Source organism: Streptomyces sp. NPDC056835 (assembly GCF_042789485.1).
Classification (GTDB): Bacteria; Actinomycetota; Actinomycetes; order Streptomycetales; family Streptomycetaceae; genus Streptomyces.
Genome location: NZ_JBHUBB010000015.1, coordinates 1 through 57,671, shown reverse-complemented (window position 1 = coordinate 57,671; position 57,671 = coordinate 1). Strand labels below are relative to the sequence as shown.

At 70.3% G+C, this 57,671-nt stretch carries 48 protein-coding genes (1 of these 48 running past the window's edge); 31 read left to right on the top strand and 17 right to left on the bottom strand.

The genetic code is table 11. The features are described from left to right. From ACFRMN_RS18935 to ACFRMN_RS18920, 4 genes are all read left to right on the top strand, one after another. Positions 1 to 627, top strand: partial view of an alkaline phosphatase family protein gene (locus tag ACFRMN_RS18935; protein WP_383021039.1) — the end only. Its footprint begins 1,512 nt before the window's first position; only the last 627 of its 2,139 coding nucleotides appear in the window; its start codon lies beyond the left edge, outside the window; its stop codon occupies positions 625 to 627. Positions 628 to 718: 91 nt separating this feature from the next. Beyond that, the gene (locus ACFRMN_RS18930) at positions 719 to 1,102 is read left to right on the top strand and encodes a hypothetical protein (protein ID WP_383020722.1); all 384 of its coding nucleotides are present in this window, start codon (positions 719 to 721) and stop codon (positions 1,100 to 1,102) included. Positions 1,103 to 1,198: 96 nt separating this feature from the next. After that, positions 1,199 to 1,441, top strand: coding sequence for a hypothetical protein (locus ACFRMN_RS18925; RefSeq protein WP_383020719.1), 243 nt, complete (start codon positions 1,199 to 1,201; stop codon positions 1,439 to 1,441). 269 nt (positions 1,442 to 1,710) lie between these two features. Then, positions 1,711 to 1,932, top strand: a complete 222-nt coding sequence (locus ACFRMN_RS18920; protein WP_383020716.1) for a hypothetical protein — start codon at positions 1,711 to 1,713, stop codon at positions 1,930 to 1,932. Between the two features lie 87 nt (positions 1,933 to 2,019). On the opposite strand, the gene ACFRMN_RS18915 is transcribed toward ACFRMN_RS18920, so the two are convergent. The 5 genes from ACFRMN_RS18915 to ACFRMN_RS18895 form a co-directional block, all read right to left on the bottom strand. Continuing rightward, positions 2,020 to 3,612: an AbgT family transporter gene (locus ACFRMN_RS18915; RefSeq protein ID WP_383020713.1), complete on the bottom strand. Its 1,593-nt coding sequence runs from the start codon at positions 3,610 to 3,612 to the stop codon at positions 2,020 to 2,022. Between the two features lie 57 nt (positions 3,613 to 3,669). Beyond that, a complete protein-coding gene (locus tag ACFRMN_RS18910) occupies positions 3,670 to 4,641 on the bottom strand; it encodes an alpha/beta hydrolase family esterase (protein ID WP_383020711.1) in 972 nt (323 codons plus the stop codon). A 311-nt stretch (positions 4,642 to 4,952) separates the two neighbouring features. Continuing rightward, on the bottom strand, positions 4,953 to 5,726 hold the full coding sequence (locus ACFRMN_RS18905; RefSeq protein WP_383020708.1) for a creatininase family protein: 774 nt from the start codon (positions 5,724 to 5,726) through the stop codon (positions 4,953 to 4,955). Then, positions 5,723 to 6,490: a FadR/GntR family transcriptional regulator gene (locus ACFRMN_RS18900; protein WP_383020705.1), complete on the bottom strand. Its 768-nt coding sequence runs from the start codon at positions 6,488 to 6,490 to the stop codon at positions 5,723 to 5,725. The genes ACFRMN_RS18905 and ACFRMN_RS18900 overlap by 4 nt, the downstream gene beginning before the upstream one ends. Positions 6,491 to 6,555: 65 nt before the next feature. Further along, on the bottom strand, positions 6,556 to 7,572 hold the full coding sequence (locus ACFRMN_RS18895) for a LacI family DNA-binding transcriptional regulator (RefSeq protein WP_383020702.1): 1,017 nt from the start codon (positions 7,570 to 7,572) through the stop codon (positions 6,556 to 6,558). 397 nt (positions 7,573 to 7,969) lie between these two features. Here ACFRMN_RS18895 and ACFRMN_RS18890 point away from each other — a divergent pair, with 397 nt between their 5' ends. From ACFRMN_RS18890 to ACFRMN_RS18870, 5 genes are all read left to right on the top strand, one after another. After that, the gene (locus tag ACFRMN_RS18890; protein WP_383020699.1) at positions 7,970 to 9,256 is read left to right on the top strand and encodes an ABC transporter substrate-binding protein; all 1,287 of its coding nucleotides are present in this window, start codon (positions 7,970 to 7,972) and stop codon (positions 9,254 to 9,256) included. Positions 9,257 to 9,279: 23 nt separating this feature from the next. Next, a complete protein-coding gene (locus tag ACFRMN_RS18885; RefSeq protein WP_383020696.1) occupies positions 9,280 to 10,257 on the top strand; it encodes a carbohydrate ABC transporter permease in 978 nt (325 codons plus the stop codon). Further along, positions 10,254 to 11,114: a carbohydrate ABC transporter permease gene (locus tag ACFRMN_RS18880; protein WP_383020693.1), complete on the top strand. Its 861-nt coding sequence runs from the start codon at positions 10,254 to 10,256 to the stop codon at positions 11,112 to 11,114. The genes ACFRMN_RS18885 and ACFRMN_RS18880 overlap by 4 nt, the downstream gene beginning before the upstream one ends. A 94-nt stretch (positions 11,115 to 11,208) precedes the next feature. Further along, complete coding sequence (locus ACFRMN_RS18875; RefSeq protein WP_383020691.1) at positions 11,209 to 12,492, top strand: glycosyl hydrolase; 1,284 nt, start codon at positions 11,209 to 11,211, stop codon at positions 12,490 to 12,492. Positions 12,493 to 12,632: 140 nt separating this feature from the next. Next, positions 12,633 to 15,689 carry an alpha-mannosidase gene (locus ACFRMN_RS18870; RefSeq protein WP_383020688.1) on the top strand — a complete coding sequence of 1,019 codons (3,057 nt, stop codon included), beginning with the start codon at positions 12,633 to 12,635 and terminating at the stop codon, positions 15,687 to 15,689. A gap of 59 nt (positions 15,690 to 15,748) precedes the next feature. Here the strand turns inward: ACFRMN_RS18870 and ACFRMN_RS18865 are convergent, their stop codons facing one another. The 3 genes from ACFRMN_RS18865 to ACFRMN_RS18855 are packed head-to-tail and all read right to left on the bottom strand — an operon-like array spanning position 15,749 to position 17,887. Continuing rightward, positions 15,749 to 16,000: a hypothetical protein gene (locus ACFRMN_RS18865; RefSeq protein ID WP_383020685.1), complete on the bottom strand. Its 252-nt coding sequence runs from the start codon at positions 15,998 to 16,000 to the stop codon at positions 15,749 to 15,751. 43 nt (positions 16,001 to 16,043) lie between these two features. Beyond that, positions 16,044 to 16,598, bottom strand: a complete 555-nt coding sequence (locus ACFRMN_RS18860; protein WP_383020683.1) for a hypothetical protein — start codon at positions 16,596 to 16,598, stop codon at positions 16,044 to 16,046. Positions 16,599 to 16,609: 11 nt separating this feature from the next. Continuing rightward, positions 16,610 to 17,887, bottom strand: a complete 1,278-nt coding sequence (locus ACFRMN_RS18855; protein ID WP_383020680.1) for a molybdopterin-dependent oxidoreductase — start codon at positions 17,885 to 17,887, stop codon at positions 16,610 to 16,612. 169 nt (positions 17,888 to 18,056) lie between these two features. Here ACFRMN_RS18855 and ACFRMN_RS18850 point away from each other — a divergent pair, with 169 nt between their 5' ends. Then, entirely contained in the window at positions 18,057 to 19,493 is a 1,437-nt protein-coding gene (locus ACFRMN_RS18850) for a hypothetical protein (RefSeq protein WP_383021037.1), read from the top strand. A gap of 43 nt (positions 19,494 to 19,536) precedes the next feature. Here the strand turns inward: ACFRMN_RS18850 and ACFRMN_RS18845 are convergent, their stop codons facing one another. Beyond that, positions 19,537 to 20,430: a helix-turn-helix domain-containing protein gene (locus ACFRMN_RS18845; RefSeq protein WP_383020678.1), complete on the bottom strand. Its 894-nt coding sequence runs from the start codon at positions 20,428 to 20,430 to the stop codon at positions 19,537 to 19,539. A gap of 128 nt (positions 20,431 to 20,558) precedes the next feature. Between ACFRMN_RS18845 and ACFRMN_RS18840 the strand changes: the two genes are divergently transcribed. Beyond that, positions 20,559 to 20,864, top strand: a complete 306-nt coding sequence (locus tag ACFRMN_RS18840) for a 4a-hydroxytetrahydrobiopterin dehydratase (protein WP_383020676.1) — start codon at positions 20,559 to 20,561, stop codon at positions 20,862 to 20,864. Positions 20,865 to 20,920: 56 nt separating this feature from the next. Beyond that, positions 20,921 to 21,868 carry an AraC family transcriptional regulator gene (locus tag ACFRMN_RS18835; protein ID WP_383020673.1) on the top strand — a complete coding sequence of 316 codons (948 nt, stop codon included), beginning with the start codon at positions 20,921 to 20,923 and terminating at the stop codon, positions 21,866 to 21,868. Positions 21,869 to 21,940: 72 nt separating this feature from the next. On the opposite strand, the gene ACFRMN_RS18830 is transcribed toward ACFRMN_RS18835, so the two are convergent. The 3 genes from ACFRMN_RS18830 to ACFRMN_RS18820 form a co-directional block, all read right to left on the bottom strand. Then, positions 21,941 to 22,771, bottom strand: coding sequence for an aldo/keto reductase (locus tag ACFRMN_RS18830; protein ID WP_383020670.1), 831 nt, complete (start codon positions 22,769 to 22,771; stop codon positions 21,941 to 21,943). A 93-nt stretch (positions 22,772 to 22,864) separates the two neighbouring features. Further along, positions 22,865 to 24,664 (bottom strand): AMP-dependent synthetase/ligase, encoded by a 1,800-nt coding sequence (locus tag ACFRMN_RS18825; RefSeq protein ID WP_383021035.1) that lies wholly within the window; start codon positions 24,662 to 24,664, stop codon positions 22,865 to 22,867. Positions 24,665 to 24,958: 294 nt separating this feature from the next. Then, a complete protein-coding gene (locus ACFRMN_RS18820; RefSeq protein ID WP_383020668.1) occupies positions 24,959 to 25,840 on the bottom strand; it encodes a LysR substrate-binding domain-containing protein in 882 nt (293 codons plus the stop codon). Positions 25,841 to 25,966: 126 nt separating this feature from the next. Here ACFRMN_RS18820 and ACFRMN_RS18815 point away from each other — a divergent pair, with 126 nt between their 5' ends. After that, positions 25,967 to 27,034 carry a bile acid:sodium symporter family protein gene (locus ACFRMN_RS18815; RefSeq protein ID WP_383020665.1) on the top strand — a complete coding sequence of 356 codons (1,068 nt, stop codon included), beginning with the start codon at positions 25,967 to 25,969 and terminating at the stop codon, positions 27,032 to 27,034. A 223-nt stretch (positions 27,035 to 27,257) separates the two neighbouring features. Here the strand turns inward: ACFRMN_RS18815 and fdhD are convergent, their stop codons facing one another. From fdhD to ACFRMN_RS18790, 5 genes are all read right to left on the bottom strand, one after another. Beyond that, positions 27,258 to 28,097, bottom strand: a complete 840-nt coding sequence (gene fdhD, locus ACFRMN_RS18810) for a formate dehydrogenase accessory sulfurtransferase FdhD (protein WP_383020662.1) — start codon at positions 28,095 to 28,097, stop codon at positions 27,258 to 27,260. A gap of 59 nt (positions 28,098 to 28,156) precedes the next feature. Further along, the gene (locus ACFRMN_RS18805; RefSeq protein WP_383020660.1) at positions 28,157 to 29,014 is read right to left on the bottom strand and encodes a 2Fe-2S iron-sulfur cluster-binding protein; all 858 of its coding nucleotides are present in this window, start codon (positions 29,012 to 29,014) and stop codon (positions 28,157 to 28,159) included. Continuing rightward, positions 29,011 to 30,900, bottom strand: a complete 1,890-nt coding sequence (locus ACFRMN_RS18800) for an NAD(P)H-dependent oxidoreductase subunit E (protein WP_383020657.1) — start codon at positions 30,898 to 30,900, stop codon at positions 29,011 to 29,013. Before ACFRMN_RS18800 ends, ACFRMN_RS18805 begins: the two co-directional genes overlap by 4 nt. A gap of 6 nt (positions 30,901 to 30,906) precedes the next feature. Beyond that, complete coding sequence (locus tag ACFRMN_RS18795; RefSeq protein WP_383020655.1) at positions 30,907 to 32,832, bottom strand: molybdopterin oxidoreductase family protein; 1,926 nt, start codon at positions 32,830 to 32,832, stop codon at positions 30,907 to 30,909. Positions 32,833 to 32,961: 129 nt separating this feature from the next. After that, positions 32,962 to 33,939: a 2-dehydropantoate 2-reductase gene (locus ACFRMN_RS18790; RefSeq protein ID WP_383020652.1), complete on the bottom strand. Its 978-nt coding sequence runs from the start codon at positions 33,937 to 33,939 to the stop codon at positions 32,962 to 32,964. 208 nt (positions 33,940 to 34,147) lie between these two features. Here ACFRMN_RS18790 and ACFRMN_RS18785 point away from each other — a divergent pair, with 208 nt between their 5' ends. The 18 genes from ACFRMN_RS18785 to ACFRMN_RS18700 all read left to right on the top strand — a co-directional run bounded on the left by ACFRMN_RS18785 (position 34,148) and on the right by ACFRMN_RS18700 (position 57,596). Then, positions 34,148 to 35,527: an OFA family MFS transporter gene (locus tag ACFRMN_RS18785; protein ID WP_383020650.1), complete on the top strand. Its 1,380-nt coding sequence runs from the start codon at positions 34,148 to 34,150 to the stop codon at positions 35,525 to 35,527. A 222-nt stretch (positions 35,528 to 35,749) separates the two neighbouring features. Continuing rightward, positions 35,750 to 36,697, top strand: coding sequence for a beta-ketoacyl-ACP synthase III (locus ACFRMN_RS18780; protein ID WP_383020647.1), 948 nt, complete (start codon positions 35,750 to 35,752; stop codon positions 36,695 to 36,697). 115 nt (positions 36,698 to 36,812) lie between these two features. After that, positions 36,813 to 37,490: a GntR family transcriptional regulator gene (locus ACFRMN_RS18775; RefSeq protein WP_030350461.1), complete on the top strand. Its 678-nt coding sequence runs from the start codon at positions 36,813 to 36,815 to the stop codon at positions 37,488 to 37,490. Between the two features lie 207 nt (positions 37,491 to 37,697). Next, positions 37,698 to 38,879, top strand: coding sequence for an ROK family transcriptional regulator (locus tag ACFRMN_RS18770; RefSeq protein WP_351418774.1), 1,182 nt, complete (start codon positions 37,698 to 37,700; stop codon positions 38,877 to 38,879). A 428-nt stretch (positions 38,880 to 39,307) separates the two neighbouring features. Then, the gene (locus tag ACFRMN_RS18765; protein WP_383021032.1) at positions 39,308 to 40,810 is read left to right on the top strand and encodes a sugar ABC transporter ATP-binding protein; all 1,503 of its coding nucleotides are present in this window, start codon (positions 39,308 to 39,310) and stop codon (positions 40,808 to 40,810) included. Further along, complete coding sequence (locus tag ACFRMN_RS18760) at positions 40,807 to 41,874, top strand: ABC transporter permease (protein ID WP_383020644.1); 1,068 nt, start codon at positions 40,807 to 40,809, stop codon at positions 41,872 to 41,874. Before ACFRMN_RS18765 ends, ACFRMN_RS18760 begins: the two co-directional genes overlap by 4 nt. Positions 41,875 to 41,931: 57 nt before the next feature. Further along, the gene (locus ACFRMN_RS18755; RefSeq protein WP_383020642.1) at positions 41,932 to 42,969 is read left to right on the top strand and encodes a substrate-binding domain-containing protein; all 1,038 of its coding nucleotides are present in this window, start codon (positions 41,932 to 41,934) and stop codon (positions 42,967 to 42,969) included. Between the two features lie 50 nt (positions 42,970 to 43,019). Beyond that, complete coding sequence (locus ACFRMN_RS18750) at positions 43,020 to 44,231, top strand: Gfo/Idh/MocA family protein (protein WP_383020639.1); 1,212 nt, start codon at positions 43,020 to 43,022, stop codon at positions 44,229 to 44,231. Positions 44,232 to 44,261: 30 nt separating this feature from the next. Continuing rightward, positions 44,262 to 45,266: a sugar phosphate isomerase/epimerase family protein gene (locus ACFRMN_RS18745; RefSeq protein WP_365741192.1), complete on the top strand. Its 1,005-nt coding sequence runs from the start codon at positions 44,262 to 44,264 to the stop codon at positions 45,264 to 45,266. Positions 45,267 to 45,632: 366 nt separating this feature from the next. After that, positions 45,633 to 49,313, top strand: a complete 3,681-nt coding sequence (locus tag ACFRMN_RS18740) for a ThuA domain-containing protein (protein WP_383020636.1) — start codon at positions 45,633 to 45,635, stop codon at positions 49,311 to 49,313. Positions 49,314 to 49,436: 123 nt separating this feature from the next. Beyond that, on the top strand, positions 49,437 to 50,588 hold the full coding sequence (locus tag ACFRMN_RS18735) for an inositol-3-phosphate synthase (protein WP_383020632.1): 1,152 nt from the start codon (positions 49,437 to 49,439) through the stop codon (positions 50,586 to 50,588). Then, a complete protein-coding gene (locus ACFRMN_RS18730) occupies positions 50,585 to 51,676 on the top strand; it encodes an SCO3242 family prenyltransferase (protein ID WP_383020629.1) in 1,092 nt (363 codons plus the stop codon). Before ACFRMN_RS18735 ends, ACFRMN_RS18730 begins: the two co-directional genes overlap by 4 nt. After that, positions 51,673 to 52,515: a sugar phosphate isomerase/epimerase family protein gene (locus ACFRMN_RS18725; protein ID WP_383020627.1), complete on the top strand. Its 843-nt coding sequence runs from the start codon at positions 51,673 to 51,675 to the stop codon at positions 52,513 to 52,515. The genes ACFRMN_RS18730 and ACFRMN_RS18725 overlap by 4 nt, the downstream gene beginning before the upstream one ends. Then, entirely contained in the window at positions 52,515 to 53,111 is a 597-nt protein-coding gene (locus ACFRMN_RS18720) for an EboA domain-containing protein (RefSeq protein WP_383020625.1), read from the top strand. Before ACFRMN_RS18725 ends, ACFRMN_RS18720 begins: the two co-directional genes overlap by 1 nt. After that, complete coding sequence (locus ACFRMN_RS18715; RefSeq protein ID WP_383020623.1) at positions 53,111 to 53,959, top strand: TatD family hydrolase; 849 nt, start codon at positions 53,111 to 53,113, stop codon at positions 53,957 to 53,959. The genes ACFRMN_RS18720 and ACFRMN_RS18715 overlap by 1 nt, the downstream gene beginning before the upstream one ends. Before the next feature lie 4 nt (positions 53,960 to 53,963). After that, positions 53,964 to 55,133, top strand: coding sequence for a metabolite traffic protein EboE (eboE, locus tag ACFRMN_RS18710; RefSeq protein WP_383020620.1), 1,170 nt, complete (start codon positions 53,964 to 53,966; stop codon positions 55,131 to 55,133). Further along, positions 55,130 to 56,530 (top strand): alkaline phosphatase family protein, encoded by a 1,401-nt coding sequence (locus tag ACFRMN_RS18705; protein ID WP_383020617.1) that lies wholly within the window; start codon positions 55,130 to 55,132, stop codon positions 56,528 to 56,530. Before eboE ends, ACFRMN_RS18705 begins: the two co-directional genes overlap by 4 nt. A 16-nt stretch (positions 56,531 to 56,546) precedes the next feature. After that, on the top strand, positions 56,547 to 57,596 hold the full coding sequence (locus tag ACFRMN_RS18700; RefSeq protein WP_383020614.1) for a sugar phosphate isomerase/epimerase family protein: 1,050 nt from the start codon (positions 56,547 to 56,549) through the stop codon (positions 57,594 to 57,596). Positions 57,597 to 57,671 lie beyond the last annotated feature (75 nt).

Here is a 57,671-nt window from a genome sequence, read left to right as displayed (position 1 = left end):
GGTGAGGAATCCGCGCACGGCTCCGACCCGGTCGTGCTCGCGTCCGGGAATCTCGGCCTGATCTCCTTCCCCGATGTGCCGGAGCGGATGAGCCGCGAGCAGATCGACCGGCGCCATCCCGCGCTGCTGCGGACCCTCGCCAGCCATCCGGGGATCGGCTTCCTGCTGGTACGGAGCGAGGAACACGGATCGGTGGTGCTCGGCCCCGGCGGGGCGGAGGTGCCCGTCGACGTACTGGACGACAGCGGCCCGCTCACCGGTATGGGACCGGGCGCGGCCGACGCCGTACGGCGCACGGACTCCTTCCCGCATGTCGCGGACATCATGGTCAACTCGATGTACGACCCGGTGACGGGCCGCGTGCACGCCTTCGAGGAACAGATCGGCTCGCACGGCGGACTCGGCGGCGAGCAGTCGCGGGCCTTCCTGCTGTCACCGCTGGCGCTCTCCGCGCCGGTCCCCGACAGCGGTGAACTCGTGGGCGCCGAGCGGGTGCACCAGGTGCTCAGACGGTGGCTGAGGGAGGGCAGCGGACCGCAGGTGCCGCTGGGAACGGTGTCCGTTCCCGTGGCGAAAGTGCGCTCCGACGAGGCACGAACCGCCGAGGAGGAGCGGGACCCGGCGTAGGTCGCGTCCCCCGTGTGAGCGGTTTCCGCCGGTAGCAGGACGGCGCGCGTGTGTTTCTGGGCAGAGGTGCGTTGTCCAGGAGGTCGTGCCCATGAAGCGTGCCACGTCCGTTCCCACCCGCGCCGCGGTTGTCCGCGCCGCCGCCGCGCGCCGGGCCGCCCTGGTGGCGGTGCTGGTGCTGATCGCCTTCCTGGGCATGTCGATCGCGCCGTCCTCGGCGGCGATGCGGGACGCCGAGTCCCTGCCGCCCGCGTCCGGTTCCCGGGACCCGGCGGGTGAGGGACACCAGGACACCGCCGAGACCGTGCAGTCCGCCCCGGCCAGGCACGAGCGGACGGGCAGGGAGCCCCAACAGCCCCTGACCCACAGCGGACTGTTCGGTGAGCGGGTACCGGTTCCGTATGCCGGACGGTGCGTTCCGGTCTGGCCGCCGCGGGCGCCGGTCACTCCGCGCTGTGTGGTGCTGCGCTGCTGACAGGTCCGGCCCCTCAGTGCCTCGTGGGGCGCTGAAGTGCCTTTCGGACCACAGCAGTCGCTTTCTTCAGCACCTTCTCACCGTGAGGACACAGCCATGCCGATCGACCCCTTCGCCGCGCTCAACGCCATGATCCGCGCCGAGGCCGCGCGCTCCGACGCGTCGAACCTCCGTCGCCGGGCCCCGAGTCCGGGCGGTGGCTCGGACGACTCCGGGTGGGACTCCGAACCCATCGCCACCGCCGACCGGCGTCTCGCCGAGCGGCGTTCGCTCGACCAGCGTTCGATCGGCCGACGTGCCAAGGACGAGGAACGAGGTGAGCGCGGTACCGTTCAGTAACATCTCCCGCGCCCTCGCGCGCTGTTGACGACGGCCGGTCGCGTCCGCGCGGCCGGCCGTCCGGCGTGCGGCCGAAGTCCACCACGCCGCCGCGCGGTCCGCCGACCCGCGGTGTGCGGCGCCGCGAACAACCGTAGCGGATCCCGGCGTTCGTCCTATGAGAGAACCGGAAAATTCTCCGATGAACCGCGTGACCTTTTAACCCGCCCAACAGATGAACGGGACGGAAAGTACCGCTGTTCGAGGGAAACGAGGGTGAGGAGCCAACGATGAACGGCACGACAAGGACCATCTCCCGGTGGGCGGCCGGGATCGCGGCGACGGCGGTGGTGACAGGGGTGCCCGTCGGCACGGCGAGCGCGGACGAGACGCACCACGACTCGCACAACGGGTCGCGGTTCACGCTGATCCACACCGGCCAGATCGACGACCCGATGGAGGATGTGCTGGAGCACACGCTGCTGTTCGGGGACGGCTACCGCTGGGACTGACCCATCACCCGCCGGCCCGCGGCACGGCCGCCGGGAGGGGAGCGCCGCCGGAGCCCTCCCCTCCCGGACGCTCCCGGAGACGCCGGTTCAGCGCACCGGAGCACCCGGACCGAGCGGGATGCCCACCGCCCACCAGACAAGGAACAGCGCGGTCCACGCGACCGTCATGGCCAGGGCCAGCGGCAGGGTGTACGAGGCCAGCGTGCCGATCCCCGCGCTCTTGCGGTAGCGCTGGAGGAAGCCCAGCGCCATCACGAAGTACGGGCTCATCGGGGTGATCGCGGTCGACCCCGAGTCGGCGATCCGGAACAGCGCCTGGGTGGTCTCGGCGGGCACGCTCACCAGCATCAGCATCGGCACCAGAACGGGCGCGCACATCGCCCACATCGCCGACCCGCTGGTGACCATGACATTGACCAGCGTCAGCAGGACGAGGATCAGCAGGAACACCAGGACGATCGGCATCCCGCTCTGCTCCAGCGCCTCGGCCGCCCTGACCGCGAGCACATCACCGATATGCGTCCAGTCGAAGTACGCCAGGAACTGGGCTATCGCGAAGAACAGCACCAGCACCGGCGCCATCTGCATGATGCCCCGGCCCATCAGCTTCGGTATGTCACCGGCCGACTTGACCGAGCCCGAGCGGTATCCGTACACGATGCCCACCAGCCCGAAGACCAGCGCGACGACCGCCGCGATACCGTCCAGGAACGGCGACTCCACGATGCTGCCGCCCTCGCCGCGCAGCGGTGACGACTCGGGCACCATGACCGCGACGAGCACCACGAGCGCCGCCAGCAGGGCGAGTACGGCCGCGCGCAGCGCCGAGCGTTCCCGCGCGCTGAGGTTGAGCGTGCCGAGGTCCTCCAGATCGGCGTCGGGATCCGCGTCGAGATCGGGCCGCTTGCTGAGGACGAACTTCGTCACCAGCGTGATGACGAGGGCCAGCAGCAGCGACGAGGCGATATTGAAGAACCAGTTGCTCAGCGGCGACACATACGCGTCGTCACCGCCCACGATCCGCGCCGCGGCGGTGGTGATCCCGGCGAAGATGGCGTCGTTGGGCGTGGGGACCGGGCTCGCGTCGTACCCCGAGGCGATGGAGGTGTACGCGACGACGATGCCGAGGATCGGGGAGCGCCCCACGGCCCGGAAGGCCAGCCCGCCCAGCGGTACGAGGATGATGTACGCGGCGGCCGAGGCGACATGGGAGACGGTGCCGGCGAAGGCGACGGCGAACACCACCCACGAGGCCGGTACCCGCGAGACGCCGACGCGCATCAGCGCCGCGAGGAAGCCGGTGCGCTCGGCCACGGCGACACCCATGATCACCACGACGATGGTGGCCATCGGCGGGAAGGTGGCGAAGTTCTCGATCATCGTCGAGACGGCCATGGCCAGCCCGTCACCGCTGAGCAGATTCTGCACCGTCACGGTCTTGTGGTCGCTCGGGGAGACGACGGAGACATCGGCGGCGGCCAGTATCGCGCTGATGACCGCGAGCAGGGCGGAGAGAATCCAGAACAGCCAGAACGGGTGCGGCAGCGCGTTGCCCGCCCGCTCGATGACGGCCATCGCGCGGACGATGAGCGGGAGTCGGGTTCCGTCGTCGGACCCTTCGCCGCGCGCGGCGGGTGGTGGGGAAGGTCTGCCTGGTGGTGCGGGTGTCGGCGTGGTCATGGGAGCGGGCTCCTTGCTCGGTTCCTGCGATCGGCGGGGACGGGGGCGCGGCGGGTCTCAGTGACGGGGGGAAGCGGGGGTACGGAACGGGCGCAGGAACTGCCACATGACCTCGTGCGCCTCGATGGTCCGGGTGGTGTAGCCGCCGCCGCTGTAGCTGTCGGCGCCGGGCCAGGTGTGTCCGCCGTCGGTGACCGCGACATGCCGTACCTCGGCCCCTCGGTCGCAGCCACGCCAGCGGGAGACGGTGATGTCGGGCTCGGTCACCCGGTCACGGGCGCGGGAGGCGCAGCCGTTCCGCTCGGCCCACCGCGCCACCCAGTCCTGGATGGCGGGGAGTCCGCGGTCGGCGTCCCCGGCGTACGGGATGGTGACATCACCCGTGCCGTGGAAATCGATGACGGGCACCGGACGGGACGGCTCGCACGGCTCACCGGTGGGATAGAGGGCGGCGGCGACGGGCGCGATGGCGGCGATCCGGTCCGCCATGCGGCAGGCGAGCAGGGTGGAGACGAACCCCGCCCCGTTGGACTTCCCGGTGGCGTACACCCGCCGCTCGTCCACGCAGAGGGTGGACTCCAGCCGGTCGAGGAGGTCTTCGGTGAACCGGACGTCGTCCACCCCCGCCGCCGCGTACGGGGCGCCCTGCCACGCCTGGCGGTCCCCGTCACCGGTGCCGATGACCCCGTTGGGGTAGACCACGACGGCCGGCAGGGTGGAGAGCCCGGAGAACTCCTCGGTCCCCGCACCGGTGTTGCCCCGGCCGTGGAAGGCGAGGACGACCGGCCAGTCACGCTTCTCGGTGTATCCGTCCGGGAGATGGAGCTGATACGTCCGCTCCCGTCCGTCGCTGCTGATCGTGTGCGACACGCTGGTGCCGGGCGTCTGGGGGGCGGGCAGCCGGCAGGCGGCCTTGGACGTGCCCCGCGGTACGGGGGCGGAGGCCGCGCTCGCGGTCGTCGCTCCGGTCGAAGCGAGGCACAGGACGAGGCCCACGGCGGCGGTCGCCATCCGCTGGAGGGAGTTCATGGCAGGCTCCTTCTGCCGGACGCCTGGGGGCGGACGGCTCACTGGATTTCGGGGGGTGCCCCGTGCGACGGGGCGGGGATCGCGGCTCGGAGGCGCGACGCGTGACACCTGAGGTGTACTGAACGATGCGTACCGCGTGCGGCGTGCGGGCTGACGAGGAGCGCTCACGCGCGGATGCGGTGCGCGAGGGGTGTTGTTACGGACCTGGCGGTGCGGGCGGGTGCTGCCTACGGCACCAGGCACGCCGTTGCGGTGGCGGCGCGGGCGGCGCGGTGCCGTCTGCGGGGAAGTGGCGGGCGTGGGCGCCCGGTTCAGGCGTCCAGCCACTCCTTGACGAAGGCGACCACACGGACCACAACGGCGTCGACGACCGCCTGTCCGTCCTCGGTGGTCGCCCGGCGCGGGTCACCGAGGATTCCATTGGGGCTGAGCCGGTCGTAGCGCACGACGAGCGCGGGGTGGGCGCCGTGCCGCGAGAGCCGGGAGAGCGGGTCGAGTTGGGCGGTGGAGGTCGTACCGGCGGTGAGCCGGTCGGTGTGCACCAGTTCGGGCGCGAGATGGAGCATCTGCGCGGTCTCGGCCTCGCCGCTGTGACCGTGCACCTCGCTGACCCCCATCCCGGACACGACATCGGCCGCGAGCGGGGTGACGGGGGTCCAGGCGAACTGGAGATCGGGGTGGGTGGTGAGCAGATCCTGTGCCACCGTGGACAGGGTGGCGTTGTTGCCGCCGTGTCCGGTGATGACGAGCACCTTCCGCCAGCCGTGCCGGTACAGGCTCTCGACGTACTCCCGCACCACGGCGGCCAGGGTCGTGGTGGTGAGCGTGACCGTACCGGCGAAGGCGAGATGGTGCGGTGAGACCCCGACCGGCAGCGCGGGGCCGATCACCGCGCGGCCGGCCAGTGCGGCGGCCACGCGCTCGGCCACACCCTCGGCCCGGATCGTGTCCGTGGCCAGGGGCATCGCGGGACCGTGCTGCTCGAACGCGCCGGCCGGGATGATCACCACGGGGCTCGCCGTGACGGCGGTGGCCGCCTCCTCGGTGGTCATCTCGGCGAGTCGCGTTGGCCGCGCGGCGTTCATCGGCGGATCTCCGGATCTGTGGTGGCGCCGTCTTCCGCGGTCGTCGCCGCGTCGGTGTCCGCTGTCCCGGTATCCGCTGCCCCGGTGTCCGGGAAGTCGGCGGCGAGGACCGCCTCGCGGATGAAGCCCAGATGCTCCCGGGTCAGCCGCTCGGCCGCGTCCGCGTCCCCGTCCCGTACCGCCTCGAAGATCTCCACATGCTCCGCGTGGTCCCGTGCGCGGTCGTTGTAGCGATGCCGGATCTCGACCTGATCCCGCGCCCTGACCTGGAGCAGCGCCTCGACGGCCTCGCGCAGCAGCGCGTTGCCGCTCGCGGTCGCCAGCACCACATGGAAGTGCATCGAGGCACGCAGCGACTCGCGCGGCGGATGCAGCGCGTTGGCCGCCGCGGTCCGCAACTGCTCCACCGCCTCCGGTACGCGGGTACGTGCCGCGGCGGCGGCCACGGCGGGTTCCAGGACCAGCCGCGCCTCGACGAGTTCGAGCACCGATTCGCGACTGCCGCGCGGCAGATGCGGGTTGGCGAGCAGCCGTCGCTCACTGCCCGGTCCCACATACGTCCCCGAGCCGTGCCGGAACTCCACCACACCGGTGGCCTCAAGCCTGCGCAGGGCCTCGCGGACCGTGGGCGTGGTGACGTCGAACCGGCGGGCGAGGTCACGCGAGGACGCCAAGGCGTCCCCGGGGACCAGCCGTTCGGTACGGATGATCTCGACGATGCTGTCCGCCAGATGCTCGGACAGTGACAGTTCACTGCGACTCATGAAGTGAATAGATCACTTGATCTCTTCGAGTGTCAATGGTCGTGCGCCGATGTATTTCCGACGCGTTACGGCCGTGCCCGGTCCAGACTCTCCCGCTCGATCAGCCGGGGGAGCGGCACTTGTACGGTGCGGGCCCCGCCGCCGTCGAGCAGTGCGGCCAGCTCCGTCGCGGCGATCCGGCCGAAGGCGACCGAGTCGCGGGAGAGCGCGGTGAGCCAGGGGCGCACCAGTCGGCACAGGGCCGAGTCCTCCCAGGAGATGACCGAGACATCGCCGGGTACGGAGAGACCGAGCCCGGTCGTCACCGCCGCCCCGGCCGCGGCCATCACATCGTTGTCGTAGATCAGGGCGGTCGGCGGGCGGTCCTCCTCCAGTACCCGGCGGGTCACCGCCGCGCCCTGGGTGTCGGAGTAGTCCGTGGTCAGCGAGCGCGCCTCGGGCAGCCCGCGCCGGTCGGCCTCGATCCGCAGCGAGCGGATACGGCGCTCCGTGTGGGCGAGCGAGGGCAGCCCCGCGATATGGACGATACGGCGGTGCCCCAACGCGTGCAGCCGGCCCACGATGGCGGCCATCGCGCCCGCGTCGTCGGCCCGTACCTGCGACAGGCCGGGGTGGCGGCCCGTATCGCCGGCGGGCAGCGCGCCGATGACGACACCGGGGAGTCCCAGCTCGTCCAGGAGATCGGGGCGGGGGTCGTCGGTCCTGGGGTCCACGACCAGCACGCCGTCGACGCGGTGCTCCGCCCACCAGCGCCGGTAGACCGCGCACTCGGCGGGCACATCCTCCACCACCTGGAAAAGCAGGCCGAGTTGACGTTCTGACAGGATCTCCTGGATGCCGGAGATCAGCTGGAGAAAGAACGAGTCGACACCGAGGGTCGCCGCCGGACGGGCCAGCACCAGGCCGACCGTCGCCGAGCCCTCGCCCGACAGCGCGCGGGCGGCGGTACTGGGCCGCCAGCCCAGCTGTTCGGCGACCCGGCGTACCCGGTCGCGGGTCACCTCGGAGACCCCGGGGCGGTCATTGAGCGCGAAGGAGACCGCGCTCTCCGAGACCCCGGCGCGCTGGGCGATGTCCTTCATGGTCGGACGGCGCGGGGGAGTACGTCTGGCCGTGGGGGTGTCCCTGTCCGACGGCGGGTTCGCTGCCACCCGTGTGCCTCTCTTCTCGCGTTCCCCGCTGCGTTCCGGGGTGTGCAACGGGGGCATCGCGGGGCCTTCCGGCCGTACCGGACGAGCCATGTGGACCCCGTACTAATGCGCTTGAGTCCGAGCATCCTAAAGCGCATTAGTGTCATACCGCAAGGAAAGCAAAAGAACGGCTCTGAGCTGCTGTGACACCACGATGATGGGCCTTTGTCGCACGAATGTGTTGACTTTCACCCCAACACATTGCAAGGTCTGCTGGTAATTCGCAGCCGTGGCCCGCAGCTCCGGCTGGCCGTACGCACGCCTGGTCCGAGCAAAGGAGCCGTTCTCCGTGCGCATCTCCCGAAGAGCAGTCGCTGTCGCCGCTGTTCTCGCCACCGTTCTGCCGCTCAGCGCCTGCAGTGGAGGTTCCGGCGAGGACTCCTCCGACGCCTCGGGCCCGGTCAAGGGCAAGATCACCTTCCAGACCTGGAACCTCCAGGCCAACTTCAAGGACTACTTCAACGGAGTCATCAAGGACTTCGAGAAGAAGTACCCCGACACCGAGGTGAAGTGGGTCGACCGGCCGGCCGAGGGCTACGCCGACAAGCTGAGCGCCGACGCCGCCGGCGGCACGCTGCCCGACGTCGTCAATGTCTCGCCGGACCTGGTGGCCCCGCTGGCGAAGGCCGGGCTCGCGCTCGACCTCGACAAGGACGAGACGGCGGCCTCGTTCCGCGACGAGTATCTGCCGGGCGCGTGGCAGAGCCACCAGCTCCCGGGCATGGACGGCACGTACGGCTTCCCCTGGTACCTCAACACCGGCCCGATGTTCTACAACAAGCGGCTCTTCGAGGAGGCCGGACTCGACCCCGAGAAGCCGCCGACGACCTACGACGAGGTCTTCGACCAGGGGCTCAAGCTGGCCGAGCGGAGCGACGGCGAGATCGCCACGCTCGCACAGGTGCCCACCATCGAGGACTTCGGCCGCTACGGCGTCCAGCTGATGAACAAGGAAGGCACCGGCTTCGCCTTCAACGACGCCAAGGGGGTGGAAATGCTCACCCGCTACAAGGAGTTGTTCGACAAGAAGGCGCTCGACCCGCAGGCGCTGACCGCCACGCCCGAGTCCTCCGGGACCAAGTTCCTCACCGAGTCCGTGGCCATGAACCCGGGCAGCGCGCTGGACCTGGAGAACTTCAAGACCAAGGCCCCGACGCTCTACAAGAACATCGGGATCACCGACCAGGTCACCAGCACCGGCAAGGTCAACATGTATGTCATGGGCGTCATGGTGAACGAGAAGAGCCAGCAGAAGCCCGCCGCCGTGGCGTTCGCCCACTTCGTGACCGACGCGACCCGTCAGATGTCGTTCGCCAAGCAGGTCGCCATCTTCCCGAGCACCAAGGGGTCCCTGGACGACCCGTACTTCACCAAGGAGGACGGCACCGACGAGACGCGCGTACGCGTCGCCGCCGCCGAGTCCCTGAAGACGGCCGTCAATTACACGCCCGTCCTGTTCAGCGAGCAGATGAAGACCGAGCTGCGCAACCAGGTCGCCAAGGCGCTCCAGGGCAAGCAGAGCCCCCAGGAAGCACTCGACCGCGCGGTCGAGGCCTGCGACACCCTGCTCAAGTAGAGCTGAGAGCCGAGCCCCGCACCATGAAGAGCACCACCGCCCCCAGGGCGCTGTCCTCGGACGCGGCCGCGGCGGGGACCACGCTCCGGAGCCCCGGCTCCGGGCGTGGGCCCCGCGGCCCCGCGACCGCCATCAGACGCCAACTGCCCACCAGTCCCTGGCTGTTCGCCGCGCCGGGGCTGCTCATCGTCGGCGCCTTCAGCCTCTATCCGTTCCTCAGCACGCTGGTCAACTCCTTCACCGACCGGCGGACCCTGGTCGCCGGCGAGTTCGTGGGGCTGGCCAACTTCCGGGAACTGCTCCAGGACGAGATGTTCTGGATCGGCCTGCGCAACAGCGCGCTGTATGTCGTGGGGGTCGTCCCGGCGCTGATCGTCCTGCCTCTGCTGCTCGCCATGCTCGTACAGCGAAATATCCCCGGCATCACCTTCTTCCGCTCCGCCTTCTACACCCCCGTGGTCGCCTCGATCGTGGTGGTCGGGCTGATCTGGGTGTGGATGCTGGACGACCGGGGGCTGATCAACGCGGTGCTCGAAGCGGTGGGGGTCGGCAGGATCGGCTTCCTCAGCGACCAGTGGCTGCTGCTGTTCAGCGCGATGGCCGTCACGGTCTGGAAGGGCCTTGGCTACTACATGATCATTTACCTGGCCGCGCTGGCCAACGTACCGCGCGAGCTGCACGAGGCCGCCGCCGTGGACGGGGCGGGCGCCATCCGCCGCTTCGTCACCGTCACCGTACCGGCGGTCCGTTCCACCATGGTCCTCGTCGGTGCGCTGTCCTCGGTCGCCGCCTTCAAGGTGTTCTCCGAGGTCTATCTGATGGCCGGGCCCAGCGGTGGTCCCGCCGGCGAGGACACCACGCTGGTGATGCTCGTCCAGCGCGTCGGGACCGGACTGAGCGGCCGGGTCGGCTATGCCTCCGCCATCTCCGTGGTGGTCTTCGTCGTCACGGTCGCCCTGATGCTGCTGGTGCTCCGCGCCGACCGCAAGGAGGACGCGTGAGCTTCCCCAAGACCATCGACGCCGAGGGCCGGCGCATCGCACCCTGGCAGCTCGCCCTGCGGTACGCCCTGCTGCTCGTGATGCTGGCCGTGATGATCGGGCCGTTCGTGTGGCAGCTGTCCACCTCGCTCAAGGGCATGCACGAGGACATCTACAGCTCCCCGCCCACGTTCCTGCCGAGCGAGCCGACGCTGGACAACTTCGGCCGGGTCGCCGAGATCATCCCGGTCTGGGACTACGCGTTCAACTCGCTCAAGGTCGCCTCCGCCAATGTGATCACCAACTGTGTCGGCGCCGCGCTGGCCGGTTACGCGCTGGCCCGGATGCGCTACCGGGGCCGCCGCGCCGCGACCCTGGCGTTCATCCTCGCCATGCTCGTGCCCGTCGAGGGCATCATCATCGCCCAGTTCACCACCATGCGTGATCTCGGTCTGAACAACACCCTGCTCGGGGTGCTGCTGCCCGGATCGATCGGCGCGATGAACGTCCTGCTGATGCGCAACGCCTTCCTCAACCTCCCCCAGGAGGTGGAGGAAGCGGCCTTCGTCGACGGCGCCAACACCTGGCAGCGGTTCCTGAGGATCGCGCTGCCGTCGGTCAAGGGCACCCTCGCGGTGGTGGCGATCTTCGCCTTCATGGGCGCCTGGGACGACTTCCTCTGGCCGCTGATCGTCCTCAGCGACCCGGAGAACTTCACCCTGACCATCGGACTGAACTATCTGCACGGCACCTTCGCCCAAGACCCGCGGCTGGTCGCGGCGGGTACGGTCATCGCGGTCGTGCCGCTCATCGTGCTCTTCGCCTGTCTCCAGCGTTACTTCTTCCGAGGCGTCGGCGAAGGCGCCGTAAAGGGCTGACCGGCCCGACCCGCGGATCCCGCACCCCCGCCCGCACTCCTCGCACCCACGCCCGCTGTCCAACGCACCACAGAACCAGGACAACGTTGCCAGTATGAGCACTCCCGCGCCGCGCTTCGGCGCCAACTACACGCCCAGCCAGGGCTGGTTCCACCACTGGCTGGACTTCGATCTCGATGAGGTACGCGCCGACCTGGACTCGATCGCGGGTCTCGGCCTCGACCACATCCGGGTCTTCCCGCTCTGGCCGCTCTTCCAGCCCAACCGGGCGCTGATCAGGCCCCGCGCCGTCGAACAGCTGGTCCAGCTCGCCGACGCCGCCGCCGAACGCGGTCTGGACGTCAATGTCGACGGACTCCAGGGCCATTTGTCGAGCTTCGACTTCCTGCCCGCGTGGACCCAGACCTGGCACCGGCGGAACATCTTCACCGACAACGATGTCGTCGCCGGACAGGCCGAATATCTCCGTACGCTCGCCGCCGCCCTCGCCGACCGGCCGAACTTCCTCGGCATGACCATCGGCAACGAGATCAACCAGTTCTCCGGGCCGCCGCACCCCGATCCCGACCCCATCACCCCGGCGCAGGCCGCCGACTGGCTCCGGCGGCTGCTGGACGCCTGCGAGGAGGGTGCGCCCGGGAAGCTCCATCTGCACGCCGAGTACGACGCCGCCTGGTACCAGGACAAGCACGCCTTCACCCCCGCGCACGCGGCCAGGATCGGCGCCGTCACTGCCGTACACTCCTGGGTCTTCAACGGCACCGCGCAGCGGCACGGCCGTACCGGCACCGCCACCGAGCACCACGCCGCCTATCTGATCGAGCTGTCCAAGGCATGGGCCCTGGAACCGCACCGGCCCGTCTGGCTCCAGGAGGTCGGCGCCCCGGCGCCGCTGATCCCGGCCGAGCACGCCGCCGCGTTCACCGAGGCGACCGTGGCCAACGCGCTGGACTGCCCCGACGTCTGGGGCATCACCTGGTGGTGCTCGCACGACGTGTCACGTTCGCTCGCCGACTTCCCCGAACTGGAATACAGCCTCGGCCTGCTGACGAACGACCGCGAGGTCAAGCCGGCCGGGCGGTCCATCGCCCGGATCGTCGAGGAGTGGCGCGGCAGAACGTACCGCCCGGAGCCCCGCACCACCGCGCTCGTGGTCGATATCGGCGACGACGAGACCGCGGACTGTCCGACCGGGGACGGTGAGCAGACGTCCGCCCGGAGCACCTGCGGTCCCGGCGGGGCGTTCTTCGAGGCCTTCGCGCGGCTCACCGAGGCCGGCGCCCGCCCCACCTCAGTCCTCGCGAGCCGCGCCGAGGACACGGAGCATCTGGCCGCCCGCGGAATCACCGAGGTCGTCCACCCGGACCAGGTCAGGTGAGTCAGCGGAGCCCAGCGAGTCCGGTGCCGAGGGAAACGGGCAGTCACTGACCCATGGCCCGAATCCCCTGACCCGTGTACGAGTAGTCCCTGACCCTTCCCGGTAACCCGCACCCACACGTATCTCAGGAGCACCCCTTCATGCACGACGACCGCAGCCTGGTGGAGGCCCGCCTCAAGCGCGTACTCGACGAGCGCGTCCGGCCCGCCGTATATCCCGAATCGATACCGCTGGACGTCGCTGTCTGGAACGCGCCGGGCGAACCCGTACCCGTCGAAGAGGGCCTGGCGGGCCCGGCCGAGCCGGTCAGGGCCGGCGACCGGTGGGGCGCCCCCTGGGGCACCAGCTGGTTCCGGGTCTCCGGGACCGTCCCCGAGAAATGGGCGGGCCGTACGGTCGAGGCGATCCTCGACCTCGGCTTCGACGAGAACATGCCCGGCTTCCAGTGCGAGGGCCTGGTCTACCGGCCCGACGGCACTCCGGTGAAGGGCCTCAACCCGCGCAACCAGTGGGTACGGATCGGAGCGCCCGTCGCGGGCGGCGAAGAGGTCCTGCTCCATGTCGAGGCCGCGTCCAACCCGGTGATCCTCGACTACCACCCCTTCCTGCCGACTCTGCTCGGTGACAAGGAGACCGCGGGCAGCGAGCCGCAGTACACCCTGGCCCGGATGGATCTCGCGGTCTTCGACGAGACCGTCTGGCAGCTGATCCAGGACCTGGAGGTGCTGGGCGAGCTGATGGCCGAACTGCCCCTGGACGGCGCCCGCCGCTGGGAGATCCTGCGCGCGATCAGCCACGCGCTCGACGCGGTCGACCTCCAGGACGTGAACGGCACCGCGGCAGCGGCCAGGGAACGGCTCGCCGAGGTCCTGGCGACCCCCGCGCCGCCGACCGCCCACCGCCTCAGCGCGGTCGGCCACGCCCATATCGACTCCGCCTGGCTGTGGCCGCTGCGCGAGACGGTACGCAAGGTCGCCCGTACGACCGCCAATATGACCGCGCTGCTTGAGGACGAGCCGGAATTCGTCTTCGCGATGTCGCAGGCGCAGCAGTTCGCCTGGATCAAGGAGCACCGGCCCGAGGTCTACGCCAAGGTCAAGCGGGCCGTGGCCGACGGCAGGTTCGTACCGGCCGGCGGTATGTGGGTGGAGTCCGACACCAATATGCCCGGCTCCGAGGCGATGGCCCGGCAGTTCGTGCACGGCAAGCGCTTCTTCCTCGATGAGTTCGGCATCGAGAACGACGAGGCGTGGCTGCCCGACACCTTCGGCTTCGCGGCGGGACTGCCGCAGATCATCAAGGCCGCCGGGTCCAAGTGGCTGCTCACCCAGAAGATCAGCTGGTCCACGATCAATACATTCCCGCACCACACCTTCCGCTGGGAGGGTATCGACGGGACCCGTATCTTCACCCACTTCCCGCCGGTCGACACCTACAACTGCTCGATGACGGGTCAGCAGATCGCCCACGCCGCGAAGAACTTCAAGGAGAAGGGCGTCGCCAGACACTCCCTCGCACCGACCGGCTGGGGCGACGGAGGCGGCGGCACGACCCGCGAGATGATCGCCAAGGCGGCCCGGCTGCGCAGTCTCGAAGGCTCCGCGACGGTCGAGTGGGAGACGCCCGGTGAGTTCTTCGCCAAGGCCGAGGCGGAGTACCCGAACCCGCCGGTCTGGGTCGGTGAGCTCTATCTGGAGCTGCACCGCGCCACCCTCACCAGCCAGGCGAAGACCAAGCAGGGCAACCGGCGCAGCGAGCATCTGCTGCGCGAGGCCGAGCTGTGGGCCGCGACCGCCGCCGTACGCACCGGCGCGCCGTACCCGTACGAGGAACTGGACCGGATCTGGAAGACCGTGCTGCTGCACCAGTTCCATGACATCCTGCCCGGCTCGTCGATCGCCTGGGTGCACCGCGAGGCGGAGAAGACGTACGCGGCCCTCGCGGCCGAGCTGAACGGGATCGTGGACACGGCGCAGCGCGCCCTCGCCGGGGACCCTTCCGGCGGGACGACCCTGCTCTTCAACTCCGCGCCGCACGCGCGCGGCGGTGTCCCGGCGGGCGCGGCGGGACCGGTCGGCGGGAGCGGCAGCGCGCAGCTGTCGGCGCGTGAGGGCGGCGGGTATGTCCTCAGCAACGGGCTGCTGGAGGTGGAGATCGACGGCCGGGGCCTGGTGGTGTCGGTCTATGACATCAGCGCGGAGCGCGAGACCGTCGCCCCCGGCGAGGCCGCCAACCTCCTCCAGATCCATCCCGACTTCCCGAACCAGTGGGACGCGTGGGACGTGGATGAGTTCTACCGGAACACCGTCACCGATCTGACGGACCTCGACACGCTCTCCCCGGTCGAGGACGGCGACGCCCCGGCCGGTGCGCTGCCGGCCGGCGCGGTCGGTGTCCGGGTCGTGCGCGGCTTCGGCTCCTCGAAGGTCACCCAGCTGCTGACGCTCACCCCCGGGGTCAAGCGGCTCGACATCGACACCGAGGTCGACTGGCACGAGACCGAGAAGTTCCTCAAGGCGGCCTTCCCGCTGGATGTCCACGCCGAGCGGTACGCGTCGGAGACCCAGTTCGGCCATGTGTACCGGGCCACCCACACCAACACCAGCTGGGAGGCGGCCAAGTTCGAGGCGTGCAACCACCGCTTCGTGCATCTGGAGGAGCCGGGGTGGGGCGTCGCGCTGGTCAACGACTCGACGTACGGACACGACGTGACCCGTACGGTCCGCGCCTCGGACGCCGGTACGACCACGACCGTCCGCGTCTCGCTGCTGCGCGCCCCGCGCTTCCCGGACCCCGAGACCGACCAGGGCGTCCACCGCTTCCGGCACGCTCTGGCGCCCGGTGCGTCGATCGGTGACGCGGTCCGCGAGGGCTACCGCGTGAACCTGCCGGAGCGCCGGATCTCCGGCGACGCCGAGGTCTCCCCGCTGGTGAGCGTCGACAACGACGCCGTCGTCATCAGCGCCGTGAAGCTGGCCGACGACGAGAGCGGCGATCTGGTCGTACGGCTCTACGAGTCGACCGGCGGACGGGCCAAGGCACGGGTCGGCATCGGCTTCGAGGCCACCGCACTGGCCGTGACCGATCTGCTGGAGCGTCCGCTGGCCGAGGTGGAGCCGCCGGAGTTGGCCGGCGGATCGGTCCAGCTCGCGCTGCGCCCGTTCGAACTGGTCACGCTGCGGCTGACGCGCGGCTGATCGTACGCCGGCACACGCGGCGGGCGCCCCGGGGGAACGGGTCGTCCGCCGTCGTGCCGTCATGTGTGCGGCCGGTGGTCCAGCGCCTGCGCGGCCACCAGATGGAGGAACTCCCGCTCGTTGCCCGCCAGGCCCGCCGCGTCGAGCGCTTCGTCCGCCTCGGCGATCGGGGCGGCCAGCAGCCGCGCCGCCGGGGACGCCTGCGACGGGTCGTCCAGCACGGCGCGTACGGCCGCCAGAAGGCGCAGATAGGCCCGCGCGGCGGTGCACTCACCCGATGTGCTCGATGTCAGGGACGTGGTGGTGGTCATCCCGGCTTCCTCCCGATGGATCTGTCGGACCCTCAAGTCTGGGTCATGGGTCTGACAACCGGCCCGAGGAACGGCCGGGCCGCAGGCGCCGCCATGGCGCCCTCGGACGCCGGGACCACAGCTCCGGCCAGGTCCGGATCAGCAGCCAGGCCGCGGACATCGCGAACAGCGCGGCGGTGATCAGCAGCCAATGGCCCAGGAAGACATCGATATCGAGCCCGGTGGCCGGCTCGTACGGCTCCGGGGTACGCAGCACCAGCGGCCAGTACACCAGCAGCAACAGCGACGAGAGAAAGGCCGGCACGCGTACGTAGTTGACGCCCGCGCGCGCCACCGGCCGCCGACTCCGCGCCAGGGCGGTCCTGACGGCCCGGTCGCCGAGCGCGTACACCGGCACCAGCAGGAGATCGTGCAGCACCGCCGCGCCCACCAACCAGAGCACGATCAGCGGCCAGTCGCCCGCGAGCAGCCGGACCCCGGCGTACCCGCACACCGCGAACGAGGCCAGCAGAATCAGGAGTTGGGCGGGGGACTCCCCGTACAGCCGGCGGAAGCGCCGTCGCACGTCCAGGCGACGGCGCAGGTCCCGCGGGCTCACCCGGGGCATTCTCAAACGGGCCATGACGACTCCCCGAAGCTCAGCCGCCGGACCCACTTGGTGTTCATCACACCCGGCGCGCCCGGCACGATCACCCGCGCCGGATAGCCGTGATCCGCGGACAGTTCGGCGCCGTTGACCCTGAGGGCGAGCAGCGAGCGCGGATCGCGTACCTGGTTGTCCCGCAGGGCCACCTCCCGGAAGGAGCCGTGCGACTGCGTCGACTCCACGAACACGCTCGGCGGCGCGTCCCCGAGCCCCACCAGGGCGGCGAGATCGCGCAGCCGGACCCCCTCCCAGTGCTGGTCGGAGGTGGACCAGCCCTCCACACAGGCGATCGGCAGCGCGGAGCCGTGCTGGGGCAGCCGTTCCAGCTCGGCCCGGGTCAGTACGGTCTCCCGGCCGCCGCCCCGTACGGTCAGCCGCCAGTCGGGACCGATGTCCCGCGCGCGGATCCCGACGTCCCCCGCAGTCTTGTTGATCTGGAAGCCGTTCGGACCGGAACCGGGTTCGCGGCCGTGCGGGGCGAGCAGCGCCGTACGGCGCAGCGGGCCGCCGATGCTCTGACCGGCCGTCACCACGAGCAGCGCCAGCGAGCCAAGCCCCACCATTCCGAGCGCGCCGCGCCGCGAGAGGGTGGGCGGCGCCGGATCGCGGGAGACAAGGCCGGTCTCGTCCAGCGGCTCGGGTACGGTCCGCGCCACCGGAGTCCGCAGCTCCGCGCGGAGGTCCCGGCCGCGCAGCGCCCGCACCGTACGCGGCAACCGCAGGGCGGCATGGGCGACGAACGCCCCGATGAACACCCACGCCCCGTAGAAGTGCAGCGGATAGAACGAGCCCGGGAAGATGTACTCCAACTGGACGTTGAGCACGCCGGTGACGAACTCGAACAGCCCGCCCCCGACGAGGAACAGCAGGGACAGCCGGTCCAGCGCGTGGCCGGGCGAGCGTACCGGCGGCATCACGAACAGCTTCGGCACGACCGACCACAGCTTCGCGAGCAGCACCGGTACGAGCACGATCCCGAGCGTCACATGCACGCCCTGCGTGACGCGGTAGAGCCAGTAGGGGTCGGTCGGCCAGTCGAAGAGATAGAAGCCGAGCAGCCCCTTGTCCGGTGTCTTGTCGTTGACCGGGGACAGATCGGGGTTGTACGCGAGATAGGACACCAGCCCCGTCAGGAAGAGGACGGGGATGCCGATCAGCAGCACCACGGCGAAGACGGACGTCAGCCAGGGGCCGCGCAACGGGCTGCGCCACACGGGGGTGAGGCGGTCGGGGACTTTCATACGGGTGACCGTAGAGCGCGGGACGCGCCGGATCCGGTTTCGACGCATGACGAAACCCTGACGTCCGTCGTTCGCCCACCCCGAGCGGCGGGAGATCTGACGGTTCGATGACGCGGCCTGTCGATCGCCCCGGTACGGGGGAGCGCACGCCTAACGTGACGCCGTGACCCTGCTACCCCGCCCCGGCACGGGCTCCGGAACCGCGCGAACCCCGGGGACTCCGGAAGCCGCGCGCACAGCGCCCGACCCCGCGCACCGCTCGGGCCGCCTGCTCGACCTGGTGGCGGCCGGAGCGGGGGCGCTCCTCTTCGCCGTCGCCGCCGTGGCCGGCACCCTGATCGAGCACTACGACGGGACCCTGCACGTCAGCTGGCCGCCCCTGCTGGCCGAGTGGATGCCGCACCTCGGCCCCGGCACGCTCCCCGCGCTGGGGACCGCCGTCGCGGTGATCGCGTACGGCCCGCCCCTCGCCGCCCGGCTGTCCTGGCGCCGGCTGACGTGGTTCAGCTGGGCCGCCGCGCTGGCCTGGACCTGGTCGCTGGCGCTGGTGGACGGCTGGCAGCGCGGTGTGGCCGGCCGGCTGACCACCCGGCACGAGTATCTGAGCGGTGTCGACCGGTTCGAGGACATCCCCGCCACCCTGCGCGACTTCACCCGGCACATCCTGATCGGCCCGCCGGACAACTGGCCGACCCATATCGCGGGCCATCCGCCGGGCGCCGTCCTGACCTTCGTCGGACTCGACCGGATCGGGCTCGGCGGCGGCGCGTGGGCCGGCGCGTTCTGCGTGGTCACCGGCGCCTCGACGGCCGCCGCCGTCCTCGTCACGCTGCGCGCGCTGGGCGCCGGACGCGCGGCACGGGCGGCGGCCCCCTTCCTCGTCCTCGCCCCGGGCGCCGTATGGGTCGGCGCCTCCGCCGACGGTTACTTCGCGGCCGTCGCCGCCTGGGCGCTCGCCCTGCTGGCGCTCGCGGCCACCCGTACCGTCCGCGCGCCCTGGGCGGCGGCGCTCGGCTCCGGCCTGCTGTTCGGGGTGACGGTCCATCTGTCGTACGGGCTGACGCTGATGGTCGTCCCGGCCGTCGCTGTGCTCGTCCTCGCCCGTACGGCACGGCCGCTGCCGATGGCGGGGTTCGCCGTGCTGGGCTTCGCGGCGGTGGCGGTGACGTTCCTGCTGGCCGGCTTCCGGTGGTGGGAGGCGTACGGACTGCTGGTGGAGCGCTACTACCAGGGCGTGGCCCGGGAGCGCCCGTACGGCTACTGGGTATGGGCCAACGGAGCCGGCGTGGTGATCGCGGCGGGACTCGCCGCGGTCGCCGGGATCCGGCGCCTGCCGGCCGCCGTCCGCGGGGCCCGGGGCTCCGCCCGGGGCCCCGGGAACGCCGACAGGACCGTCGCCCTGCTGGTGGCCGCCGTGCTCCTGGCGCTCCTGGTCGCGGATCTGTCGGGGATGAGCAAGGCCGAGACGGAGCGCATCTGGCTGCCGTTCACGCTCTGGCTTCCGGCCGCCGCCGCGCTGCTGCCCTCCCGCGACCACCGGGGCTGGCTCGCGGCCCAGGCCGGCCTTGCGCTCCTCGTCAACCATCTGCTGCTGACGGTCTGGTGACCGCCGCGCGGGCAGCGGTCCCGCATCAGCTTCGACGCGCGCCCTACGGAGCGCGCGAGGTCAGATAGGCGACCGTGGCCGGATCCGCCGGGAGGAACGTCTCGATGGCCAGCTCGGCGACCGTCACGTCCATCGGGGTGTTGAAGGTGGAGATGGACGAGAGGAAGGAGAGCACCCGCCCGTCGTGCTCGATGATCATCGGCAGCGCGAAGCTCGGCCCCGCGACGGAAGGGAGCGCACCCGCGTCCCCGCCAGGCGCCGCGCCCCCAGCGGGCACCGCGCCCTCCTCCGCCCCGGACTCCGGCAGCGGATACGCCGCGACCTCGTCGTACACGGCGCGCAGCGCCGGGGAGCGGTCCAGCGCGAGCTGGCGCTCCATCTGGTCCAGCAGATGCCCGCGCCACTCCGGCAGATTGCGGATGCGCGGAGCAAGTCCCTCCGGATGGAGGGTGAGCCGCATCGCGTTGAGCGGCGGCGCGAGCAGCTTCGCGGGCAGCCCCTCCATCAGCATGGCGATGCCCCGGTTGGCGGCCACCACGGTGTACGTCCCGTCCACGACGACCGCCGGATACGGCTCGTACCCCCGGAGCAGCCGCTCCAGCCCCTCACGCACGGCGTCCATGGCGGGGTCGTCCAGCGCCGTCTCGGTGAACCGGGGCGCGTAACCCGCCGCAAGCAGCAAGGTGTTGCGCTCCCGTACCGGCACATCGAGCCGATCGGCGAGCCGCAGCACCATCTCCTCGCTGGGGCGGGCGCGGCCCGTCTCGATGAAGCTGATGTGCCGGGCGGACGAATCCGCCCGGATCGCCAGCTCCAGCTGGCTGACCCGACGCCGCTTGCGCCAGTCGCGCAGCAGCGGACCGACGGCCGGCTCGGCGGCACGAGCCACCGTGAATCCGGCCGCCGTGACCTGAGCCGTCGTACCGCTGGCTGCCATAGGAGGACCGTAGTGCACCGGTCCGGGCAGGGGCGTACGGGGTGCGCGCGGCACGGCGGCCCCGGCGGCGCGGAGTGACGACGTATCGTCGGCCGCGTCGCTGCCCGTTCCCGAAAGGAGCCCCGGCCATGGCCGCCGAGCCGCTGTCGCAGAACGAGATCGAGGACCTGCTGCGGGAGCTTCCCGGCTGGTCCGTGGAGAACGGCCTGCTGACCCGTACCTACCGGCTGGGCACCCACTTCGCGGCGACCGCGATGGTCGTCCATATCGCCCAGACCCAGGAGGAGTTGAACCACCACTCCGCTCTGACCCTGGGCTACAACACCGTCTCCCTCGCGGTGAGTACACATGACGCGGGCGGCGCCCTCACCGCGCGCGACGCCGGACTGGCACGGCGCGTCGAGGCGTTCGCTCCCGTGCACGGCGCCGCCTGACGGCTGCCGCCGGTCCCGCGAACGGCCCTTCGGCCGGTCCATTTACGCTGGTGACCATGGACGTACTGGCGGGACTCCTCGACGGACCTCGGGCGCGCGGGGCTTTTCTCCTGCGCATGGTGATGGAGCCGCCGTGGTCCGTCCGGATCGAGGACCGGGCCCCGCTCTGTCTGATGTGTGTCACCCGCGGTGAGGCCTGGATCATCCCCGACGGCGGCGGTGATCCGGTACTGCTGCGCCCCGGGGACGTCGCGATCGCCCGCGGCCCGGAGCCGTACATCACCGCCGACAGCCCCGGCACCGCGCCCCGCGCGCTGATCGGCCCCGGCGGCGCCTGCCGCACCCTGGAGGGCCGGCCGCTCGCCCAGTCCATGCACCTGGGCGTACGGACCTGGGGCAACGCCCCGGACGGCGGGACGACCGTCCTCACCGGTACGTACCAGATGGACGGCGAGGTCAGCAGACGGCTGCTGGACGCGCTGCCGCCGCTGCTCCATCTGCCGGCCGACGTCTGGAACTGCCCGCTGACGCCCGTCCTCGACGACGAGATCTCCCGGGACGAGCCGGGCCAGAGCGTGGTGCTCGACCGAGTGCTCGATCTGATGCTGATCGCCGTGCTCAGGGCGTGGTTCGCGCGGCCCGGCGCGGAGGCGCCCGGGTGGTACCGCGCCATGGCCGATCCGGCGGTCGGCAACGCCCTGCGGCTGCTCCAGAACGAGCCGGCCCGACCCTGGACGGTCGCCTCGCTCGCCACCGCGTGCGGGGTCTCACGGGCCGGGCTCGCCCGCCGCTTCACCGAGCTGGTCGGGGAGCCCCCGATGGCGTATCTCACCGGCTGGCGGCTCGCGCTCGCCGGGGATCTGCTGCGCGGCACGGACGCGACGGTCGAGTCGGTGGCCAGGAAGGTCGGCTACAGCGGTTCGTTCGCGCTGAGCGCGGCCTTCAAACGGGTACGCGGTGTCAGCCCCCAGGAATACCGGTCGGGCGCGCTGCCGGTCGGCTAGGTCCTGGGCCCTAAGTCCTGGGACGACAGCGCCGTCGGCCGGAACCGGCCGACGGCGCCGCGGTGTTCAGGGTCAGCTGTTGACTTCCGCCGGGTCGGAACCGAGGCGCCTGCCCTCGTCCAGCGCGGCGAACGCCGCCAGATCGTCGGCGTCCAGCTCGAAGCCGAAGACGTCGATGTTCTCCTGGATCCGGGACGGGGTCACGGACTTGGGGATCACCACGTTCCCCAGCTGGAGGTGCCAGCGGAGCACCACCTGCGCCGGGGTCCTGCCGTGCTTGTGCGCGACGGCGGCCACCGTCGGGACATCGAGCAGCCCCTTGCCCTGGCCGAGCGGCGACCACGCCTCGGTGGCGATGGAGTGCTTCGCGTGGAGGGCCCGGGACTCGGTCTGCTGGAGCTGCGGGTGCAGCTCGATCTGGTTGACGGCGGGGACCACGGAGGTCTCGCCGAGCAGCCGCTCCAGGTGCTCGGGAAGGAAGTTCGAGACACCGATGGCCTTGGCACGGCCCTCGCCCAGGATCTTCTCGAACGCCTTGTAGGTGTCGACATAGGTGTCGGCGGCCGGCTTCGGCCAGTGGATCAGATAGAGGTCGACGTACTCCAGGCCGAGCTTCCCCAGCGAGGTGTCGAAGGCACGCAGCGTCGTGTCGTAGCCCTGCTCGCTGTTCCACAGCTTGGTGGTGACGAACAGTTCCTCACGGGCGATCCCGGAGGCCGCGATGGCCTTGCCCGTGCCCTCTTCGTTGCCGTAGATGGCGGCGGTGTCGATGCTGCGGTAGCCGGCCTCCAGAGCGGTGCCGACGGCCCGCGTCGCCTCGTCGTCCGGGACCTGCCAGACGCCGAAGCCGAGCTGGGGCATCTCGATGCCGTTGTTGAGAGTGAGGGTGGGGACCTTGCTCACGAGCGGTCGATCCTAACGTCGTCGGTTTCTTCTCCGGAACACAACGGTCACGGCCGCGGGCGGATTCCCGCGGTCGTGGACGTCAGTGGCGCCTCAACGGTAGAGCGCGTCCACCTCGACCGCGTAGGCGGCCTCGATCGCCTTGCGCTTGAGCTTCAGCGACGGTGTCAGCAGCCCCAGTTCCTCGCTGAAGGGATGCGCGAGGATCCGGAACGTACGGATCGACTCGGCCTGGGACACCGCCGTGTTCGCGGCCACCACCGCGCGCCGGATCTCCATCTCCAGATCCTTGTCCCGCACCAGCTCGGTGGGTTTGAGCGGGGGCCTGCCCTGGAGGGACAGCCAGTGGTCGACGGCCTCCCGGTCCACGGTCACCAGCGCCGCGATGTACGGCCGGTCATTGCCGACCACGATGCACTGCGACACCAGCGGATGCGCCCTCACCCGGTCCTCCAGGGCGCCGGGCGAAACACTCTTGCCGCCCGAGGTGACCAGGATCTCCTTCTTCCGTCCGGTGATGGTCAGATAGCCGTCCCCGTCGAGCGAACCGAGGTCGCCGGTGGCCAGCCAGCCGTCGTGCAGTACGGCGTCGGTGGCCTTGGGGTCGTTGAGATAGCCGGAGAAGATCTGGCCGCCGCTCAGCCACACCTCGCCGTCCGCGGCGATATGCACCGAGGTGCCGGGGATCGGCTGGCCGACCGTGCCGTAGCGGGTACGCTCCGGCGGGTTGGCGGTCGCCGCCGCGCAGGACTCGGTGAGCCCGTACCCCTCGTAGACGGTGACGCCCGCGCCCGCGAAGAACAGCCCGAGCCGCCGGTCCATCGCGGAACCGCCCGACATGGCGTGCCGTACCCGGCCGCCCATCGCGTCACGGACCTTGCTGTAGACGGCCTTCTCGAAGAACTGGTGCTGCACCCGCAGCGTCGCGGAAGGGCCGGGACCGAGACCGAAGGCCCGGTGCTCCAGCGCCTCCGCGTACCGCACCGCCACCTCCACGGCCTTGTCGAAGGGCCCGGCCTTGTCGTCCGTCTCGGCCTTGCGGCGCGCCGCGTGGTAGACCTTCTCGAAGACGTACGGCACGGCCAGGATGAAGGACGGCCGGAACGCCACCAGATCGGGCAGCAGCGCGCTCGCCTGGAGGACGGGCTGATGGCCCAGCTTCACCCGGCCGCGGATCGCCGCGATCTCGATCATGCGTCCGAAGACATGCGCGAGTGGCAGGAAGAGCAGGGTCGACGCCTCGTCACCCGGCTTGGAGCGGAAGACCGACTCCCAGCGGTTGAGGACCGTGTCCGCCTCGAACATGAAGCAGGCGTGGGTGATCACACACCCTTTGGGGCGTCCGGTGGTGCCCGAGGTGTAGATCACCGTGGCCACGGAGTCCGGTGTCACCGCCCTGCGATGCCGGTGCACCACCTCGTCGTCGATATCGGCGCCCGCCGCGAACAGTTCGCCCACCGCGTCGGCGTCCAACTGCCAGAGCCGTTTGAGCCTGGGCAGCCGGTCGATGACCGAACCGATGGTCATGGCGTGGTCCTCGTGCTCGACCATGCAGGCCGAGACCTCGGCGTCGTACAGCATCCAGTAGACCTGTTCGGCCGAGGACGTGGGATAGACCGGTACGGACTGCGCGCCGACCGCCCAGAGCGCGAAGTCGAAGAGCGTCCACTCGTAGCGGGTACGGGACATGATCGCGACCCGGTCACCGAACCGTACGCCGTGCGCGAGCAGCCCCTTGGCCAGCCCCAGCACCTCGTCACGGAACGCCGCCGAGGTCATGTCCCACCAGTGCCCCCGCTCATCCTTGCGGCCGAGCGCGACGCGTCGCGGATCGTCCACGGCATGATCGAACACGGCGTCCGCGAGCCCACCGACGTGGGGGGCGGCCGGCAGAGGGGGGACGGTGAACTCGCGCAATGACTTGCTCCTTGTGGCGCTCCGCGCAGCGCGGGTGACGGTACCCCAACGGGCGCTCCGGGGGGAGAGCGTCCACGGAACCGGGACGAAGCCGTATCACCACAGGTCAGCGCCCGATTCGGGCCCGCTTTCGCAGGCTCGTGAGGGACATCTGACCCTGGAGTAAGTGGCCGGTGGGGGAATCTCCACCGAATCCGTACGCCGCTGTCACGCACGCTCTACCGCACCGGGGTTCTTGGTCTGTACCTGTGCCCCTCCGCCGGTGCACCGTCAGTTGTCCGCCGCCGGACGGTGCAGCCGGTCGCCGCCCGCCAGGATCGCCGCGGCCAGCGCGTCGGCCGCCTCCTGGGCGTCCGGGCGGCCGCGGCGCCGGCCGTGGAGCAGGACGAAGTCCACCCCGCCCAGCTCGGGCAGCCCCGCCTTCGCCGGGACCGGCACCAGGCCCGGTGGTATCAGCCCCCGGGTGTGCGCCATGACGCCGAGCCCCGCGCGGGCCGCCGCGATCAGTCCGCTCAGGCTGCCGCTCGTACACGCGATGCGCCAGCGCCGGTCGTGCGCCTCCAGCACCTCCAGCGCGCGGGCACGGGTGAGGGCGGGCGGCGGAAAGGCGATCAGCGGGACCGGACGCTCCGGGTCGAGGCGCAGCCGCGATGCCCCGATCCAGGCCAGGGTGGACTGCCAGACCAGCTCGCCATGGCGGTCGCCCGTGCGGCGTTTGGCCAAAACCAGATCGAGCCGGCCGTCCGCCAGCTGTTCGTGCAGGATGCCGGAGAGCTCCACGGTCAGCTCCAGGTCGACCTCGGGATGGTCGAGCCGGAAGGTCTCCAGGATCTCCGGGAGCCGGGTGAGGACGAAGTCCTCCGAGGCACCGAACCTGAGCCGGCCGCGCAGCCGGGTGCCGGTGAAGTAGGCCGCCGCCCGGTCGTGGGCCGCCAGGATCGTGCGGGCGAAGCCGAGCATGGCCTCGCCGTCCTCGGTCAGCTCCACGCTGTGGGTGTCCCGGGTGAACAGGAGCCGCCCCGTCGCCTCCTCAAGACGGCGGATGTGCTGGCTCACCGTGGACTGGCGCAGCCCCAGCCGGTGCGCGGCCCGCGTGAAACTCAGGGTCTGGGCCACGGCCAGGAAGGTGCGCAGCTGTCGTGGGTCGTACATACCGCCAGGTTAGAGCGTTATCACGGACCACGATGACAGTCAGAGTGGTATGCGGGATTCCCGATCATGGAGAACAGGGGGACCATGGGGAGGCACGTACTGTACCGACAGCCAGTAGTGGAGCACATGAACCGCCGCCTTTCCCCGCGCATCCGGATCCCGTCCTGGCTACCTGTCGACCCCTACATCCTGGCGCTCATCGGAACCGTCGCCCTCGCCGCGCTGCTGCCGGCCTCCGGTACGGTCGCCGACGTCGCGGGCGGGGCCTCGACCGGGGCGGTGGCGCTGCTGTTCTTCCTCTACGGGGCGCGGCTCTCCACCCGCGAGATGGTCGACGGGCTCAAGCACTGGCGGCTCCATCTGACCGTCCTCGCCTGTACGTTCGTGGTCTTCCCGTTGCTGGGCCTGGCCGCGCGGGGGCTCGTACCGTTCGCTCTGACGCCCGAGCTCTACAGCGGACTGCTCTTCCTCTGTCTGGTGCCCTCCACGGTCCAGTCGTCCATCGCCTTCACCTCCATGGCCCGCGGCAATGTGGCCGCCGCGATCTGCGCCGGATCGTTCTCCAGCCTCGTCGGCATCGTGATCACCCCCCTGCTCGCGGCGCTGCTGATCGGCGGCGGGGCGGCCGGCTTCTCCGCCGACTCGCTGTTCAAGATCGTCGCGCAGCTCCTGCTGCCGTTCCTGGCGGGCCAGTTGCTGCGCCGCTGGATCGTCGGCTTTCTCACCCGCCACCGCACGCTGCTCGGTCTGGTCGACCGCGGCTCGGTCCTGCTGGTCGTCTACACCGCGTTCAGTCAGGGCATGGCAGCGGGAATCTGGCACCAGGTGACCCCCGCCAGGCTGGCGGCGCTGCTGGGCGTCGAGGCGGTGCTGCTCGCCGCGATGCTCTCGCTGAGCTGGTACGGCGGCAAGCGCCTGGGCTTCGGCCGCGCGGACCGGATCGCGATCCAGTTCGCCGGATCGAAGAAGAGCCTGGCGGCGGGGCTGCCGATGGCGAGCGTGCTGTTCGGCGCGCAGGCGAGCCTGGCCGTACTGCCGCTGATGCTGTTCCACCAGATGCAGTTGATGGTGTGCGCGGTGATCGCGAAGCGCCGCGCGCAGGCTCCCGAGCCGCCGCGGCGACGGGATGTCCCGGGGCCCCGGAAGTGGCCCGCGTCGATCCGTACGCCCGTCTCCATGCCCGCAGGCGAGTGAGCCGAAGGGGCGCGTCGACGTCGAAAGGGCGGCTGTAGTCGATATGCGGCTCCGCCGCGCCGGCGGAGGTTCGTGAGGAACGAACGAATCGAGCACGGTCAACCGTCGATGTCGGCGAAAGGCGCCCCGGAGGCGAACCGAGCCTCAAAAAAAGAAGAAAGGGCCCGGCCGACGCAGGGGGCGCTCCCCGCCGGCCGAGCCCTGTTCCGTGCAGCGGGGGTGGTCAGACCCCGGTGTGAAGGGCGATCCTCCCGTCCCCCGCGTACACGTTCATGGAGGTGCCGCGGAGGAAGCCGACGAGCGTGAGCCCGGTCTCCGCGGCGAGATCGACGGCGAGCGACGAAGGCGCCGACACCGCCGCCAGCACAGGAATGCCCGCCATCACGGCTTTTTGTGCGAGTTCGAAGGACGCGCGGCCGGAGACCAGCAGGATCGCCCGGGAGAGCGGCAGCAGGTCCTGTCGCAGTGCCCGGCCGACGAGCTTGTCCACCGCGTTGTGCCGGCCGACGTCCTCCCGGATGTCCAGCATCTCGCCGTCCTCGGAGAACAGCGCGGCCGCGTGCAGGCCCCCGGTCCGGTCGAAGACCTGCTGGGCCGCCCGCAGCCGGTCGGGGAGGGCGGAGAGCAGCGCGGGCTCGACGTGGACCGGGGGAGTGTCACTGATGGGGAACCGGGCCGTGGTCCGCACGGCGTCCAGGCTGGCCTTGCCGCACAGTCCGCACGAGGAGGTCGTATAGACATTGCGCTCCAGCGTGATGTCCGGAACGGGCACCCCCGGCGCCAGCCGTACATCCACCACGTTGTACGTGTTCGAGCCGTCGTCCTTCGCTCCGGCGCAGTACACGATCGACTGGACGTCCGACCCCGCAGCCAGCACCCCTTCGCTGACGAGGAAGCCCGCCGCGAGCGCGAAGTCGTCGCCCGGGGTGCGCATGGTGATGGCGAGGGGCTTGCCGTTCAGCCGGATTTCCAGTGGCTCCTCCGCCACCAGGGTGTCGGGGCGGGTCGAGACGGCTCCGTCCCGGATACGGATGGTGCGGCGGCGCTCGGTGACCCGTCCCATGGTGATCCAGTCCTACTCGTCAGTGCTGCTTGCTGTCGGTGCCGCTGTCCGTGCCGCTGTCAGTGTTGTTGTACGTGCTGGTAGCCGAACCGCCCCTTGATACAGAGATTTCCGTGTGTCACCGGGTTGTCGTGCGGCGAGGTCACCTTCACGATCTCATTGTCCTGCACGTGCAGTGTCAGATTGCAGCCAACGCCGCAGTAGGCGCAGATCGTGGTGGTCTCCGTCTGAGCCGGTTCGTTCCATGTACCGGCCTCCCGCATGTCGAACTCCGACTTGAAGCTGAGTGCTCCGGTCGGGCAGACCTCGATGCAGTTGCCGCAGTAGACACAGGCCGAATCGGTGAGCGGTGTGTCGTGCTCGGTGGAGATACGGGCGTCGAAACCGCGGCCCGCAACGGAGATCGCGAAGGAATTCTGCCACTGCTCACCGCACGCGTCGACACACTTGTAGCACTGGATGCACTTGTCATAGTCGCGGACGTACAGATCGTTGTCGATCTTCGGCTCCTCGTTCAGCCGGGCCGCGTCGGGACCGAAGCGCGCCGGCTTCGCGTCGTACTCCCTGATCCATTCGGCCGCCCTCGGAGTGGTCGAGAGATCGGTCGACGAGGCGAGGAGTTCGAGGACGATCTTCCGGCTGTGCCGGGCGCGCTCGGTGTCCGTACGGACGTCCATGTCCGGCTCGGCGCGGCGCGAGCAGGCGGGCGCCAGCGTACGGGCGCCCTCGACCTCGACGACACACACCCGACAGGCGTTCTTCGGTGTGAGCGTGTCGCCCTCGCAGAGCGTCGGGATGTCCTTGCCGGCCGCCCGGCAGGCGTCCAGGAGTGTGGACCCCTCCGGTACCCGGGTCTCCTGGCCGTCCAGGGTGAACTGGATCAGTCGGCGCGGCGGCTGAAGCGGTATCGCGGTCACTCGGCACCCCTTGACTCGAAAACGTCCAGACGGTCGATGGCGGACTCGACGGCGCTCCACGCGGTCTGTCCGAGACCGCAGATCGAGGCGTCCTTCATGGCCCGGCCGACCTCGCGCAGCAGCGCCACGTCCTCGGCGGCCTCGGCGCCCGTACGGTCCAGGATCCGGTGCAGGGCTTCCTCCTGCCGTACCGTGCCGACCCGGCAGGGCACACACTGCCCGCACGACTCGTCGCGGAAGAACTCGGCGATGCGGAGCAGCATCCGCGGCAGCTGGACGGTGTCGTCCATCACCAGCACCACACCGGATCCGAGTGTGGTTCCGGCCGCTCTGGTCCCCTCGAAGGTCAGCGGTATGTCCCGCTCGTCGGGCCGTACGAACCCGCCCGCGGCGCCGCCGAGCAGGATCGCCCGTACCTCGCCCGGTGTGCCCGCCAGATCGAGCAGTTCGCCCAGCGTGGCGCCGAAGGGCAGTTCGTAGACACCGGGGCGCGACACACCGCCGGAGACACAGAACAGCTTCGGCCCGGTGGAACGGTCGGTGCCGACCGCCGCGTACGCCTGGGCGCCGTCGGTCAGGATCGGCAGCACATTGATCAGAGTCTCGACGTTGTTCTCGGCGGTCGGCTTGCCGAACAGGCCCTGTTCCACCGGGAAGGGCGGCTTGGAGCGCGGCTCGCCCCGGTAGCCCTCGATGGAGTTGAACAGGGCGGTCTCCTCGCCGCAGATGTACGCGCCCGCGCCGCGCCGGATCTCGATGTCGAAGGCGTACCCCTGGCCGAGGATGTCGTCCCCGAGCAGTCCGCGGGCGCGCGCCCGGTCGATCGCGTTCTGGAGGAGCCGCAGGGCACGCGGGTACTCGCCGCGCAGATAGAGATAGCCGTGGTGCGCGCCGACCGCGTATCCGGCGATGGTCATCGACTCGATCAGCGAGTACGGATCGCCCTCCATGACCACCCGGTCCTTGAAGGTGCCGGGCTCCGACTCGTCGGCGTTGCAGACCAGATAGTGCGGGTGGGCCGGCTGCGAGGCGGTGGCCTGCCACTTGCGGCCGGTGGGGAAGGCCGCGCCGCCGCGGCCGACCAGACCGGCGTCGGTGACCTCCCTGATGACACCGGCGGCCCCGATGTCGAAGGCCCGCCGCAGCGCCGCGTAACCGCCGTGCGCCCGGTAGTCGTCGAGGCTGTACGGGTCGACCACCCCGACGCGGCGGAGCAGCGTCAGCCCCGGCTGCCCGGCCTGCGGTACGGCCATCGCGGCGGCGGGCTCCGCGGGCGCCGCCTCGGGCGCGGCCGAGGCCAGGACGAGCGCCTCGGCGGTGGCGGGGGCGATGACGGCGGTGGCGTACGGCCGGGACGGCGGCTCCGTCGCCTCGGCGCCCTCCGCCGCGCCCGCCTGGATGAGCAGCGCCGCCGGGGCCCGCTCGCAGAGGCCGAGACAGGGGCTCGGCTGCCAGACGGCGCCGGCCGTCGGGGCGCCCGCGGCTCCCAGACGCTCTTCCAGGCTCGCGCAGAGCGCCTGGGAGCCATGGGCGGCGCAGGCCAGATCGGTGCAGACGTGCAGCACCTTCGCGGGGCGTGGTTTGACCGCGAACATCGCGTAGAAGGTGGCGACGCCGTACGCCTCCGCCGGCGGCACCGTGAGCCGTCGGCAGAGGTAGTCCAGCGCGCCCTCGCTGATCCAGCCGACGCGGTCGTTGACCGCGTGCAGCCCCGGCAACAGCAGATCTCGTCGCGCCCGTGCCTCGCGACCGCCCCGGGCCCAGCGCAGATCTGTGTCCGTACGGTCGTCCGCGCCCTCCCAGGCCGAGGCCGGCGGGCCGAGCAGTGCGTCGACCGCCGCCCGTTCCTCATCGGTCGGCTTGCTGTCACCGAAGTGCAGGTCCACTGAGTCTCAGCTCCTTGACGCCGCCGCGGGCAGCTTCTCGATCCGGATCGCCGACGCCTTGAACTCGGCGGTGCCCGCGATCGGGCAGTTCGCCTCGATGGTCAGCTGGTTGGTGTCCACCTCGTCGGGGAAGTGCATGGTCATGAAGGCCAGACCGGGACGGAGCCCCGGGTCGACCCAGACCGGTGCCTGTACGGTGCCGCGCCGCGACGAGATACGGACCTCCTCGCCCACGGTCACCCCGTACCGCTCGGCGTCCTCCGGGCACAGCTCGACGTACTCGCCGCGCCGCAGCGGTGAGGCGAAACTCCCGCTCTGCACCCCGGTGTTGTACGAGTCGAGCCGACGGCCCGTGGTGAGCCTGATCGGGTACTGATCATCCGTCAGATCCACCGGCGGATCGTGCTTGACGATGCCGAAGGGCGCGAGCCGGCCGCGCTTGGCCGGGTCGCTCTCCCACAACCTGCCGTGCAGATAGGTCGGTTCGAGCTTCTCCGGGTCCGGGCAGGGCCACTGGATGCCCTGGTGCTCCGCCAGCCGCTCATAGGTCATGCCGTAGTGGTCGGGGGAGACCGAACGCAGTTCGTTCCACACCGACTCCGCGTCCGCGTACTTCCAGGCGTGCCCGAGCCGGCCGGCCAGATCGCAGATGATGTCGATGTCCTCACGCGCCTCGCCCGGCGGCTCGACGGCCTTGCGCACCCGCTGCACCCGGCGCTCGCTGTTGGTGGTGGTGCCGTCCGTCTCCGCCCAGGCGGCGGTGGCGGGCAGCACCACATCGGCGAGTTCGGCGGTCTTGGTGAGGAAGATGTCCTGCACCACGAGACAGTCGAGCCGCTTCATCCGCTCCACGGCCTGCTCGCTGTCGGCCTCGGACTGGGCGGGGTTCTCGCCGATGCAGTAGACGGCCTTGAGCCCGCCGGTCTCCATCGCCTCGAACATATCCGTGAGGTTGAGCCCGTAGTGCGGCTGGATGACGGTGTCCCACGCGGTCTCGAACTTCCGCCGGACATCGGGCTCCAGGATGTCCTGGAAGCCGGGCAGCCGGTTGGGGATGGCGCCCATGTCGCCGCCGCCCTGCACATTGTTCTGGCCGCGCAGCGGCTGCACGCCCGAGCCGTAGCGGCCGACATGCCCGGTGAGCAGGGAGAGATTGATCAGCGCCCGTACGTTGTCGGTGCCGTTGTGGTGCTCGGTGATGCCCAGCGTCCAGCACAGCTGGGCCCGTTCGGCGCGGGCGTAGGCGTGCGCGAGCTCGCGGATCGCCTCGGCCGGTACGCCGGTCACCTGCTCGGCCACCGAGAGCGTCCACGGCTCGACCTCGGCGGCGTACTCCTCGAACCCGGTGGTGGCGCGCTCGATGAACGAGCGGTTGTGCAGCCCCGCGTGGATGATCTCGCGGCCGACCGCGTGGGCCAGGGGGATGTCCGTACCGACGTTCAGCCCGAGCCAGCTCTCGGCCCATTCGGCGGTGGAGGTGCGGCGGGGGTCGATGGCGTACATACGCGCGCCGTTCCTGATGCCCCGCAGCACGTGCTGGAAGAAGATCGGGTGGGCGAAGCGGGCGTTGGAGCCCCACATCACGATCAGATCCGTGTGGTCGACCTCCCCGTACGAGGAGGTGCCGCCGCCGGAGCCGAAAACGGCGGAGAGGCCCGCCACACTCGGCGCGTGACAGGTCCTGTTGCAGGAGTCCACGTTGTTGGTGCCCATCACCACGCGGGCGAACTTCTGGGCCACGTAGTTCATTTCATTGGTGGCGCGGGCGCAGGAGAACATTCCGAACGCGCCGCGTGCGGCGCGCAGGCCCTCGGCCGCGCGGTCCAGCGCCTCGTCCCAGGTCGCCCTGCGGAGGGGGCCGCCCTTCTCGTCCCGCACCAGGGGGTGGGTGATGCGGGCATATGTTTTCGGCGTTCGGTCTCGCTTCTTCACGCTGCGCTCTCCTTTGGGAGTGATGGCCGCGCCCCATTGCATACAGTATTCCGGTGGCGGGTACGCGAGGGAACCCCGGTGCGGGGATTTGACGCGTACCCGCCCCCTCCATGGATCGGTGACGAGTGGTCAGGCGGCCGCGGTCACACCGCGGGCCAGCAGGTCCGAGATCGCGTCCACCGTGCGGAGCGTCGGCACCGGAACTTCACTGATCGCGGCGAGCTCCACGACGGCGGCGAGCAGCACATCCAGCTCCAGGGGCTTGCCCTTCTCCAGGTCCTGGAGAGTGGATGTCCGGTGGTCACCGACCCGTTCCGCCCCCGCCAGCCGCCGTTCGACGGATATGTCGGGACGGCAGCCCAGCGCCTCGGCGACCCGCAGGGCCTCCGACATCATCAGTTCGATGACCTCGCGGGTGGAACGGTGCAGGCACATCTCCCGCATGGTGGCGCGGGTGAGGGCGCTGATCGGGTTGAACGAGATATTGCCGAGGAGCTTGATCCAGATGTCCTCGCGCAACTCGGCCTCGACAGGACATTTGAGACCGCCCGTCCGCATGGCATCGCTGAATTCCAGACACCTCGGCGAGACCGAGCGGTCGGGTTCACCGATCGAGAACCGGGTGCCTTCGAGATGCCGGACGACGCCCGGCCCTTCCAGCTCCGTCGCCGCGTACACCACACACCCGATCGCACGTTCGGGTGGGAGTACGGCGCTGACCGAGCCGCCCGGGTCGACACTCTCGACCCGCCGGCCGTCGTGCGGGCCGCCGTGGCCGTGGAAGTACCACCAGGGGATGCCGTTCTGGGCGGCGATGACCGCCGTGCTGTCCTTGAGCAGGGGCGTCACCAGCGGCCCGCACGCCGCGTAGGAGTTGGCCTTCAGCCCGAGGAACACATAGTCGACCGGACCGATGTCCTCCGGCCGGTCGGTGGCGTGCACCCGCGCGGTGAAGTCACCGCGCGGACTGAGCACTCGGACTCCGTGCTCCCGCATGGCCGACAAATGCGGTCCGCGGGCGATGAGGTGGACGTCGGCGCCCGCTCGGTCGAGAGCGGCTCCGACATAGGCGCCGATCGCTCCGGCGCCGACAACTGCGACTTTCACTGTGGGGCTCTCCGTTCGGTTTGAGGGAGACCGAGGGAAGGGTCACACTCCGCTCGCTGCTTTCTGTGCTGTTGATCACACTTCGTGTTGACGATATATTGTCTACAGTATGTAGTTCTGGTCGACAAGGCTCCGGAAAGGTATGCGGTCGGCAAACTCCGCCGACGGATCTTCCCAAGCGGGTTGACCGGTTCTTAGAGTCGCGACCATGACGCCACCCATCGCGCCCGCCGGCTGGAGCCGCTGGCTGGTACCCCCCGCCGCCTTGTCGGTGCATCTGTCGATCGGCCAGGCCTATGCCTGGAGCGTGTTCAAACCGCCGCTCGAATCGGCCCTCGGTCTCTCCGGCACCGCGAGCGCGCTCCCCTTCCAGCTGGGCATCGTCATGCTCGGCCTGTCCGCGGCCTTCGGCGGCACACTCGTCGAACGCAATGGTCCGCGCTGGGCGATGACCGTCGCTCTCTGCTGTTTCTCGTCGGGCTTTCTGCTCGCCGCGCTCGGCGCGGCCACCGAGCAGTACTGGCTGATCGTCTTCGGCTATGGCTTCGTCGGCGGTATAGGCCTGGGCATCGGCTATATCTCGCCCGTCTCCACCCTGATGAAGTGGTTCCCCGATCGGCCCGGCATGGCCACCGGCATCGCCATCATGGGCTTCGGCGGCGGCGCGCTCATCGCCTCGCCGTGGTCCGCGCAGATGCTGGACTCGTTCGGTACGGGGAGCAAGGGGATCGCGTTCGCCTTCCTGGTGCACGGGCTGGTCTACGCGGTGTTCATGGCGCTCGGTGTCCTGCTCGTCCGCGTACCCCCGCCCGGCTACCGGCAGGGCGGGGGCGACGGGGCGCGGCCGGTCCCCGGCGCCGCGAAGCCCGCGGCGGCCACGCTGATCTCCACCGCGCAGGTGTCCGCCCGATCCGCCGTGCGCACCCCGCAGTTCTGGTGTCTGTGGGTCGTCCTGTGCATGAATGTGACCGCGGGCATCGGCATCCTGGAGAAGGCCGCCCCGATGATCACCGACTTCTTCGCGAAGACGGACGCGCCCGTCAGCGTGTCGGCCGCCGCCGGTTTCGTGGCGCTGCTCTCCGCCGCCAATATGGCGGGCCGGATCGGCTGGTCCTCCACGTCGGACCTGATCGGCCGGAAGAACATGTACCGCGTCTATCTCGGTGTCGGCGCGCTGATGTATCTGCTGATCTCACAGTTCGGCGGCTCCTCCAAGCCGCTGTTCGTCCTCTGCGCGCTGGTGATCCTGTCCTTCTACGGAGGCGGTTTCGCCACGATCCCCGCCTATCTCAAGGATCTTTTCGGCACCTATCAGGTGGGCGCCATCCACGGCCGGCTGCTCACCGCCTGGTCCACCGCCGGTGTGCTCGGCCCGCTGATCGTCAACCGGGTCGCCGACAGCGAGGAAGCGGCGGGCAGGAGCGGATCCGGCCTGTACGGTCTCTCGTTCACCATCATGATCGGGCTGCTGGTCATCGGCTTCGTCGCCAATGAACTGGTCAGGCCCGTCCACCCCCGCCACCACGTCCCCGCCCCCAGGGAGGCCGCCGATGACCACGTCACCAGCGAACAGCGCCAGGCCGGCTGAGCCCCGGCGTACCGGTCTGATCGTTTTCGCCTGGCTTTGGGTCGGGATCCCCCTCGCGTACGGTGTGTATGAGCTGGTACTGAAGGCGGCCCAGCTTTTCACCGGATGATATGGAGTCTCCAAGCGGCGCGGCTGAATCCTGTTGGTTTACTTGCACCCTTACCGGTGAGTCGCTGGCAAGACTGGAGCATTCCTGACGTCGAACCAGAGGGGGTCCCGGGCATGACGGGCACTCGTATCGCCGCGCTCGGGCACTATCAGCCCGCCAAGGTGCTCACCAATCACGACCTGGCGGCCATGGTCGACACCAGTGACACGTGGATCAGCAGCCGGGTGGGGATCAAAACCCGCCATATGGCGGGGCCCGACGAGCCGGTGGACGAGCTGGCCGCGCACGCGGGCGCCAAGGCGCTGGCGTCCGCCGGGCTCACCCCGGCGGACATCGATCTGGTACTGGTCGCCACCTCCACGGCCATCGACCGCTCCCCGAACACCGCGGCCCGGGTCGCCGCCCGGCTCTCCATGGGCTCGCCCGCCGTCATGGACCTCAATGTCGTCTGCGCGGGCTTCACCCATGCCCTCGCCACCGCCGATCACGCCGTACGAGCGGGCTCAGCGTCCCGGGTCCTGGTGATCGGGGCGGACAAGATGACCGCGATCACCGACTGGACCGATCGCTCGACCTGCGTATTGGTCGGAGACGGCGCGGGCGCGGCGGTCGTGGTGGCGGCCGACGCCGACAAGGAGCCGGGGATCGGTCCGGTGCTCTGGGGCTCGGTGCCGGAGATGGGCCACGCGGTACGGATCGAGGGCAGCCCGCCGGTCTTCGCCCAGGAGGGGCAGTCCGTCTACCGCTGGGCGACCACCCAGCTGCCGCCGATCGCCCGCCGGGTATGTGAACGGGCGGGTGTCACCCCCGAGGAACTGGCCGCGGTCGTGCTGCACCAGGCCAATCTGCGGATCATCGAGCCCGTCGCCCAGAAGATCGGTGCGGTCAACGCGGTCATCGCCCGTGATGTGGTGGATTCCGGCAATACGTCCGCGGCGTCGATCCCGATGGCCCTGTCCAAACTCGTGGACCGCGGAGAGATTCCGTCGGGTGCGCCGGCACTGCTCTTCGGCTTCGGGGGAAACCTCTCCTACGCGGGTCAGGTCATCCGCTGCCCCTGAATCCCGGCGTTCTCGGTAGACTGTAGACGATAGCCAATGTCTTGATGCTCATCACCCCTGGTGACATCGGTCCATCGCTACAGTCAATGACACTGCCGGCCAGGAGGGGGACGCGATGTTGTCCGCGAAGTTGGCGCAAGGTGCCGTGCCTAAACTCGAACGACCGGGACCACTGCGTGAACGTGTGTACGAGGCCCTGCTCGAACTGATCACGACCCGGGCGCTCCAGCCCGGTCAGCACCTCGTGGAGAGCGAACTCGCGCGTCATCTGGGGGTGTCCAGGCAGCCGGTGCGTGAGGCCCTGCAGCGCCTCAACACCGAGGGCTGGGTCGATCTGCGCCCGGCGCAGGGCGCCTTCGTCCATGAGCCGACCGAGGACGAGGCGGACCAGCTTCTCTCGGTCCGTACGCTGCTGGAGGCGGAGGCCGCCCGGCTGGCCGCGGCCAACTCCGGCGCGGCGGGGATCGCCGAGCTGGAGGCGCTGTGCGCCAAGGGCGAGCAGTCGGTGGCCGACGACGACAGGGATCTGACGGTCGCCACCAACGCCGCCTTCCACGCCAAGGTCATGGAGCTGGCGGGCAATGTCGTACTGGCCGAGCTGGCCGCGCAGGTGGACCGCCGGGTGCGCTGGTACTACACGCCGGTCGCCCGCCAGCGCGGCAAGCAGTCCTGGATCGAGCACCGTGAGCTCATCGCCGCGATTTCTACGCGCGACGAACGGCGCGCGACGGAAGTCATGAAGGCGCACACGGAGCACACGCGCAACACGTACCACCACCGGCAAGAGTCCTGATCGCCCCAAGTCCGGGCATTCCACCCTTACCCGAAAAGTAGGTGCGAAGGGCCGCTAAAGCGACGCCTCGAAACGGCTTTGTCCTCGGTGTGGAGAAAGTTGGGACTGATTCCCGCTCAACTTCTTCCCCCTGCGGGCAAGCGCTGCTACGTTCCCTCGAAAGCCCGACGTATAGGCCGAGAAGGCGGGGAGGGGCGCGTGAGACGTATGACCGCACGACCCGCGAACGCGCATCAGGCGCGACTGCTCAGGCTGTTGCGCGACGGTGGCCCCAACTCCCGTGCGCAACTGGGTGACCAGGTCGATCTCTCGCGCTCCAAGCTCGCCGTCGAGGTGGACCGGCTGCTGGAGACCGGCCTGGTGGTCGCCGACGGACTCGCCGCCTCGCGCGGCGGCCGGCGCTCCCACAACATCCGGCTCGCGCCCGCCCTGCGCTTCCTCGGTGTCGATATCGGCGCCACCTCCATCGATGTCGCCGTGACCAACGCGGAGCTGGAGGTGCTGGGACATCTCAACCACCCCATGGACGTCCGCGAGGGCCCCGTCGCCGTCTTCGAGCAGGTGCTCGTCATGGCGGCCAAGCTCAAGGTCTCCGGGCTCGCCGACGAGTTCGACGGCGCCGGGATCGGCGTACCGGGACCCGTCCGCTTCCCCGAGGGTGTCCCCGTCGCGCCGCCGATCATGCCGGGCTGGGACGGCTTCCCCGTACGGGAGGCGCTCAGCCAGGAGCTCGGCTGCCCGGTCATGGTCGACAACGATGTGAACCTGATGGCGATGGGGGAGCAGCACGCGGGCGTCGCACGCTCGGTCGGTGACTTCCTCTGCGTCAAGATCGGTACCGGTATCGGCTGCGGCATCGTCGTCGGCGGCGAGGTCTATCGCGGTACGACCGGCAGCGCCGGCGACATCGGCCATATCCAGGTCGAGTCGGACGGCCGCGCCTGCGCCTGCGGCAACAAGGGCTGTCTGGAGGCCTACTTCAGCGGCGCCGCCCTCGCCCGGGACGCCGAGGACGCCGCGCGCTCCGGCCGCTCGCCCGAGCTGGCCGCCCGGCTGGAGGCCGCGGACCGGCTCTCCGCCGTGGATGTCGCCGCCGCCGCCGCGGCCGGTGACCCCGCCGCACTCGAACTCATCCGGGCCGGCGGCAACCGCGTCGGCCAGGTCATCGCCGGGCTCGTGAGCTTCTTCAACCCGGGCCTCGTGGTGATCGGCGGCGGGGTGACCGGTCTCGGTCACACGCTGCTGGCCAGCGTACGTACCCAGGTCTACCGGCAGTCCCTGCCGCTGGCCACCGGCAACCTCCCCATCGTCCTGGGGGAGTTGGGCCCGACCGCCGGAGTCACCGGCGCGGCCCGGCTCATCAGCGACCACCTGTTCTCGCCGGCCTGACGCCCGTCCGGGCCCGGCGGCGCACCACCGGACACCAACGCCACACCACCGCTCCATCCGCGACAACCGCACCACACCGCACGAGCCGTACACCGCACGAGCCGCACCACGCATGAGCCGTACCACGCATGAGCCGCACGACCCGTAACCACCGCAGTACGCACGACCCGTAACCACCGCAGTACGCACGACCCGTAACCACCGCAGTACGCACGAGCCGCAGTACCCGCACGAGCCGCGTCAGCCGCACGAGCCGTATCCGTACGACGCACCAACACCGCTCCGCCGCACCTGGTTCCGCCCTGCCCAACTCCGCCCCGCATTCTTCCTTTTGCTCCTTTTCTGCCCTGCCCGCTCTACGGCCGCATCCGCCGAGGGGATACGCCATGGCACCAACACCCGCACCACCCGAAAACCTTCTGCTCACCATGTCCGGCATCACCAAGCTGTTCCCCGGTGTCCGCGCCCTCGACGGTGTGGACCTGGAGGTCGAGGCCGGCGAGGTCCACTGCCTGCTCGGCCAGAACGGCGCCGGCAAGTCCACCCTCATCAAGGTGCTCGCCGGGGCCCACCAGCCCGACGGCGGTGTGATCACCTGGCGCGGCGAGGCCGTCACACTGAAATCACCCATCGCCGCCATGCGGCTCGGCATCGCGACCATTTACCAGGAACTCGACCTGGTCGAGGGGCTGACGGTCGCCGAGAACATCTTCCTCGGACACGAGCCCACCACCGCCGGCTTCGTGGTCAGGGGCGGGGAGGCGAGGACCCGCGCCACCGCGCTGCTCAAGCGGCTCGGCCACCCCGAGATCCAGGCGCACCGGCCCGTCGGCTCGCTCTCCGCCGCGCAGCAGCAGATCGTGTCGATGGCCCGCGCCCTCTCGCACGAGGTACGGCTCATCGTGATGGACGAGCCGTCCGCGGCCCTCGACCCCGACGAGGTCGACAACCTCTTCCGTATCGTCTCCACCCTCACCGCCGACGGCGTGGCCGTCATCTATATCTCCCACCGGCTGGAGGAGATCCGGCGCATCGGCGACCGGGTCACCGTCATCAAGGACGGCCGGACCGTGGCCGTCGCCCTGCCCGCGAAGGAGACCCCGACCCGCGAGGTCGTCGCGCTGATGACCGGCCGGAACGTCGAGTACGTCTTCCCCGAGCGGCCCGCACCCGCCACGGCGGGCGCGGCGCGGCCCGAGCCCGTACTGAAGGTCGAAGGGCTGGCCAGGGAAGGCGAGTTCGCACCCGTCGACCTCGAACTGCGGCCCGGCGAGATCGTCGGACTCGCGGGACTCGTCGGCTCGGGCCGCTCCGAGATCCTGGAGACGATCTACGGCGCGCGCAAGGCCACCGCGGGCCGGGTGCTCGTCGACGGCACCCCGCTGCGGCCCGGCAGCGTACGCGCCGCCGTCCGCGCGGGGCTCGGCCTCGCACCCGAGGAACGCAAGGCCCAGGGCCTGCTGATGCTCGAATCCGTCACCCGCAATGTGTCGGTGTCCTCGCTGTCCCGCTTCTCCCGGGCCGGCTGGCTCGACCACTCGGCGGAGCGGACGGCGGCCCAGGAGGCCACCAGGGAACTCTCCCTGCGCCCCGACAACCCGGACGCCCGTATCCGTACCCTCTCCGGCGGCAACCAGCAGAAGGCGGTCCTCGCCCGCTGGCTGCTGCGCGGCTGCCGGGTGCTGCTGCTCGACGAGCCGACACGCGGAGTCGACGTCGGCGCCCGCGCCGAGTTGTACGCCGTGATCCGCCGGCTGGCCGACGAGGGCCTTGCCGTACTGCTCGTCTCCAGCGAGGTCCCCGAAGTCCTGGGCCTCGCCGACCGGGTGCTGGTGCTCCGCGAGGGCCAGGTCGTCCACCGGGCGCCCGCCCAGGAGCTCGACGAGCACCGTGTACTCGACCTTGTGATGGAAGGGAGCCCGACGTCATGAAACAGCCTGCCTCCGAGGCACAGCAGGGCGGGCCCGACGCGGCGGCCACGCCCGAGCCGCCCGCCACGACCCACGCGTCCGCCAAGTCCACGCAGGAGAAGGGCGGTGGGCGCGCCCTCGGGCTGCGTCTCGACGTCCGTAACCTCTCCCTGCTCGGGGTGCTCGCCGCACTGATCATCGTCGGCGGCATCACCAAGCCCGATCAGTTCCTGGACGTCAACAACCTCCAGCTGGTGCTCACCCAGGCGTCCGTCATCGGTGTGGTCACCGTCGGTATGACGTTCGTGATCATCAGCGGCGGGATCGATCTGTCGGTCGGCGCGATCGTGGCGCTGGCATCGGTCTGGGCGACCACACTGGCCACCCAGGAATACGGCTTCGCCGGCATTCTCTTCACCGCGGTGATCGTGGGTCTGGCCTGCGGACTGGTCAACGGCGTACTGATCGCCTACGGCGGGATGGTGCCGTTCATCGCCACCCTCGCGATGCTCGCCTCCGCCCGTGGTCTGGCCCTCCAGATCACCGACGGCAAGACCCAGATCGTCACCGTGGACTCGGTCCTCGACCTCGGGGTCCGTGACTCGTACATCCTGGGCATCCCGCCGCTCGTGCTGGTCTTCGCGGCCGTCACGGTCATCGGCTGGCTGATCCTCAACCGGACGACCTTCGGCCGGCGCACCGTCGCCGTCGGCGGCAACGCGGAGGCCGCGCGGCTCGCCGGTATCGATGTACGCAGGCAGCGGCTCTATCTGTATCTGCTCTCCGGACTCTGCTGCGGTATCGCGGCGTTCCTGCTGATCATCCTGGCCGGCTCGGGACAGAACACCAACGGGAATCTGTACGAGCTGGACGCCATCGCCGCGGCGATCATCGGCGGCACCCTGCTCAGCGGCGGCCGCGGCACGATCGTCGGCTCCGTACTCGGTGTTCTGGTCTTCACCACGATCACCAACATCTTCGCCCTCAACAACCTGCAGAGCGACGTCCAGCAGATCGCCAAGGGCGCGATCATCGTCGCCGCCGTACTGGTCCAGCGCCGCACCGTGCGCAATGGCGAGTCCTGACGTCCGGTCTCGCACCCGCTTCCTGTCGTACCGCCCTATCTGAAGGGTTGAACCGTCATGCCAGAAACCAGCCGCAGAGGAATGCTCTTCGGCACCGCCGCCATCGGCGCGGGTGCTTTCCTCACCGCCTGCACCAGCAACGAGCCGGCGAAGAAGGAGCCCGCGGCCAACGAACAGCCCGCCTCCGACGACAAGCCGGGCAAGCCCGTCACCATCGGCTTCGCCGGCCCCCAGGCCGACCACGGCTGGCTCAACGCCATCAACGAGAACGCCAAGTCGCGAGCGGAGACCTACTCCGATGTGACGCTGGACATCACCGAGGGCTCCAACGACACCGCCGCCCAGATCGGCCAGGTCGAGACCCTCATCAACAAGAAGGTCGACGTCCTGGTGATCCTGCCGGCCGACGGCAAGGCGCTCACCCAGGTCGGGCTGAAGGCCATGCGCGCCGGGATCCCGGTCATCAACCTGGACCGGATCTTCGCCTCCCCGCAGGCGTACCGCTGCTGGGTCGGCGGCGACAACTACGGCATGGGTCTCAACGCCGGCAACTACATCGGCGAGAAGCTCAAGGACAAGCCCGACGCGAAGGTCATCGAGCTGTCCGGGCCCGACAGCCTGGAGCTGACCCAGCAGCGCACCAAGGGCTTCGACGACGCCCTCAAGAACTACCCGAACATCAAGAAGGTCGCACGCCAGGCCGCCGACTTCACCGTCGAGTCCGGCCAGGCCAAGATGGCCCAGCTGCTCCAGGCGCAGTCCAGCTTCGACGCCCTCTGGAACCACGACGACGACCAGGGCGTGGGCGCCCTGCGCGCCATCGACCAGGCGGGCCGGGACGGCTTCCTGATGGTCGGCGGGGCCGGTGCCAAGGCCGCGATGGACGCGATCAAGGCGGACAACGGGGTGCTCAAGGCCACCGTTCTCTACCCGCCGATCATGGCCGCGTCCGCCATCGACCTGGCCCGCGCTCTCGGACAGAGCAAGGGCATCAGCGGTCTGTCCGGGCTGGAGATCCCGGCGCAGGTCACACTCTTCTCAGCCGTGGTCGACAAGACGAACATCGACGACTACCTGCCTCAGGGCTTCAGCTGACCGGTCCAGTCACGACCGCCCCCACCAGCGAGAGACGAGGAGTACTCCGTATGACCCCCAGGGAAGCGTCGGAGAAAGAAGCCGGTGCACCACCGACACTCGGCATCGGCATGGTCGGATACGCGTTCATGGGCGCCGCACACTCACAGGGGTGGCGTACCGCGGGACATGTCTTCGACCTGCCGATGCGCCCCGTGCTCGCCGCCGTCTGCGGCCGTGACGCGGACGCGGTCCGCGCCGCGGCGGACCGACACGGCTGGGCCGCGGCCGAGACCGACTGGCGGCGGCTCATCGCGCGCGACGACGTGCAGGTGGTGGACATCTGCACCCCCGGGGACAGCCACGCGGAGATCGCCATCGCCGCGCTGGAGGCGGGCAAGCACGTCCTGTGCGAGAAGCCCCTGGCCAACTCGGTGGCTGAGGCCGAGGCCATGGTCAGGGCCGCGGCCGACGCCAGGTCGCGCGGTCAGCTGGCCATGGTCGGCTTCAACTACCGCCGGGTGCCCGCCATCTCCTACGCCCGACAGCTCATCGCGGAGGGCAGGCTCGGCACCCTGCGCCATGTCCGGGTCACCTATCTCCAGGACTGGCTGGCCGATCCGGCCGCCCCGCTCACCTGGCGGCTCAAGCGCGAGCACGCGGGGTCCGGGGCGCTCGGCGACCTGGGAGCGCACATCATCGACCTGGCGCAGTTCCTGACGGGGGAGCGGCTGGTCGGGGTCTCGGCGCTCGCGGAGACCTTCGTCAAGGAGCGGCCCGTACTCAGCGGCGCGAGCGCGGGTCTGTCGGGGACCGCAGGCAGCGAGACGGGCCCGGTGACCGTGGACGACGCGGCGCTGTTCACCGGACGTCTCGCCTCGGGCGCGCTGGCCTCCTTCGAGGCCACCCGGATGGCCTCGGGGCGCAAGAACGCGCTCCATCTGGAGATCAACGGCGAGCGCGGCTCGCTCGCCTTCGATCTGGAGCGCCTCAACGAGCTGTCGTTCCACGACCACACCGAGCCCGCCGCCTCGTCCGGCTTCCGCCGGATCCTGGTCACGGAGCCGGAGCATCCCTATCTGGAGGCGTGGTGGCCGCCCGGCCACGCGCTCGGCTACGAGCACACCTTCGTGCACCAGGCCCGCGATCTGGTCGAGGCGGTCGCCGCCGGGACCGATCCGGTGCCGTCCTTCGCGGACGGGCTCCAGGTGCAGCGAGTGCTCGCCGCGGTCGAGGACAGTGCGGCGAAGAACGCCGTGTACACGCCCGTACCGCAGCCTTAGATCCATCACTTGAAGGAGAAGGAGGTCCGAATGCCACGTCCGTTCACGCTGTTCACCGGCCAGTGGGCCGATCTGCCCCTGGAGGAGGTGTGCCGGCTCGCCCGTGACTTCGGTTACGACGGGCTGGAACTCGCCTGCTGGGGAGATCACTTCGAAGTAGACAAAGCACTCGCGGATCCGGGCTATCTGGACGGCCGCCACCAGCTGCTCGACAAGTACGGGCTCAAGTGCTGGGCGATCTCCAACCACTTGGTGAGCCAGGCCGTCTGCGACAGCATCATCGACGAACGCCACCAGGGCATCCTGCCGTCCCGGATCTTCGGCGACGGCGATCCCGAGGGCGTCAGGCAGCGCGCCGCCGCCGAGATCAAGGACACCGCCCGGGCCGCCGCGGCCTTCGGGGTCAATACCGTCATCGGCTTCACCGGCTCGTCCATCTGGCATCTGCTGGCGATGTTCCCGCCGGTGCCGCCCGGCATGATCGAGCGCGGGTACGAGGACTTCGCGGAGCGCTGGAACCCGATCCTCGACGTCTTCGACGCCGAGGGTGTGCGCTACGCCCACGAGGTGCACCCGGGCGAGATCGCGTACGACTACTGGACCACGCACCAGGCGCTGGAGGCGGTCGGCCACCGGCCCGCGTTCGGGCTGAACTTCGACCCGAGCCACTTCGTCTGGCAGGACCTGGACCCGGTCAACTTCCTTTACGACTTCCGGGACCGGATCTACCACGTCGACTGCAAGGAGGCCCGTAAGCGCCTCGACGGCCGTAACGGCCGGCTCGGTTCGCATCTGCCCTGGGGCGATCCGCGGCGCGGCTGGGACTTCGTCTCGGCGGGCCACGGCGATGTCCCGTGGGAGGACGTCTTCCGGATGCTGCGGTCGATCAAGTACGAGGGCCCCATCTCGGTCGAGTGGGAGGACGCGGGCATGGACCGGCTGGCCGGCGCCCCCGAAGCCCTCGCGGACCTGAAGCGGTTCGACTTCGACCCGCCGACCGCGTCCTTCGACGCGGCCTTCGGCGGCGGCGAGTAGCGACTTCTCTCCGGATCGGGCTCCGGGGGGAGGGCCGACAGCCCGGTGGCGGAAAGTGCCGCCGGGCGGTCAGGCCTGCCCGGAAAGCGCTTTGTCCTGAGCGAGGAAAAAGGCAACTTCTCCTCTGCGCAAGGTCTTTCGGACACGGACGAACACAGCTACGGTCCACTGAGATGTACAGGACATAGATACACGGCATAAGTACAGGACACAGGTGGTCTCCGCTGTGACGGCGCACGTCGGAGACGCAGCCACCTCCCCCCGGGGATCCGGTGCAGGACGAGCACCGTCCCCGGGAGGCGAGAGCGCTCCTCCGCGCTCCCTTGGCAACCCGCACGTACGAACAGCCCATTGTGGAGGACTTTCGTGCACAGAAAACGCCCCCGAGCCAGAACCTTCCTCGCACTCCTGACGGGCGCCCTGCTCGCAGGATCGAGCCTCAGCGCCGTACCCGCCGCCGCCCATCCGGATGAGCCGCACGCGGAAGAGAGCTTCCAGCAGGTGACCCTCGCGAAGGGCGCCGACGCGGTCGGCGAGCCCATGTCGCTCGCGGTCCTGCCCGACCGGCGGGTGCTGCACACCTCGCGTGACGGCACGCTGCGCATCACCGACGCCGGTGGCGACACCATGGTCTCCGGCACGCTGGATGTCTACAGCCACGACGAGGAGGGTCTCCAGGGCGTCGGAGTCGACCCCGACTTCGCCGAGAACCGGGCCATCTACCTCTTCTACGCGCCCAAGCTGGACACCCCGGCGGGCGACGCCCCCGAGAACGGCACGGCGGCCGACTTCGCCCCGTTCGACGGATACAACCGCCTCTCCCGGTTCACCCTGAACGAGGACGGCACGCTCAACAAGGCGAGCGAGAAGAAGGTCCTCGACGTCACCACCTCGCGCGGCACCTGCTGCCACGTGGGCGGCGACATCGCCTTCGACGCGGACGGCAATCTGTACCTGTCGACCGGCGACGACACCAACCCGTTCGCCTCCGACGGCTACACGCCGATCGACGAGCGGCCGGACCGCAACCCGGCGTTCGACGCCCAGCGTTCCTCCGGCAACACCAATGACCTGCGCGGCAAGGTGCTGCGCATCAAGGTCGCCGAGGACGGCTCGTACACCATCCCCGAGGGCAACCTCTTCGCCCCGGGCACCGAGAAGACCCGGCCCGAGATCTACGCCATGGGGTTCCGCAACCCCTTCCGTATCTCCGTCGACAAGAAGACGGGCATCGTCTACGTCGGTGACTACGGACCCGACGCCGGTGCCGCGTCCCCGACCCGCGGTCCCGCCGGCCAGGTGGAGTTCGCCCGGGTGACCGAGGCGGGCAACTTCGGATGGCCGTACTGCACGGGTGACAACGACCCGTTCATCGACTACGACTTCGCCACCAAGGCGTCCGGCGCGGCCTTCGACTGTGCGGCGCCCAAGAACACCTCGCCGCACAACACGGGCATCACGGACCTCCCGCCGGCCCAGCCGGCCTGGATCCCGTACGACGGCGGCAGCCTGCCCGAGTTCGGCAGCGGCTCGGAGTCCCCGATGGCGGGACCGGTCTACCGGTACGACGCCGAGCTCGACTCCCCGGTCAAGTTCCCCGAGGCGTACGACGGGGACTTCTTCGCCGGTGAGTTCGGCCGCCAGTGGATCAAGCGGATCGAGCAGGGCGAGGACGGCACCGTCACCAAGATCAACCCGTTCCCGTGGACCGGCACCCAGCCCATGGACATGGAGTTCGGCCCCGACGGCGCGCTCTACGTACTCGACTACGGCCTGTCCTGGTTCGGCGGCGACGAGCACTCCGCGCTCTACCGCATCGAGAACTCCACCGGCGGCAAGTCACCGATCGCCGAGGCGACCGCGACCAAGACGTCCGGCACGTCCCCGCTGAAGGTCACCTTCTCCTCCGCGGGCACCCAGGACCCCGACGGCGACGCCCTCACCTACGCGTGGGACTTCGGCGACGGCGGCACCTCGACCGAGGCCAACCCCTCGTACACGTACAAGAAGAACGGCACCTACACCGCGCGGCTCACCGTCACCGACCCGACCGAGCGCACCGCGACCGCGTCCGTACGGATCGTCGTCGGCAACACCGCGCCCAAGGTGACGCTCGAACTCCCCAACGACGGGCACCTCTTCAACTTCGGGGACACCATCCCCTTCAAGGTGAAGGTCACCGACCCGGAGGACGGGCCGATCGACTGCTCCAAGGTCGTCGTCCGCTACATCCTGGGCCACGACAGCCACGGCCACCCGATCACCTCGGCCAACGGCTGTGAGGGCACCATCACCGCGCCCGCCGACACCGAGCACGATCCCAACGCCAATATCTTCGGTGTGATCGACGCCGAGTACACCGACGGCGGAGGCGGCGGCCAGGCGGCGCTCACCACGCACGACCAGGCGCAGCTCCAGCCGCGCCACCGGCAGGCCGAGCACTTCAACAACTCCTCCGGCATCAAGATCTACGACAAGGCCTCCGCCAACGGCGGCAAGACCGTCGGCGACATCGACAACGGCGACTGGATCTCCTTCAAGCCGTACAACCTGACCGGCTCCAAGACGCTCACCGCCCGGATCTCCTCCGGCGGCGCCGGCGGATTCCTTGAGGTACGTACCGGCTCGGCCACCGGCAACCTGCTCGGCTCCGCGCCGATCCCGGTCACCGGCAGCTGGGACACCTTCCAGGACATCGACGTACCGCTGCGTTCCGTACCCAAGCAGACCACCGAGCTGTTCCTGGTCTTCAAGGGCGGCGCCGGCGCGCTGTACGACCTGGACGACTTCCAGCTCTCCACGGCCGTACCCGGCAAGACCGAGAAGCGGGTCCTGGTCTTCTCCAAGACCGGCGGCTTCCGCCACGACTCGATCCCCGCGGGCATCGCCGCGCTCAAGGAGCTCGGCAAGACCACCGGGATCACCGTCGACGCCACCGAGACACCCGGCCAGTTCACCACCAACAACCTGGCCAGGTACGACGCGGTGGTCTTCCTCTCCACCACCGGTGATGTCCTCAACGCCGAGCAGCAGAAGGCGTTCGAGAACTATGTCGCCACCGGCGGCGGCTACATGGGCGTGCACGCCGCGGCGGACACCGAGTACGACTGGTCCTTCTACGGCGGTCTGGTGGGGGCCTACTTCGACTCCCACCCGCAGATCCAGCCGGCCACCGTACGCGTCGAGGACCACGACCACCCGTCGACCGCCCACCTGGGCGACGAGTGGCAGCGCACCGACGAGTGGTACAACTACCGCACCAACCCCCGGGATCAGGCCCGCGTCCTCGCCACCCTGGACGAGACCACCTACCAGGGCGGCAACATGAAGGGCGACCACCCGATCGCCTGGTGCCAGACCTACGAGGGCGGCCGTTCCTTCTACACCGGCGGCGGCCACACCAAGGAGTCGTACGCGGACGACGCCTTCCGGCAGCACCTGCTCGGCGGGCTGCGCTACGCGGCCGGCCAGGTGAAGGCGGACTGCAAGCCGCAGACCGGCTACCGCGATCTCTTCAACGGCAAGACGCTGGAGGGCTGGAAGCAGGCCGGACCGGGCAAGTTCAACGTCGTGGACGGTGAACTGCGCTCGGAGGGCGGCATGGGTCTGCTGTGGTACCAGGCCAAGGAGCTGAAGTCCTACTCCCTGAAGCTGGACTGGAAGATGGACGGGGACGACAACTCCGGTGTCTTCGTGGGCTTCCCGGCCTCCGACGACCCGTGGTCCGCGGTCAACAAGGGGTACGAGATCCAGATCGACGCCACCGACGCCGCCGACCGCACCACCGGCTCCGTCTACGGCTTCAAGTCGGCCAACATCAAGGCCAGGGACCAGGTTCTGCGGCCCCCGGGCCAGTGGAACAGCTACGAGATCAAGGTCCAGGGTGAGCGTCTGCAGATCTTCCTCAACGGCGTGAAGATCAACGACTTCACCAACAAGGACCCCGAGCGCAGTCTGAAGGACGGCTACATCGGCCTGCAGAACCACGGCGCCGACGACCAGGTGTCCTTCCGTGACATCCAGCTCAAGGAGCTGCCTTCCGCCTAGAGACCTCTCGTAGCCAGAGGCCTCTGGGACGGGGCGGCCCGTCAGCCGGCGGCGGGCGGGGAGGCGCCGTACCCCCCGCCCGCCGTCCACCAACCACCACACCACCGGCAGGGAGGCAGCCCCGTGACGACGACCAGTCCCGCGACGACGACCAGCACAGAATCGACTGCAGTACGCACCGGAGTCTGGTTCGTCGGAGCGCGCGGCTCCGTCGCCACGACGGCCGTCGCGGGATGCGCGGCGGTCACCGCCGGGCTCCACCCCGCGACGGGCATGGTCACCGAGACCGCGCCCTTCGCGGGCACGGGCCTTCCCGCACTCTCCTCGCTCGTCTTCGGCGGACACGACACGGCGAGCTGTCCGCTGCCCAAGCGCGCGGAGGCGCTGACCGCGGCGGGCGTCCTGCCGCACGGCCTGCCCGCCGCGATCCACACCGAACTGGCCGCCGCCGACCGGGAGATACGGGCCGGCGGCCCCCAGCCCGGCGACACCAGGAGCGACGAGGAGATCATCGACTCCTTCGCCGACGACCTCCGGGAGTTCGCGCGCCGCACCGGCGTCGCGCGCACCGTCGTCATCAACGTCTCCTCCACGGAACCCCAGCCGGGCCCGGACGATCCACGGCTCCCCGCCAGCTCGCTCTACGCGGCGGCCGCCATCCGGGCCGGCTGCTCGTACGTCAACTTCACGCCCTCCACCGGGCTGCGCACCGAAGCCCTCACGGCGGCCGCCGAGGCCGGCGGACTTCCCCACGCCGGCCGCGACGGCAAGACAGGCCAGACGCTGCTCCGTTCCGTGCTCGCCCCCATGTTCGTCCAGCGCGCCCTGACCGTACGGGCCTGGTCGGGTACGAACCTGCTGGGCGGCGGGGACGGAGCGGCGCTGGCCGACCCGGCCGCCGCGGCGGCCAAGAACGCGGGCAAGGAACGCGTACTGGCCGACACCCTCGGCACGGCACCCGAGGGCGAGGTCCATATCGACGACGTCCCGGCGCTCGGCGACTGGAAGACCGCCTGGGACCACATCGCGTTCGACGGCTTCCTCGGCTCGCGAATGATCCTCCAGACCATCTGGCAGGGGTGCGACTCGGCGCTCGCCGCGCCGCTCGTACTCGATCTGGCCCGGCTGGTGGCCCGCGCGCACGAGGCCGGGCTGAGCGGGCCGCTGCCCGGACTCGGCTTCTACTTCAAGGACCCGGACGACGGCCCCGCCGCGCTGGCCGAACAGTTCGACGCGCTGCTCGCCTTCGCCGAGCGGCTGAAGGAGACCAAGTGAGCCTGCGCGGACGTATGCGGGCCTGGGCCGAACTGCTCCGTGTCTCCGCCCTCTTCACGGTCCCGGGCGACGCGCTGGCCGGGGCCGCGGCCCTCGGCGTACGCCCCAACCGCTCCACCGCGCTCGCCGTGGGCGCCTCGCTCTGCCTGTACGAGGCGGGCATGGCACTCAACGACTGGGCGGACCGCGAAGAAGACGCGATCGACCGCCCGCACCGCCCCATCCCGTCGGGCCGTATCTCCCCACCGGCGGCCCTCGCGGCGGCGGGCGCCCTGACGGCCGCGGGCCTCGCGCTCGCCGCCCGCGCGGGCCGTCCGTCGCTGGCCGTGGGCACGGCCCTGGCGGCCACGGTCTGGTCGTACGACCTGCGCCTGAAACACACGGCGGCGGGCCCGGCGGCGATGGGCGCGGCCAGGGCGCTGGACCTGCTGCTGGGCGCGACGGCGACGGTACGCGGGGGCGAACGCGCGAAGTCGGCGCCGGCCGGGGGCGGCGCGACCACGGGGCGCGCGGCCGACGGCACGTCGTCGGCCGGAGGCGGCGTCGCCCGGCGTGCGCCGGCCCGTACGCCGTCGTCCGGCGCGGGCACCGCGGCCGCCAGGGCCGGTCTTCGTACCGCGCTGCCCTCGGCCACTCTCCTCGGCGCGCACACCGTCGCCGTCACCACCGTCTCGCGCCACGAGACGCAGGGCGGTTCGACGGCCGTGCCGCTCGCCGCGCTGGTGGCCACCGGCGTGCTGGGCACGCTGGCGGGCCGGCCGGCGGCCGAGGACATGGGGCGCGGCGCACCGCGCCGTACCACCACCGCGGATCGGCGGCCGGATCCCGCCACCGGCCCACGGGCCGCCCCCGCGCTCGCCGGGGCGCTCGCCCTCGTCTACGCGGGGACCGCCGGGCGGCCCCTGCTGCACGCCGCGCTCAATCCGTCGCCGCCGCTCACCCAGCGCGCCGTCGGCGGCGGCATCCGGGCGATGATCCCGCTCCAGGCCGCGCTGTCCGCGCGTGGCGGGGCCGCCGGGGTCGCGCTCGGCGTCATGGGGCTCGTACCACTGGCCCGCACGTTCGCACGGAAAGTGAGCCCCACATGAGTCTGCGTTTCGGATACGGCACCAACGGGCTCACCGATCTGCGCCTCGACGACGCCCTCGGACTGCTCGCCGATCTCGGGTACGACGGCGTCGGGCTGACCCTCGACCATATGCATCTCGACCCCCTGGCCCCCGATCTCACCGCCCGCACCCAGCGGATCGCCCGGCGGCTCGCGGAGCTGGGCCTCGGGGTCACCGTCGAGACCGGTGCCCGGTACGTACTCGACCCGCGCCGCAAGCACGGCCCCACGCTGCTCGACCCGGACCCCGAGGACCGCGCCGCCCGTACCCGCCTGCTGGTCACGGCGGTTCGGGTGGCCGCCGACCTCGGCGCGCACGCCGTCCACTGCTTCAGCGGCATCGTCCCGGGCCCCACCGACACCGACACCGCCTGGAAGCGGCTCGAAGAGGCCATGGGCCCGGTACTCGACGCGGCGGACGCCGCCGACATCCCCCTCGCCGTCGAGCCCGAACCCGGCCATCTCGTCTCGGACATCGCCGGATTCCACCGGCTCAGACATCTGCTCGGCGACCCGGATCCGCTCGGGCTCACCCTCGACATCGGCCACTGCCAGTGCCTGGAGCCCGCGTCGCCCGCCGACTGCGTCCGGGACGCCGCGCCCTGGCTGCGGCATGTGCAGATCGAGGACATGCGACGCGGTGTCCATGAGCATCTGCCGTTCGGGGACGGCGAGATCGACTTCCCGCCCGTGCTCGCCGCGCTGGCCGCGACCGGCTACGAGGGCCTGACCGTCGTGGAGCTGCCCCGCCACTCGCACGCCGGGCCCGAACTGGCCCGCACCTCCCTGGACTTCCTCCGCGCTCAGGGGGTGTCCTGATGACCACGACCCGCGGGGAACTGCTCCTCAGGCTCGACGCGCCCGCCAGGTCCTGGCTCGACGACGCCCTCGCCGAGGCCACCGCCGCCCCTGACGACGACAACGTTGCCGCCCCCTGGGAGCTGCGCTTCGCCGCCGCGGGCCGGCACTGCGGCCAGGATCACGCCGACGCCGTACGTACCCTGCTGCTCCAGCAAGCGGGCGCCGGGCTCGCCACCCTGACCCGGCTCTACCAGCGGGGCACCGCCGCCGAGCGGCGCGCCGTCCTGCTCTCTCTGCCCCACCGCGTCACGGGACCCGGCGCGCTGCCGCTGGTCGAGGACGCCCTGCGGACCAACGACACCCGGCTGGTCGCCGCCGCCGTCGGTCCGTACGCCGCCGCCCATCTCGACCCCCACGCCTGGCGGCACGCCGTCCTCAAGTGCCTCTTCACCGGCGTGCCGGTCGACGCCGTCGACGGCCTGGCCGCACGCGCCCACGGAGACACCGAACTGGCCAGGATGCTCGCCGACTTCGCGGCGGAGCGCACCGCCGCCGGCCGTCCCGTACCCGCCGACCTGCACCGTGCGTTGACCCTGACCGGCGAGGAGTCCTGATGCGCATCTTCGACCCCCACATCCATATGACCTCCCGCACCACGGACGACTACCGGGCGATGTACGACTCCGGTGTCCGCGCCCTGGTCGAGCCGTCCTTCTGGCTCGGCCAGCCCCGCACCTCACCCGAGAGCTTCTTCGACTACTTCGACGCGCTCCTCGGCTGGGAGCCGTTCCGCGCCGCCCAGTACGGCATCGCCCACCACTGCACGCTCGCCCTCAACCCCAAGGAGGCGAACGACCCGCGCTGCACCCCCGTCCTGGACGAACTGCCGCGCTATCTCATCAAGGACGGTGTCGTCGCCGTCGGCGAGATCGGCTACGACTCGATGACCCCGGCCGAGGACACCGCCCTGGCCGCGCAGCTCCAGCTCGCCGCCGACCACGGGCTGCCCGCGCTCGTCCACACACCGCACCGCGACAAACTGTCGGGGCTGCGCCGCACCATCGACGTCGTACGGGAATCCGCGCTCGCCCCGGACCGGGTGCTGCTCGACCATCTCAATGAGACGACCGTCAAGGACGCGGCCCAGAGCGGCAGTTGGCTCGGCTTCTCGATCTATCCGGACACCAAGATGGACGAGGGCCGGATGGTCGCCGTCCTCAAGGAGCACGGCACCGAGAAGGTTCTCGTCAACTCGGCGGCGGACTGGGGCAACAGCGACCCGCTCAAGACCCGCAAGGTCGGCGACGCGATGCTCGCCGCCGGGTTCAGCGAGGACGACGTCGACCAGGTCCTGTGGCGCAACCCCGTCGCCTTCTACGGGCTCAGCGGCCGACTCCAGCTGGACGTCCCCGCGCCCGAGGCCCTGCACGAGGGCAACTCCATTCTGCGCGGAGGGGAGTGAGCCCATGCGCTTCCGCCACCCCGACGGCTCCACCGTCCACCTCTCGTACTGCACCAATGTCCACCCCGCCGAGAACCTTGAAGGCGTACTGGCCCAGCTGCGCGACCACTGCGAGCCGGTACGCAAGCGCCTCGGCCGGGACCGCCTCGGCATCGGCCTCTGGCTCGCCAAGGACGCCGCCCAGGCCCTGATCAACGACCCGGCGGTGCTGCGCGGGCTCCGCGCCGAACTGGACCGGCGCGGTCTGGAGGTCGTCACACTCAACGGCTTCCCGTACGAGGGCTTCGGCGCCGAAGAGGTCAAGTACCGCGTGTACAAGCCCGACTGGACCGATCCCGAGCGGCTTGCCCACACCAGCGATCTGGCCCGGCTGCTGGCAGCGCTGCTGCCCGACGATGTCACCGAGGGCTCCGTCTCCACCCTCCCGCTCGGCTGGCGCATCCCGTGGGACGACGCGGCGGCCCGCACCGCGCGGCAGGCGCTGTCCGCGCTCTCCGAGAGGCTGGACGCGCTGGAGGAGCTGACCGGCAAGTCCATCAGGATCGCGCTGGAACCGGAGCCCGGCTGTACCGTCGAGACCACCGCCGACGCGATCGGCCCGCTCACCGAGATCGACGGCGACCGCATCGGTATTTGTATCGACACCTGTCATCTCGCCACCTCCTTCGAGGAACCGGCCGGCGCGCTCGGCGCGCTGGAGGCCGCGCACATCTCCATTCCCAAGGCCCAGCTCTCCGCCGCGCTGCACGCCGAGCACCCGCATCTGCCGGAGGTGCGGGACGCGCTCGCCTCCTTCGCCGAACCCCGCTTCCTGCACCAGACCCGTACCCGCACCGCCACCGGGCTGCGCGGTACGGACGATCTGGACGAGGCCCTGGCCGGGGATGTGCTGCCCGACGGAGCCCCCTGGCGCGCGCACTTCCATGTACCGCTGCACGCGCCGCCCGCCGCGCCGCTCACCTCCACCCTCCCGGTACTCCGGGACACCCTGGCCAGGCTGGTCGGCGGCCCGCACCCGCGCACCCGCCATCTGGAGGTCGAGACCTACACCTGGCAGGCGCTCCCGCAGGAGCTGCGTCCCCGTTCGCGCGGACAGCTCGCCGACGGGATCGCGGCCGAACTCACCCTGGCCCGAGACCTGTTGACCGACCTCGGCCTGAAGGAGCTGCCATGACCGAGACCCCGGCCGGGACCCCGGCCCCGACCCCGCTGCTGGTTCTCGATGTCGTCGGGCTCACGCCCCAACTGCTCGCCCATATGCCGAACCTGCGCGAGCTGGCGGCGTCCGGCTCCCAGGCACCGCTCTCCACGGTGCTGCCCGCCGTCACCTGTAGCGCGCAGTCCACCTTCCTCACCGGCACGCTTCCCGCCGAGCACGGCATCGTCGGCAACGGTTGGTACTTCCGGGAGCTGGGCGATGTGCTGCTCTGGCGCCAGCACAACGGCCTTGTCTCCGGCGACAAGCTCTGGGACGCCGCGCGCCGCGCACACCCCGGCTATACGGTCGCCAACATCTGCTGGTGGTACGCGATGGGCGCGGACACCGACTACACGGTCACCCCGCGCCCCGTCTACTACGCGGACGGCCGCAAGGAACCCGACTGCTACACCCGTCCGCCCGCGCTGCACGACGAACTCACCGAGAAACTAGGTACGTTCCCCCTCTTCCACTTCTGGGGCCCCGGCGCCGACCTCGTCTCCTCTCAGTGGATCATCGACGCCACCCGTCATATCGTCCGCACCCGGCGGCCCGATCTGGCGCTCTGCTATCTGCCGCACCTCGACTACGACCTCCAGCGCTACGGCCCCGACGACCCGCGCTCGCACCGGGCGGCGACCGATCTCGACGCCGCCATGGCCCCGCTGCTGGACGACGCCAGGGCGGAGGGCCGTACGGTCGTCGCGCTCTCCGAGTACGGCATCACACGTGTCTCGCGGCCCGTCGACATCAACCGGGCCCTGCGCAGGGCCGGGCTCCTTGAGGTGCACACCCAGGACGGCATGGAGTATCTCGACCCGATGGCCTCCCGGGCCTTCGCGGTCTCGGACCATCAGCTCGCCCATGTCTACGTACGCCGCTCCGAGGACCTTGACGCCACGCGCGAGGCCCTGAAAGATCTCCCCGGGATCGACGAACTCCTGGACGACGAGGGCAAGAAGGCCCACGGCCTGGACCACCCGCGCTCGGGTGAGCTGGTGGCCATCGCCGAGCCCGACGCGTGGTTCACGTACTACTACTGGCTCGACGACGACCGGGCCCCCGACTTCGCGCAGCTGGTCGAGATCCACCGCAAACCGGGCTATGACCCCGTCGAGCTGTTCATGGACCCCCTCGATCCGTATGTACGCCTCAAGGCGGCCAAGGCGATCGCCCGCAAGAAGCTCGGTATGCGCTACCGCCTCGCGGTCGTCCCGCTGGACGCCTCGCCCATCCGCGGCAGCCACGGCCGGCTGCCGCAGAGCGACGAAGAAGGTCCGCTCATCCTGTGCTCCACCCCCCGCGCTGTCGGTGACCGGGTCGCGGCCACCGACGTCAAGTCCCTTCTCCTCCAGCTTGCCGGACTGCACTGAAAGAAGGAGTTCCGCAATGAGCCGCAAGAAGTCAGCCGACCCAGAGCTCGCCCAGAAGCTGAGCAGACGCAATATGCTCGGCGTCGCCGCGGGCGCGACCGCCGCCGCCGTCCTCGGCGCCTCGGCGACCCCCGCCGCCGCCCAGGGCAACGGGAACGGTCATGGCCACGGCCATGGACACGGCCAGCCCGTCCTGCCCGCCGGCCGGCTCGGCGTCCAGCTCTACTCACTGCGTGACAAGGTCTCCACGATCGGCTTCGCGAAGGTCTTCGAGGAGCTGGAGCGCTTCGGTTACGACGAGGTCGAGTTCGCCGGATACACCCAGGGATCCGCGGGGGCCATCACCCTGCCCCAGCTCAAGCGGCTGGCCAAGGACCACGGCCTCAAGGGCATCGGCAGCCATGTCAACTACTACGACGACAACAACCCCAACGCCTACAGCTTCGCCCAGAACCTCACCAAGGTCCTGGACGACGCCCAGGAACTGGGTCTGGACCACATCGGTACGGCGTCGGGTCCGTGGCGCTACGGATCGACCGTGGACGGCTGGAAGCGGGCCGCCGCGGACTTCAACGCCTATGGGGCCGCCGCCAAGCGGCGTGGTATGAAATTCTACCAGCACAACCACGCGGAGGAGTTCTCCTTCGCCACCGACCAGCCCAATGTCCGGCTCTACGACGTTCTGCTGGCCGAGACCGACCCCAGTCTGGTCTATCTGGAGATGGACATCTACTGGGCGTTCGCGGGGCAGTTCCGCTTCAGCAAGACCCCCGAGGGCAAGCCCGCGCCCTTCGACCCGCTGCGCTATGTGCTCAAGCAGCCGCACCGTTACCCGCTCTTCCATGTGAAGGACGGCGTCGAGGACATCGCCGCCCGCGACGGCTACCGCATGGTGGACGTCGGTGACGGCGACATCGACTACCAGCGCTTCATATCGGCGGTGAACAAGACCCGCGGCGGACGCCGTGACCACCACTGGCAGGTGGAGCACGACCAGCCGGTGGACTCCATCCTCTTCGCCAAGAAGTCGGCGGCGCATCTGCACTCGCTGCGCGAACGCCGCTAGGAAGCGTATGCCGGTGTGACGGCACAGTGGTGAGACCACATGAAGGCGGCCCTCCCCGCGGCTCGGTATGAGCCG

Coding starts and splice junctions, on each gene's coding strand:
- ACFRMN_RS18905 (WP_383020708.1), bottom strand. CDS start 5,726: ATGAACGCCGCGCGGCCAACGCGACTCGCCGAGATGACCACCGAGGAG.
- ACFRMN_RS18820 (WP_383020668.1), bottom strand. CDS start 25,840: ATGTACGACCCACGACAGCTGCGCACCTTCCTGGCCGTGGCCCAGACC.
- ACFRMN_RS18855 (WP_383020680.1), bottom strand. CDS start 17,887: ATGAAAGTCCCCGACCGCCTCACCCCCGTGTGGCGCAGCCCGTTGCGC.
- eboE (WP_383020620.1), top strand. CDS start 53,964: ATGCGCTTCCGCCACCCCGACGGCTCCACCGTCCACCTCTCGTACTGC.
- fdhD (WP_383020662.1), bottom strand. CDS start 28,097: ATGGGACGGGTCACCGAGCGCCGCCGCACCATCCGTATCCGGGACGGA.
- ACFRMN_RS18930 (WP_383020722.1), top strand. CDS start 719: ATGAAGCGTGCCACGTCCGTTCCCACCCGCGCCGCGGTTGTCCGCGCC.
- ACFRMN_RS18900 (WP_383020705.1), bottom strand. CDS start 6,490: ATGAGTCGCAGTGAACTGTCACTGTCCGAGCATCTGGCGGACAGCATC.
- ACFRMN_RS18835 (WP_383020673.1), top strand. CDS start 20,921: ATGGACGTACTGGCGGGACTCCTCGACGGACCTCGGGCGCGCGGGGCT.
- ACFRMN_RS18840 (WP_383020676.1), top strand. CDS start 20,559: ATGGCCGCCGAGCCGCTGTCGCAGAACGAGATCGAGGACCTGCTGCGG.
- ACFRMN_RS18770 (WP_351418774.1), top strand. CDS start 37,698: ATGACCGCACGACCCGCGAACGCGCATCAGGCGCGACTGCTCAGGCTG.
- ACFRMN_RS18915 (WP_383020713.1), bottom strand. CDS start 3,612: ATGACCACGCCGACACCCGCACCACCAGGCAGACCTTCCCCACCACCC.
- ACFRMN_RS18865 (WP_383020685.1), bottom strand. CDS start 16,000: ATGACCACCACCACGTCCCTGACATCGAGCACATCGGGTGAGTGCACC.
- ACFRMN_RS18920 (WP_383020716.1), top strand. CDS start 1,711: ATGAACGGCACGACAAGGACCATCTCCCGGTGGGCGGCCGGGATCGCG.
- ACFRMN_RS18885 (WP_383020696.1), top strand. CDS start 9,280: ATGAAGAGCACCACCGCCCCCAGGGCGCTGTCCTCGGACGCGGCCGCG.
- ACFRMN_RS18755 (WP_383020642.1), top strand. CDS start 41,932: ATGCCAGAAACCAGCCGCAGAGGAATGCTCTTCGGCACCGCCGCCATC.
- ACFRMN_RS18700 (WP_383020614.1), top strand. CDS start 56,547: ATGAGCCGCAAGAAGTCAGCCGACCCAGAGCTCGCCCAGAAGCTGAGC.
- ACFRMN_RS18760 (WP_383020644.1), top strand. CDS start 40,807: ATGAAACAGCCTGCCTCCGAGGCACAGCAGGGCGGGCCCGACGCGGCG.
- ACFRMN_RS18775 (WP_030350461.1), top strand. CDS start 36,813: ATGTTGTCCGCGAAGTTGGCGCAAGGTGCCGTGCCTAAACTCGAACGA.
- ACFRMN_RS18895 (WP_383020702.1), bottom strand. CDS start 7,572: ATGAAGGACATCGCCCAGCGCGCCGGGGTCTCGGAGAGCGCGGTCTCC.
- ACFRMN_RS18910 (WP_383020711.1), bottom strand. CDS start 4,641: ATGAACTCCCTCCAGCGGATGGCGACCGCCGCCGTGGGCCTCGTCCTG.
- ACFRMN_RS18705 (WP_383020617.1), top strand. CDS start 55,130: ATGACCGAGACCCCGGCCGGGACCCCGGCCCCGACCCCGCTGCTGGTT.
- ACFRMN_RS18715 (WP_383020623.1), top strand. CDS start 53,111: ATGCGCATCTTCGACCCCCACATCCATATGACCTCCCGCACCACGGAC.
- ACFRMN_RS18780 (WP_383020647.1), top strand. CDS start 35,750: ATGACGGGCACTCGTATCGCCGCGCTCGGGCACTATCAGCCCGCCAAG.
- ACFRMN_RS18875 (WP_383020691.1), top strand. CDS start 11,209: ATGAGCACTCCCGCGCCGCGCTTCGGCGCCAACTACACGCCCAGCCAG.
- ACFRMN_RS18870 (WP_383020688.1), top strand. CDS start 12,633: ATGCACGACGACCGCAGCCTGGTGGAGGCCCGCCTCAAGCGCGTACTC.
- ACFRMN_RS18750 (WP_383020639.1), top strand. CDS start 43,020: ATGACCCCCAGGGAAGCGTCGGAGAAAGAAGCCGGTGCACCACCGACA.
- ACFRMN_RS18785 (WP_383020650.1), top strand. CDS start 34,148: ATGACGCCACCCATCGCGCCCGCCGGCTGGAGCCGCTGGCTGGTACCC.
- ACFRMN_RS18815 (WP_383020665.1), top strand. CDS start 25,967: ATGAACCGCCGCCTTTCCCCGCGCATCCGGATCCCGTCCTGGCTACCT.
- ACFRMN_RS18765 (WP_383021032.1), top strand. CDS start 39,308: ATGTCCGGCATCACCAAGCTGTTCCCCGGTGTCCGCGCCCTCGACGGT.
- ACFRMN_RS18720 (WP_383020625.1), top strand. CDS start 52,515: ATGACCACGACCCGCGGGGAACTGCTCCTCAGGCTCGACGCGCCCGCC.
- ACFRMN_RS18745 (WP_365741192.1), top strand. CDS start 44,262: ATGCCACGTCCGTTCACGCTGTTCACCGGCCAGTGGGCCGATCTGCCC.
- ACFRMN_RS18725 (WP_383020627.1), top strand. CDS start 51,673: ATGAGTCTGCGTTTCGGATACGGCACCAACGGGCTCACCGATCTGCGC.
- ACFRMN_RS18845 (WP_383020678.1), bottom strand. CDS start 20,430: ATGGCAGCCAGCGGTACGACGGCTCAGGTCACGGCGGCCGGATTCACG.
- ACFRMN_RS18925 (WP_383020719.1), top strand. CDS start 1,199: ATGCCGATCGACCCCTTCGCCGCGCTCAACGCCATGATCCGCGCCGAG.